This is a genomic window from Collinsella sp. AM42-18AC, from assembly GCF_003467965.1.
Classification (GTDB): Bacteria; Actinomycetota; Coriobacteriia; order Coriobacteriales; family Coriobacteriaceae; genus Collinsella.
The window spans coordinates 114,020-171,690 of sequence record NZ_QSFY01000002.1 but is presented as its reverse complement, the minus strand read 5'-3'; the positions used below and the strand labels follow the sequence as shown (position 1 = coordinate 171,690).

Annotated in this window: 46 protein-coding genes and 2 tRNA genes (2 of these 48 running past the window's edge); 14 read left to right on the top strand and 34 right to left on the bottom strand. The window is 61.2% G+C overall.

The genetic code is table 11. The features are described from left to right. Nucleotides 1-244, bottom strand: the 5' portion of a protein-coding gene (locus tag DW913_RS02430; protein WP_117797460.1) for a DEAD/DEAH box helicase. Its footprint begins 2,015 nt before the window's first position; 244 of the gene's 2,259 nt are visible here — the first part of the coding sequence; its start codon is at nucleotides 242-244; its stop codon lies off the left edge, out of view. A 560-nt stretch (nucleotides 245-804) separates the two neighbouring features. Here DW913_RS02430 and DW913_RS02425 point away from each other — a divergent pair. From DW913_RS02425 to DW913_RS02410, 4 genes are all read left to right on the top strand, one after another. Next, nucleotides 805-3,144: a cation-translocating P-type ATPase gene (locus DW913_RS02425; protein ID WP_117797459.1), complete on the top strand. Its 2,340-nt coding sequence runs from the start codon at nucleotides 805-807 to the stop codon at nucleotides 3,142-3,144. Between the two features lie 147 nt (nucleotides 3,145-3,291). After that, a complete protein-coding gene (locus DW913_RS02420; RefSeq protein ID WP_055251893.1) occupies nucleotides 3,292-3,513 on the top strand; it encodes a heavy-metal-associated domain-containing protein in 222 nt (73 codons plus the stop codon). Nucleotides 3,514-3,551: 38 nt separating this feature from the next. Beyond that, nucleotides 3,552-3,824: a metal-sensing transcriptional repressor gene (locus tag DW913_RS02415; protein ID WP_006235337.1), complete on the top strand. Its 273-nt coding sequence runs from the start codon at nucleotides 3,552-3,554 to the stop codon at nucleotides 3,822-3,824. A 146-nt stretch (nucleotides 3,825-3,970) separates the two neighbouring features. Further along, on the top strand, nucleotides 3,971-4,444 hold the full coding sequence (locus DW913_RS02410) for a hypothetical protein (protein ID WP_117716904.1): 474 nt from the start codon (nucleotides 3,971-3,973) through the stop codon (nucleotides 4,442-4,444). A gap of 133 nt (nucleotides 4,445-4,577) precedes the next feature. On the opposite strand, the gene DW913_RS02405 is transcribed toward DW913_RS02410, so the two are convergent. The 4 genes from DW913_RS02405 to gltB form a co-directional block, all read right to left on the bottom strand. After that, the gene (locus DW913_RS02405; RefSeq protein WP_233541971.1) at nucleotides 4,578-5,948 is read right to left on the bottom strand and encodes an amidohydrolase family protein; all 1,371 of its coding nucleotides are present in this window, start codon (nucleotides 5,946-5,948) and stop codon (nucleotides 4,578-4,580) included. 249 nt (nucleotides 5,949-6,197) lie between these two features. Further along, nucleotides 6,198-6,905 (bottom strand): hypothetical protein, encoded by a 708-nt coding sequence (locus DW913_RS02400; protein WP_117797457.1) that lies wholly within the window; start codon nucleotides 6,903-6,905, stop codon nucleotides 6,198-6,200. A gap of 424 nt (nucleotides 6,906-7,329) precedes the next feature. Next, complete coding sequence (locus tag DW913_RS02395) at nucleotides 7,330-8,811, bottom strand: glutamate synthase subunit beta (protein WP_117797456.1); 1,482 nt, start codon at nucleotides 8,809-8,811, stop codon at nucleotides 7,330-7,332. Nucleotides 8,812-8,816: 5 nt separating this feature from the next. After that, complete coding sequence (gltB, locus tag DW913_RS02390; protein ID WP_117797455.1) at nucleotides 8,817-13,526, bottom strand: glutamate synthase large subunit; 4,710 nt, start codon at nucleotides 13,524-13,526, stop codon at nucleotides 8,817-8,819. 652 nt (nucleotides 13,527-14,178) lie between these two features. Here gltB and gpmA point away from each other — a divergent pair. Both gpmA and DW913_RS02380 read left to right on the top strand, forming a co-directional pair. Next, nucleotides 14,179-14,925 (top strand): 2,3-diphosphoglycerate-dependent phosphoglycerate mutase, encoded by a 747-nt coding sequence (gene gpmA, locus DW913_RS02385; protein WP_187364961.1) that lies wholly within the window; start codon nucleotides 14,179-14,181, stop codon nucleotides 14,923-14,925. A gap of 75 nt (nucleotides 14,926-15,000) precedes the next feature. Then, complete coding sequence (locus tag DW913_RS02380) at nucleotides 15,001-16,257, top strand: Nramp family divalent metal transporter (RefSeq protein WP_117764961.1); 1,257 nt, start codon at nucleotides 15,001-15,003, stop codon at nucleotides 16,255-16,257. Between the two features lie 308 nt (nucleotides 16,258-16,565). On the opposite strand, the gene DW913_RS02375 is transcribed toward DW913_RS02380, so the two are convergent. The 6 genes from DW913_RS02375 to DW913_RS02350 all read right to left on the bottom strand — a co-directional run bounded on the left by DW913_RS02375 (nucleotide 16,566) and on the right by DW913_RS02350 (nucleotide 19,150). After that, complete coding sequence (locus DW913_RS02375; RefSeq protein WP_055251878.1) at nucleotides 16,566-16,709, bottom strand: rubredoxin-like domain-containing protein; 144 nt, start codon at nucleotides 16,707-16,709, stop codon at nucleotides 16,566-16,568. A gap of 89 nt (nucleotides 16,710-16,798) precedes the next feature. Further along, nucleotides 16,799-17,302 carry a flavin reductase family protein gene (locus DW913_RS02370; RefSeq protein ID WP_055251877.1) on the bottom strand — a complete coding sequence of 168 codons (504 nt, stop codon included), beginning with the start codon at nucleotides 17,300-17,302 and terminating at the stop codon, nucleotides 16,799-16,801. A 205-nt stretch (nucleotides 17,303-17,507) separates the two neighbouring features. Beyond that, entirely contained in the window at nucleotides 17,508-17,978 is a 471-nt protein-coding gene (smpB, locus tag DW913_RS02365) for an SsrA-binding protein SmpB (protein WP_006235325.1), read from the bottom strand. Then, on the bottom strand, nucleotides 17,968-18,885 hold the full coding sequence (locus DW913_RS02360) for a hypothetical protein (RefSeq protein ID WP_117564212.1): 918 nt from the start codon (nucleotides 18,883-18,885) through the stop codon (nucleotides 17,968-17,970). The genes smpB and DW913_RS02360 overlap by 11 nt, the downstream gene beginning before the upstream one ends. Before the next feature lie 97 nt (nucleotides 18,886-18,982). Next, nucleotides 18,983-19,059 (bottom strand) — tRNA-Glu (locus DW913_RS02355). Between the two features lie 17 nt (nucleotides 19,060-19,076). Further along, nucleotides 19,077-19,150: transfer RNA gene (locus DW913_RS02350), tRNA-Gln, on the bottom strand. Nucleotides 19,151-19,415: 265 nt separating this feature from the next. Between DW913_RS02350 and DW913_RS02345 the strand changes: the two genes are divergently transcribed. Next, entirely contained in the window at nucleotides 19,416-19,826 is a 411-nt protein-coding gene (locus DW913_RS02345) for a hypothetical protein (protein WP_117763185.1), read from the top strand. 134 nt (nucleotides 19,827-19,960) lie between these two features. On the opposite strand, the gene DW913_RS02340 is transcribed toward DW913_RS02345, so the two are convergent. From DW913_RS02340 to DW913_RS02255, 18 genes are all read right to left on the bottom strand, one after another. Beyond that, entirely contained in the window at nucleotides 19,961-20,320 is a 360-nt protein-coding gene (locus DW913_RS02340) for an arsenate reductase family protein (RefSeq protein WP_117564210.1), read from the bottom strand. 92 nt (nucleotides 20,321-20,412) lie between these two features. Then, nucleotides 20,413-21,465: a MupG family TIM beta-alpha barrel fold protein gene (locus DW913_RS02335; protein ID WP_117797454.1), complete on the bottom strand. Its 1,053-nt coding sequence runs from the start codon at nucleotides 21,463-21,465 to the stop codon at nucleotides 20,413-20,415. A 117-nt stretch (nucleotides 21,466-21,582) separates the two neighbouring features. Further along, complete coding sequence (locus tag DW913_RS02330; protein ID WP_117634809.1) at nucleotides 21,583-23,013, bottom strand: PTS transporter subunit EIIC; 1,431 nt, start codon at nucleotides 23,011-23,013, stop codon at nucleotides 21,583-21,585. Between the two features lie 57 nt (nucleotides 23,014-23,070). Continuing rightward, nucleotides 23,071-23,994: an N-acetylmuramic acid 6-phosphate etherase gene (gene murQ, locus DW913_RS02325; protein ID WP_117635081.1), complete on the bottom strand. Its 924-nt coding sequence runs from the start codon at nucleotides 23,992-23,994 to the stop codon at nucleotides 23,071-23,073. Between the two features lie 10 nt (nucleotides 23,995-24,004). Beyond that, entirely contained in the window at nucleotides 24,005-24,856 is an 852-nt protein-coding gene (locus tag DW913_RS02320; protein WP_117797453.1) for a MurR/RpiR family transcriptional regulator, read from the bottom strand. 245 nt (nucleotides 24,857-25,101) lie between these two features. Next, nucleotides 25,102-25,707 (bottom strand): recombinase family protein, encoded by a 606-nt coding sequence (locus tag DW913_RS02315; protein ID WP_117638065.1) that lies wholly within the window; start codon nucleotides 25,705-25,707, stop codon nucleotides 25,102-25,104. 177 nt (nucleotides 25,708-25,884) lie between these two features. Continuing rightward, on the bottom strand, nucleotides 25,885-28,020 hold the full coding sequence (locus DW913_RS02310; RefSeq protein WP_117797452.1) for a ribonuclease R family protein: 2,136 nt from the start codon (nucleotides 28,018-28,020) through the stop codon (nucleotides 25,885-25,887). A 135-nt stretch (nucleotides 28,021-28,155) separates the two neighbouring features. Continuing rightward, nucleotides 28,156-29,076: a permease-like cell division protein FtsX gene (gene ftsX / locus DW913_RS02305; RefSeq protein ID WP_089572231.1), complete on the bottom strand. Its 921-nt coding sequence runs from the start codon at nucleotides 29,074-29,076 to the stop codon at nucleotides 28,156-28,158. After that, the gene (ftsE, locus tag DW913_RS02300) at nucleotides 29,063-30,283 is read right to left on the bottom strand and encodes a cell division ATP-binding protein FtsE (protein WP_117797451.1); all 1,221 of its coding nucleotides are present in this window, start codon (nucleotides 30,281-30,283) and stop codon (nucleotides 29,063-29,065) included. The genes ftsX and ftsE overlap by 14 nt, the downstream gene beginning before the upstream one ends. A 448-nt stretch (nucleotides 30,284-30,731) precedes the next feature. Further along, nucleotides 30,732-31,673, bottom strand: coding sequence for a transketolase family protein (locus DW913_RS02295; protein ID WP_117797450.1), 942 nt, complete (start codon nucleotides 31,671-31,673; stop codon nucleotides 30,732-30,734). A 1-nt stretch (nucleotide 31,674) separates the two neighbouring features. Then, nucleotides 31,675-32,505, bottom strand: coding sequence for a transketolase (locus DW913_RS02290; RefSeq protein WP_099432020.1), 831 nt, complete (start codon nucleotides 32,503-32,505; stop codon nucleotides 31,675-31,677). A 208-nt stretch (nucleotides 32,506-32,713) separates the two neighbouring features. Continuing rightward, nucleotides 32,714-33,604 (bottom strand): YitT family protein, encoded by an 891-nt coding sequence (locus DW913_RS02285; protein ID WP_117583025.1) that lies wholly within the window; start codon nucleotides 33,602-33,604, stop codon nucleotides 32,714-32,716. Nucleotides 33,605-33,734: 130 nt separating this feature from the next. Continuing rightward, entirely contained in the window at nucleotides 33,735-34,883 is a 1,149-nt protein-coding gene (prfB, locus tag DW913_RS02280) for a peptide chain release factor 2 (protein WP_117583026.1), read from the bottom strand. Then, a complete protein-coding gene (gene secA / locus DW913_RS02275; RefSeq protein ID WP_117797449.1) occupies nucleotides 34,883-37,690 on the bottom strand; it encodes a preprotein translocase subunit SecA in 2,808 nt (935 codons plus the stop codon). Before secA ends, prfB begins: the two co-directional genes overlap by 1 nt. 307 nt (nucleotides 37,691-37,997) lie before the next feature. Further along, complete coding sequence (rpmE, locus tag DW913_RS02270; protein ID WP_006235303.1) at nucleotides 37,998-38,423, bottom strand: 50S ribosomal protein L31; 426 nt, start codon at nucleotides 38,421-38,423, stop codon at nucleotides 37,998-38,000. 186 nt (nucleotides 38,424-38,609) lie between these two features. Next, nucleotides 38,610-40,418, bottom strand: coding sequence for an ABC transporter ATP-binding protein (locus tag DW913_RS02265; protein ID WP_117797448.1), 1,809 nt, complete (start codon nucleotides 40,416-40,418; stop codon nucleotides 38,610-38,612). A 153-nt stretch (nucleotides 40,419-40,571) separates the two neighbouring features. Next, the gene (locus tag DW913_RS02260; RefSeq protein ID WP_117769450.1) at nucleotides 40,572-41,312 is read right to left on the bottom strand and encodes an ATP-binding cassette domain-containing protein; all 741 of its coding nucleotides are present in this window, start codon (nucleotides 41,310-41,312) and stop codon (nucleotides 40,572-40,574) included. A 5-nt stretch (nucleotides 41,313-41,317) separates the two neighbouring features. Further along, on the bottom strand, nucleotides 41,318-43,540 hold the full coding sequence (locus DW913_RS02255; RefSeq protein ID WP_117734371.1) for a hypothetical protein: 2,223 nt from the start codon (nucleotides 43,538-43,540) through the stop codon (nucleotides 41,318-41,320). Nucleotides 43,541-43,675: 135 nt separating this feature from the next. On the opposite strand from DW913_RS02255, the gene DW913_RS02250 reads away from it, so the two are divergent. The 6 genes from DW913_RS02250 to DW913_RS02225 all read left to right on the top strand — a co-directional run bounded on the left by DW913_RS02250 (nucleotide 43,676) and on the right by DW913_RS02225 (nucleotide 48,285). Then, nucleotides 43,676-44,188, top strand: coding sequence for a DUF2975 domain-containing protein (locus DW913_RS02250; protein ID WP_006235293.1), 513 nt, complete (start codon nucleotides 43,676-43,678; stop codon nucleotides 44,186-44,188). Between the two features lie 9 nt (nucleotides 44,189-44,197). After that, complete coding sequence (locus tag DW913_RS02245) at nucleotides 44,198-44,449, top strand: helix-turn-helix transcriptional regulator (protein WP_006235292.1); 252 nt, start codon at nucleotides 44,198-44,200, stop codon at nucleotides 44,447-44,449. An 18-nt stretch (nucleotides 44,450-44,467) separates the two neighbouring features. Beyond that, the gene (locus DW913_RS02240) at nucleotides 44,468-45,175 is read left to right on the top strand and encodes a site-specific integrase (protein WP_255415046.1); all 708 of its coding nucleotides are present in this window, start codon (nucleotides 44,468-44,470) and stop codon (nucleotides 45,173-45,175) included. A gap of 396 nt (nucleotides 45,176-45,571) precedes the next feature. Beyond that, nucleotides 45,572-45,859, top strand: a complete 288-nt coding sequence (locus DW913_RS02235; RefSeq protein WP_006235289.1) for an ACT domain-containing protein — start codon at nucleotides 45,572-45,574, stop codon at nucleotides 45,857-45,859. Between the two features lie 77 nt (nucleotides 45,860-45,936). Then, nucleotides 45,937-47,355: a citrate synthase gene (locus tag DW913_RS02230; RefSeq protein WP_117797446.1), complete on the top strand. Its 1,419-nt coding sequence runs from the start codon at nucleotides 45,937-45,939 to the stop codon at nucleotides 47,353-47,355. A gap of 87 nt (nucleotides 47,356-47,442) precedes the next feature. Further along, nucleotides 47,443-48,285: a Cof-type HAD-IIB family hydrolase gene (locus tag DW913_RS02225; protein ID WP_117735990.1), complete on the top strand. Its 843-nt coding sequence runs from the start codon at nucleotides 47,443-47,445 to the stop codon at nucleotides 48,283-48,285. 42 nt (nucleotides 48,286-48,327) lie between these two features. Here DW913_RS02225 and DW913_RS02220 read toward each other — a convergent pair whose 3' ends face one another. From DW913_RS02220 to DW913_RS02205, 4 genes are all read right to left on the bottom strand, one after another. Then, nucleotides 48,328-49,122 (bottom strand): Cof-type HAD-IIB family hydrolase, encoded by a 795-nt coding sequence (locus DW913_RS02220; RefSeq protein WP_117717067.1) that lies wholly within the window; start codon nucleotides 49,120-49,122, stop codon nucleotides 48,328-48,330. A gap of 198 nt (nucleotides 49,123-49,320) precedes the next feature. Then, nucleotides 49,321-51,141: an adenine deaminase gene (locus tag DW913_RS02215; protein WP_117797445.1), complete on the bottom strand. Its 1,821-nt coding sequence runs from the start codon at nucleotides 51,139-51,141 to the stop codon at nucleotides 49,321-49,323. Nucleotides 51,142-51,416: 275 nt separating this feature from the next. Next, on the bottom strand, nucleotides 51,417-52,628 hold the full coding sequence (gene tyrS, locus DW913_RS02210) for a tyrosine--tRNA ligase (RefSeq protein ID WP_117743540.1): 1,212 nt from the start codon (nucleotides 52,626-52,628) through the stop codon (nucleotides 51,417-51,419). 96 nt (nucleotides 52,629-52,724) lie between these two features. Next, nucleotides 52,725-54,701 (bottom strand): U32 family peptidase, encoded by a 1,977-nt coding sequence (locus tag DW913_RS02205; protein ID WP_158566173.1) that lies wholly within the window; start codon nucleotides 54,699-54,701, stop codon nucleotides 52,725-52,727. Nucleotides 54,702-54,863: 162 nt separating this feature from the next. Here DW913_RS02205 and DW913_RS02200 point away from each other — a divergent pair, with 162 nt between their 5' ends. Beyond that, the gene (locus DW913_RS02200; protein ID WP_117629204.1) at nucleotides 54,864-57,080 is read left to right on the top strand and encodes a transglycosylase domain-containing protein; all 2,217 of its coding nucleotides are present in this window, start codon (nucleotides 54,864-54,866) and stop codon (nucleotides 57,078-57,080) included. 184 nt (nucleotides 57,081-57,264) lie between these two features. Here DW913_RS02200 and DW913_RS02195 read toward each other — a convergent pair whose 3' ends face one another. Then, nucleotides 57,265-57,671, bottom strand: the 3' portion of a protein-coding gene (locus DW913_RS02195; protein WP_006235280.1) for an arginine repressor. Its footprint extends 31 nt past the window's final position; 407 of the gene's 438 nt are visible here — the last part of the coding sequence; its start codon lies off the right edge, out of view; the stop codon is at nucleotides 57,265-57,267.

Here is a 57,671-nt window from a genome sequence, read left to right as displayed (position 1 = left end):
CGAGCACCACGGGGATTGAGCCGGCCTGCACGGGCGTCGGCGCCGTGTAGCCCAGGTTCTCGATGGCACGAAGCATCTCGTCGGAAAGGCCCAGCTCGTCAAAGGCGGGCAGGCTCTCGGTAGCGGACTCGACGGCCTGGGCAGCATTGGCCTCATCGGCGGCATCGAAGGCAGCCTGGGTCATGGCCTCGCGGGTCTCGTCCAGGATCTCGGCGTCGGTGACGTCGGATACAGAATTACGCATATGTTGTTGTTCCTTATCTGCACGCGCAATGGGCACGGCATGCGGCCGCGCGGGCGTGCTTGGTAGTGCGCTAATACATACAAAAACGGGTGCGCACAGAGAGGACGTTGCTCAGCACGCTGGCGATCGCTTTGGCAGCCCTATCACGCGCCGTCCAGACGCAGCGGCCCTAAGCGATGGAGCAGATTCGCCGCGGGTTAGTATACCCGTGCTTCGCATGCCCCCACGTAAACCACAGATGACGGAGCGGACGAGGCGGGCCTGGGCCGATTGTCTCGATCTGTAACATCTAGAACCCAAAAACCGGTCTAACTGTTACAGATTGAGACAAACTCAAACCTCGCAAAACAAAATCTCAATCTGTAACAGTTAGAGGTCATTTTCCCCGCTAGATGTTACAGATCGAGATGTTTGACATGAGCTGCCAACGATTGAGCAGCCACCCGCATCTGTAGCGAAATGTCATACATTTTCATCCCCACTGGACACCCCCAGGGGGTATGGGTGTATAGTATCGGCAGGTTAACAATTCCAATACCGAGCCACAGAAAGGAGAAGCCATGGCTCAAGATAAATTCGATGTGGGTGGTATGACATGCGCCGCCTGTCAGGCGCACGTGGACCGCGCCGTAAGCAAACTCGACGGCGTCGAGAGCGTCGCGGTCAATCTGCTCGCCGGCTCCATGCTGGTGGACTATGACCCCGCGCAGGTCACCCCCGACGACATCTGCACCGCTGTCGATCGCGCTGGCTACTCGGCCTCGCCCGTCAGCACGGGCACCGACGCCGGCCCAAGCGGCAGCGCACAAGCCAGGACCGGCGCCGCCCATATGGAGTCGCCCTCCAAAAAGTTGGAGGCCGCCGCTTCCGCCATGCGCACACGACTCATCGTCTCAATCGTCTTTCTTGTCCCGTTGTTCTATATAGGCATGGGGCACATGCTCGGCTGGCCGCTGCCTGGCGTCTTCACCGATCATACCCACAGCATGACGCTCGCCCTCACCGAGCTCGTCCTGCTCATCCCTATCGTCTACGTCAACGACGCGTACTTTATCAACGGGTTTAAATCGCTCGCACACGGCGCGCCCACCATGGACGCCCTTATCGCCGTTGGCGCCACCGCATCCATCGCCTGGTCGCTCTACGCCATGTTTATCATGGCCGACCAACTAGCCGCAGGACAGGTCCGCGAGGCCATGATGACGGGCATGGACAACCTGTATTTTGAGAGTGCGGGCACGATCCTGTCGCTCGTCACCGTGGGCAAATACCTCGAGACACGCAGCAAATCCAAAACCGGCGGCGCCATCGAGGCGCTCATTGACCTGGCGCCCAAGACCGCGATCGTCGTGGCCGAGGACGGTACCGAGGCCACCGTCGACGTCGATGCCATTCTGCCCGGCCAGGTGCTGCGTGTGCGCCCCGGCGAGTCCATCCCCGTCGACGGCGTGGTGCTCGAGGGCAGCTCGGCCGTGGACGAGAGCGCGCTCACCGGCGAGTCCATCCCCGTGGAGAAGACCGCCGGCGACACTGTCAACGCGGCCACGGTCAACCGCACGGGCTCGTTTACCTTCCGCGCCACGCGTGTGGGCGCCGACACGTCGCTCGCCAAAATCATCAAGCTCGTCGAGGACGCCAACGCCACCAAGGCGCCCATCGCCCGCATGGCCGATAAGGTCGCTGGCGTATTTGTGCCCGTGGTGTTTGTGATCTCGGCCGTGACCTTTGCGGTGTGGATGGCACTGACTGGCAGCGTGAACGAAGCGCTCACCTCCGCCGTGGCCGTGCTGGTGATCAGCTGTCCGTGTGCACTGGGCCTGGCCACGCCCGTCGCCATTATGGTGGGCACCGGCAAGGGCGCCGAAATGGGCATTCTGTTCAAGAGCGCCGAGGCGCTGGAGAACCTGCGCAGCGTGGGCACCGTGGTGCTCGATAAGACGGGCACGGTCACCCGCGGCAAGCCTGCCGTGACCGATATCGTGGTAGCCACGCGCGCTGACGGCTCGTCCGCCATGAGCGAAAAGGCGCTGCTCAAGCTGGCCGCCGCGCTGGAGCGCTCAAGCGAGCACCCGCTGGCCGAGGCGATTATGGCCGAGTGCGAGACACGCGGAATCGTCGCGCGCATGGTCGAGGACTTTGCTGCCGTGCCCGGTCGTGGCGTTACGGCGCGCGAAGGGCAAAACGCCATTGCCGCTGGTAACGTGCGCCTGATGAACGAGTTGGGCGTTACCGTGCCCGCGGGTCTTGCCGAGCAATTTGCCGCCGAAGGCAAGACGCCGCTGTTCTTTGCCAAGAACGGCGAGCTTGTCGGCACCATTGCCGTGGCCGACGAGGTCAAGGAGACGAGCGCCGCAGCCATTTCCGCGCTGCGCTCACTCGGCGTCGACGTGCGCATGCTCACCGGCGACAACCGCGTGACGGCCGAGGCCATCGCCCGCCGCGTGGGACTCACCAGCGAACAGGTTATCGCCGACGTCCTCCCCGCCGACAAGGAGCGCCACGTGCGCGAACTGCAGGATGCGGGCGGCAAGGTCGCCATGGTGGGCGACGGCATCAACGACTCCCCCGCCCTAGCGCGCGCCGACGTGGGCCTTGCGATCGGAGCCGGCGCCGACATCGCCAAGGAGGGGGCAGATGTGGTGCTCATGCGCAGCGACCTCATGGACGTCGCCCGCGCCATCGAGCTTTCGCGCGCCACGATTCGCAACATCAAGCAGGACCTGTTCTGGGCACTGTTCTACAACGGCATCGGCATTCCGCTGGCGGCGGGCGTGTTCTTCCCGCTCACCGGATGGCAGCTCTCGCCGATGTTTGGCGCCGCGGCCATGAGCCTGTCGAGCGTGTGCGTCGTAAGCAATGCCCTGCGCCTGCGAACTTTTAGATCCAAAGTGGCAAAATAGGCTCACCATTAAGTCCATTTAGAACGGGTTTTCCAGGTGCCCGAGATTGACCTGAAAGAGGAGCGACGCGTACTTTGGTACGCGAGCGACGGTTTGAAGGTCAAGGTCGGGTGCCTAGGAAAGCCGACACAACAGAGAGGAATATCCATGCGTTTCACAATTAAGACTTCCGGCCTTATGTGCGGCCACTGCGACGCCACCGTCGAGACGGCGTTGCTCAACGTGGCCGGCGTGACCGACGCCGACGCCGATCACGAAACCCAGACCGTCCAGGTGGAGTGCGCCGACACCGTGACCGCCGAGCAGCTCGCCGCCGCCGTCGAGGGCGCCGGCGAGAAGTTCCACGCCCTGTCCGTAACCGCCGCGTAACGACCCACGCGCACCCCGACCAGAAACGAGGACCCGCCATGATGGCAGACCATAAATCGGTGACCCGCATGCTCAAGACGGCACGCGGTCAGATCGACGGCATCCTGCGGATGGTCGAGGAGGACCGCTACTGCGTCGATATTTCCACGCAGCTCATGGCAACGCAGGCGCTCATTGCGCGCATCAACGCCGACGTGCTCAAGGCGCATATCGAGGGTTGCGTGACCTCGGCAATCGAATCGGGCGACGAAGACCTCAAGGCCGCCAAGCTCGCCGAGATCGAACGCGTCGTCGACAAGCTCTCCAAGTGATTGGGGCATTGGGGACGGACTGCTTTGCACCATCTTGGTGTATCGGGGACAGGCACGTTTACACCACATTGGTGCAGAATAACCTGTCCCCCTTGCTCTAAATCGGGTATAAAGGCGTGCGGCATATCGAATGAAAGGCAATTTGCATGAATGACTTTATGAAGGGCCGCAATGGCGCCGATGAGCTCACCATCGTTATGGGCTTTGTCGGCATCGTCATCGCGATGATCGGATCGATAGCCCATATCCAGTGGCTCAGCTGGATTGCCATCGCCGTAATCGTGATTGGCGTGCTGCGCGGCCTGTCCAAAAACATCGACGCACGTCGCAAGGAAAACGCGGCCTTTGTCGCCGCGACCGCTAACGTCCCCGGCCTGGGCAAGTTCGTCGCGAGCTTGGGTAGCGGCGCCGCGGCTGCCAACGCCTCGCGCACGGCCGGTACCAGCAAGGAAGACTTTGAGCGTGCCAAGCGCACGGCCAAGAAGATGTGGAAGGGTCGCAAGACCACAGCATACCTCAAGTGCCCCAACTGCGGCCAGATGCTCTCCGTCCCCAAGGGCAAAGGCAAGATCCGCGTCACCTGCCCCAAGTGCCACGCCAAGATGGAAACCCGCTCCTAACGCCCGCACGCGGGACAAATTAATCAGGTTTGTTTGTCCCAAATCTTAAGTATTTGTTCGATAAAAAAGCCGAGGCCTCGTGTTGAGACCTCAGCTTTTTGCATGCGGCAACGGAGCTGCCCCTTTGTCACATCTACGCCACACCGTCGCGGGCCAGCTCCTCAGCCAGCGCTTCGGCAGGCATGGCCATAATCGCGTCGAGCTCGGCGTCCACCTCGGGAATACGCTTCACCTTGAGCTTGCGTACCAAATCACCGCGACACATCACATGCGTCGGCTCACGCAGAGCGCACAGGTCATCGAGCGGATTCTTGCGCGTCACCAGGATATCGGCGGCCTTGCCGCACTCGATCGTACCGGTCTCGCCGCCCAGCCCCAGCAGCTCGGCGTTGACTTGCGTAGCCGTATGCAGCGCGAAGGCGTTGCTCACACCGACATACTTGGCAAAATAGGCCGCCTCACGCCACATGTCGTACTGCGTCACGAACGGGCAGCTTGAGTCCGTGCCCAGGCCCACCTTAATGCCAGCTTCCAGCGCGGCACGGGCGCTCTCGATGATGCCCGAGCACACGATGTCGCCGTTCTTCTTTTGTGTATCGGTCGAATGGGTCTTTTCCGGGTCGAGCAATACAAACGGCAGCGCCGGGCTGATCGTGCAGGTCACGCTCGGCGCGCGTCCCTCGAGCTGTGTGCCCGCGGCGCCGCGATACAGCTCCAGGATCTCGGGCGTCATCGGGGCACCGTGCTCGATCGTGTCGACCCCGGCCTCAAGCGCGGCCTTCACGCCCTCGGTGCTCTCGACATGAGCCATAACCGGCAGGCCCACCTCGTGCGCCGCCTTGCACGCCGCCGCGGCAACATCGATCGGCATGCGCAGCACGCCCGGCTCGCCAACTTCGGTCGCGTCGAACACGCCACCCGTCACGAACAACTTGATGACGTCGGCACCACGAGCGTACAAGTCGCGCACCTGTTCGGCCGCCTCGTCGGGCGTATTGGCGACCTGGGCGAACAAGCCCGCACCATGGCCGCCCGGCACCGTGACGCCCGTTCCCGGCGCTACCAGACGCGGACCCTGATACTTACCGGCGTCGATAGCGTCGCGCACGGCAATGTCGGCAAACAGCGGGTCGCCCGCGCCGCGCACCGTGGTCACGCCGCTTGCCAGCTGCTGCTGGGCACTGCCCTTGAGGATGCGGCGGACGATGGCACGCCCCACGGGATTATCGAGCTTCTTCATCAGCGCTCCCGCATCGCCGGCCGAGACAGGCTTGCCCGAGCCGCACAGGTGCGCGTGCATATTGATGAGACCGGGCATGAGATACGCACCGCCCAGGTCGATAACCTCGGCACCCGCGGGCGCCTGCGCCACAGCACTCGGCCCCATCCAGGTGATGACGCCGCGCTCAACAGTCACGGCCATATCGGGTTGCGGCTCCATATGCTCCGAACCATCCAGAATGGTCGCATTGATAAACAACGTGGAACGATCGGCAGTCGCCATATCGAGCTCCTCCCTCACGATTAACTTGAACATTTGTCCATTATCACCCAATGCAGCGACCTAAAGTCGAGCATATCGGTTAACGGAGGGACGAGAGAGATGTGAGGGCAAACGGAGACAGCGTGGCGATACTTCGGCCGTGCTGACGAAACATCTCAATCTGTAACAGTTAGGCCGCCCCCAGGCCGTTAAACGTTACACATCGAGACAAAAGGGCAGAAGGCAAGGCAGGCGACAACCGCCCATCCTCTACCCCCACTCCTGCTCGTAGATGTTGAGCGACTTTACGTACCGCCCCTGGGCGCCCATGATGTCGCGGACCAGACGCAAGAAGAAGCTGATGCACGAGGTGTCAAAGCCGTCCTGCAGGTCCTCCGGATGCACCGCACCCGGCCCATCGACCGCCGTATCGCTCAGCCGCGCGATGTCATACAGGTAGAGCTGTCCCGCCGTAAGCCAGACATCGTCGACGCAGGCGAGGCGCACCGCAATCGCGCCGTCACTCCAGTGCTCCTTCTGCACGATATGCGGATCGTAGACATCAAAGCGATGATCGGTGCGCGTGTCCTTCAGCACGACCATGCCGGACGCAGGATTCTTGTCCAAAATGCCAAAGCGCGAGAAATACTGCGTGTCGCGTACCTGCTCGAGCCGCTTGAGCGAGGCAGGCGAAAGCGATGCCGGCGGCTCGTCAACATACAGCTCGAGCAGCGTTTTGCCATGGCGATAGGGGCGCTCAAACAGCAGCCAATCGGTAAACGCCATGTTGTAGGCCATGATTTCGTTTTGCGAAGGCTCAGTGCAATAGCTGAGCCACGGGTCGACAATGATCTCGAACTGTTCGCGCGCCGGCTCCAGGAATTGAAACTTCCGCAGCATCCAAAAGTGAGCCATGTCGGCAATATCGTTGCCGACGGCTTCGGCTAGCTCTGCTCGGTCAAAAGCGTGGTCAGTCATGGCATCCTCCTCAAACTGATGGACCTCAATTTGAGCTTACGAGGAAGGTGGGCAGCCACGACCAGCGCGGGCAAAATAGGCCTCCGACTGCAAACCAGATACTGACCAAACACTTGACGAAAAGCTTGATCGAAAATGCGCACCGCAATAAAACCGCAGGTAGACATAGACGGCCAACCCGCCCTTTTGAGCCAGATGCCCGCAGCCACCACAGAAACAACAGGTGACCACAGCCCGAGAAGTCGACAAATGAACATCCGTACGTCGACAAACGAGCAAACTGCTCGCAAATCCGCAAGGAGTGTCCCCGAGTGCCGACAGAAAAGGAACGTCCCTAACTGCCGGCACTTAGGGACGTTCCTTTTGTGCCGGCAGTTAGGGACAGCCCTTTCCGATTCGATTGTTGAGTATCTCCGTGACTACTTTACAGTTCCAGCGCGTCGGCGACTTCGGCTGCGCAGGCCAGGGCATCGGCCATGGCGTTCACCACGAGCGAGCTGCCGTTGCGGGCATCACCCGCCACATACACCGGCACGGCATCCGCAGCAACACCATCCACGCGGGCCGCAAGGTGCGAGCCCTCGGAAGCCATCACGGGCAGCGGGCGGCCCGCCGTGGCAACGGGCACGCCGACAGCTTCGAACACGCTGTGTTCCGGACCCGTAAAGCCACAGGCGATGAGCACCAGCTGCGCCGGCACCTCGTGCTCGGAGCCCGCAATGCGTTCGGGCTTGCCGGCCGACCAATCCAGATCGACCACGCGCAGACCCGCAGCCGCGCCCTTCTTGTCCAGCAGCACCTCGAGCGTGTCCACGCCCCAAGCGCGCATCTCGCCGCCCATGGCAGCGATAGCCTCCTGCTGGCCGTAGTCGGTCTTCTTCACGTTGGGCCACTGCGGCCAGGGGTTGCCTGCCGCGCGCTTATCGGGCGCAGCCGGCAAGAACTCAAACTGGCGCACGCTGCGCGCGCCCTGACGCACCGCGGTACCCACGCAGTCGTTGCCGGTATCGCCACCGCCAATGACCACGACGTCCAGGCCGCGTGCGTCAATAGCAGGCTCACCGCCATCGAGCACCGAGACGGTCGAAGCCGTCAGGTAGTCCACGGCATACACCACGCCCGGGGCATCAATGTTCGCAGCCGAAAGTCCACGCGGAGCACGGGCGCCGGCAGCCACCACGGCGGCGTCAAAGTCGTCGAGCCTGGCGGTAACCTTGGGATCGCTCACGTCGGCGCCCAGCTCGAACACAATACCCAGCTCGCGCATGAGCGCCACGCGACGCTCGACCACAGACTTCTCGAGCTTCATGTTGGGAATGCCGTACATGAGTAGGCCGCCGGGGCGGTCGTCGCGCTCAAACACCGTCACGCGAGCACCGCGACGCGCAAGCTCCCATGCTGCCACCAGGCCAGCCGGGCCGGAACCAACCACGGCGACCGAGGGCGCGTCCTCCCCTGCCGGCTCAAAGCGACGTGGGCCGCCGTTTCCCCACTCATGGTCGCTGATCGCACGCTCGTTATCGTGAATCGTCGTGGGTTGGCCGTCGACCGAGCCCAGGTTGCACGCGGCCTCGCACAGTGCCGGGCACACGCGGCTCGTGAACTCAGGCATGGGCGAGGTGAGCGACAGGCGCTCGGCAGCCTCATCCCAGCGGCCGCGGTACACCAGCTCGTTCCACTCGGGAATCAAGTTGTGCAGCGGGCAGCCGCTCGGACGTGCCTTGCCAAAGCTCGCGCCCATCTGGCAAAACGCCACGCCGCACATCATGCAGCGGCTCGCCTGGGCGCGACGTGCGTCGTCATCGAGCTCCACATACAGGGGATCAAAATCATGACTGCGCTCCTCCACGGGACGCAGCTCGTGGGTCACGCGATCGATATCAAGAAAAGCACCGGGCTTACCCATGGCACTTACGCCTCCTTCTTGGTCGAAGCAACAGGGCTGGCAGCCACGGACGCAGCGCCCGCAGCACCGCCCGCAGCACCGCCCGCAGTATCGAAGCGAGCGACATCCGCAGCGCTCGCGCGACCGGTCACGATGTCAAACGCCAGCTCCTCTGCCTGCGCATACGTCTTGCCGACGGCCTCGGCGGCGGCGACAATCGCCAGCACACGCTCGTACTCGGTCGGAATGACCTTCACGAAGTGCTTGCTCATCGTCTCAAAGCTGTAGAGCAGCTTGATGCCGCGCGGGCTCTGCGTCGCGTCCACGTGCTCTTGGATGAGCTCGCGAATCTGTGCCAGCTCGCCGGCCGTCGAGGCCTTAAGCTCAACGCTCTCGTGGTTCACGCGGGCATCGAGCGTGCCGTACTGGTCAAAGACATAGGCCACGCCGCCCGTCATACCGGCGGCGAAGTTCTGCCCGACCTCACCCAGGATAAGCGCCAGACCGCCCGTCATGTACTCGCAGCCATGGTTGCCGCAGCCCTCGACCACCACGGTGGCACCGGAGTTGCGTACGCCAAAGCGCTGGCCGGCCAGGCCGTTGATGAAGCCACGGCCGCTCGTGGCGCCAAAGAACGCAACGTTGCCCACGATGATGTTTTCGTCGAACTTATAGGTCGCATGCGGGTTGGGGCGCACCGACACCTCGCCGCCCGAAAGGCCTTTGCCAAAGTAGTCGTTGGCGTCGCCGCACACGTTGAGCGTAATGCCGCGCGGCAGGAAGGCGCCAAAGCTCTGACCGGCCGATCCATCGCAATCGATGGTGATGGAGCCGGCGGGCAGGCCCTCGGGATGTGCCTTGGTCACCGCGTTACCCAGGATGGTGCCCACGCAACGGTTGACGTTGGCGATATCGGCGCGGAAGCGAATCGGGCGCAAGTGGGCACGGGCATCGGCCGTATAGGGCACGAACAGCGTGGAGTCGAGCGTCTTGTCGAGCTCGCTGTCCGCGGCCATCTGCGGCAGGAAGTGACGACCGTCGGCACCCGGGATATGGGCACCGAACTCGCAGGTCGCGCTCGCCAGCACGGGCGACAGATCGAGCAGGTTGGCCTTACGGTTGCCCGGGACCTCAATCTGGCGCAAGCACTCGGGATGGCCGACCATCTCGTCGACGGTGCGGAAGCCCAGGCTCGCCATGACCTCGCGCAGTTGCCCGGCAACAAAGAGCATAAAGTGCTCGACGTGCTCGGGCTTGCCGCGGAAGCCGCGACGCAGGCGGCAGTTTTGCGTGGCGATGCCGGCGGGGCAGGTATCCTGCTGGCAGTCGCGCTGCATGAGGCAGCCCATCGAGATGAGCGGCATGGTCGCAAAGCCAAACTCCTCGGCGCCCAGCAGGCAGGCGACGGCAACATCGGTGCCGTCCATGAGCTTGCCGTCGGCCTCGAGCACCACGCGCGAGCGCAGGCCGTTTTGCAGCAGCGTCTGCTGGGCCTCGGCAAGGCCAAGCTCCAGCGGCAGACCGGCGTGCCAGATCGAATCGCGAGCAGCGGCACCCGAGCCGCCATTGTGGCCGCTGATCAAGATCTTGTCGGCAGCGCCCTTGGCCACACCGGTGGCGATGGTGCCGACGCCGGCCTCGCTGACCAGCTTGACCGACACGCGTGCGCCAGGGTTGGCGTTCTTAAGGTCAAAGATGAGCTCGGCCAGGTCTTCGATGGAGTAGATGTCGTGATGCGGCGGAGGCGAGATCAGGCCGATGCCGGGCGTGGACTGACGGACCTCGGCAATCCAGGGGTAGACCTTCTTGCCGGGCAGGTGGCCACCCTCGCCGGGCTTGGCGCCCTGGGCCATCTTGATCTGAATCTCGAAGGCGCTGCACAGGTAGCGGCTCGTCACGCCAAAGCGCGCACTTGCCACCTGCTTGATCGCGGAGTTCTTGGAATCACCGTTAGCCAGCGGGGTCTCGCGACGCGGATCCTCACCGCCCTCGCCGGAGTTGGAACGGCCGTGCAGGCGGTTCATGGCGATGGCCATGCACTCGTGTGCTTCCTTGCTGATAGAGCCGTACGACATGGCGCCGGTGTTAAAGCGGCGGACGATGTTGAGCGCGGGCTCGACCTCGTCGAGCGAAACCGGCGTGCGGCCGCTGGCATCAAAGTCGAGCAAGTCGCGCAGGCGCACGGCACGGCCGGTACGGTGCAGACGGGCGCTGTACTCCTTAAAGGTGTCGAAGCTGTCCTCACGGCAGGCGGTCTGCAGCAAGTAGACAGTCTGAGGGTCGATCAGGTGATCCTCGCCGCCGATCGGGCGCCACTTGGTCAGGCCCAGCGTGGGCAGCTGATCGGGAGCCGGGCTCTTAAGGATGGCGAGCGCGGCGTCGTAGCGCTCGTTTTGCTCGCGCTCAACGTCCTCGACACCCATACCGCCCACACGGCTCACCGTGCCGGCAAAGTACGCGTTGACGAACTCCGGCGTAAAGCCCACGGCTTCGAAGATCTGCGCCGAATGGTAGCTCTGCACCGTGGAGATGCCCATCTTGGACATGATGGAGACGATGCCCGCCGTCGCGGCCTTGTTGTAGTTGGCGATGCCCTGCTCGGCCGTCACGTCCAGGTCGCCGTGTGCCGCCAGATCGCGGATGCACGCATGTGCGTTGTACGGATAGATGCCGCTCGCGGAGTAGCCCACCAGTGCCGCAAAGTCGTGCGGAGACACGGCGTCGCCGCTCTCCACCACGATGTCGGCAAAGGTACGCACGCCGGCGCGGATCAGGTGGTTATGCACGCAGCCCACAGCGAGCAGCGACGGCACGGGCACCTCGCCCGCAGCGGCACGATCGCTCAACACCACGATGTTCACGCCATCGCGGACCGCAGCCTCAACGTCCTCTGCAAGCTGCTTGAGCGCAGCCTGCAGCGCGCCCTCGCCGGCATCGCGGCGGTACACGGCACGGAAGCGGCGGGTCTTAAAGCCCACGCGGTCGATGGCGCAAATGCGGTCGAACTCCTCCTCGTTGAGCAGCGGACGCTCCAGGCGCACCAGCTGGCAGGCCGTACGGGAGTCCTCGAGCAGGTTGCCGTGGTTGCCCAGGTAGAGCGTGGTCGAAGTGACCATATGCTCGCGAAGGGCGTCGATGGGCGGGTTCGTGACCTGAGCGAACAGCTGATAGAAGTAGTCAAAGAACGAACGCGTCTTCTTGGACAGGCAGGCCAGCGGTGCGTCGATGCCCATCGAGGCGAGCGGGGCCTTGCCCTGCTGGGCCATGGGACGCACGACCTCGTCGACGTCATCCCAGTGGTAGCCGAGCTTGGCCATACGCACGGCGGCGGGCACCTCGGCGTCCTCGGCGGACGCGGGCGCGGCGGGCTCATCGAGCGCGTCGACGGTCAGCGTCTCCTCGGCAATCCAATCACGGTAGGGCTTTTCCTTGGCGTAACGGGCGCGCAGCTCGTCATTGTAGATGACGCGCCCGCGGGCAAAGTCGACCTCGAGCATCTGGCCCGGCCCCAGACAGCCGCTCGTCAGGATGTTCTCGGGGCTCACCTCGATGGTGCCCACCTCGCTTGCCAGCATAAAGCGACCGTCGCGCGTCACGTAGTAACGAGCGGGGCGCAGGCCGTTGCGATCGAGGGCGGCGCCCAGCGTGCGACCGTCGGTAAAGGCGATGGCCGCCGGGCCGTCCCACGGCTCCATGAGCATGGACTGGTAGGCGTCGTAGGCGCGGCGCTCCTCACTCAGGCTGTCGTTGTGGTCCCACGGCTCGGGCAGCAACATGGACGCGGCACGCGTGAGCGGGCGACCGTTCATGACCAAAAACTCAAGCACGTTGTCCAAAATCGCCGAGTCGGAACCCTCGCGGTTGATGATGGGCATCACGCGCTCAAGATCGTGCTGTAACACGGGGCTGTACAGGTTGGGTTCGCGGGCGCGAATCCAGTTGACGTTGCCCTTAAGGGTGTTGATCTCGCCGTTGTGGATGATAAAGCGGTTGGGATGCGCGCGCTCCCAGCTGGGCGTGGTGTTGGTGGAGTAGCGCGAGTGGACGAGCGCCACCGCCGTCTTGACGGCGGCGTCGTTGAGGTCGATGAAGAAGCGGCGCATCTGTGTGGCGACCAGCATGCCCTTGTACACGATGGTGCGCGAGCTCATGGAGCACACATAGAAGATCTTGTCGCGCAGGGCAAACTCGGCGTCGGCCTTCTTTTCGATGGTGCGGCGGCACACGTACAGGCGACGCTCGAAGGCATCGCCGGCGGGCGTGTCGTCGGGGCGGCCCAGGAAGGCCTGCAGGATGGTGGGCATGCAGGCACGCGCCGTCTCGCCCAAGTCGTGCGGGTCAACCGGCACCTCGCGCCAAAAGAGCAGCGGCACGCCGGCCTCGGCGCAGCCCTCCTCAAACACGCGGCGGGCATCCTCTACGCCTTTGTCGTCCTGCGGGAAGAACAGCATGGCCACGCCATAGTCGCCCTCTGCCGGCAGAATCTGGCCGCACTTTTGAGCCTCTTTACGGAAAAAGTGATGCGGAACCTGGAACAGGATGCCGGCGCCGTCGCCGGTGTTCTTTTCGAGTCCCGTGCCGCCGCGGTGCTCCAAGTTGACCAGAATGGACAGTGCGTCGTCCAGAATCTGGTGATGGCGCTCACCGTTGATATCGGCAAGCGCGCCGATGCCACATGCATCATGGTCGAATTCGGGGCGATAAAGGCCCTGCTGCTGAGCGGAATCTGCCTGCATCGCGATCCTCCCCTAGATATTTAGACAGTCAGTTGACTAGGCATACTAGGAGCATCGCCGGCCCGCTGTGTTTCCCGCCCGTTTCGAAACAATCGCGTAACGCACACCGACCATCAACGTCTTGCTATCAAACATGTACGTCAGCCCCCAAACATGTCGAAATTTGACATCTTTGGAGGCTGACGTACACGTTTTAGTGCAGGGACAGCCGGCACATATGCATCTGGCCCCTTTGAATCATTCTGGAAACAAGGGCCATGCGGACTTTTGCATGATGGGGCTCGACACAGCAGGCCTCAAGGGCGGCAACAAGACGCCCAAGTTCGGCCTGTAAGCTCACCGCTTCAAACATCTCAATCTGTAACAGGAAGAGCGGATTTTGGCGCCTAGATGTTACAGATTGAGATTTTCTGCGGAGCGGTTTTGGTTTGTCTCGATCTGTAACACGAAGGGCCGGTTTTGGCGGCCAGCTGTTACAGATCGAGACATTTCGGCAGCCCCCCTTCACCATCCCATTCAAATAGAACAATTTTGTTAGGCTTGGTTAACTTTTAAGCTTAAAACGGGTATCCTTTGCGGCGTCAAGCAAACGGCACGCACACCGTGCCAGATCAAGGAGGCCCCTATGGCGCACCGAGCAGACCGACAGACAATGCAACTTGTCCTTATCCGTCACGGAGAATCCGAGTGGAACAAACTCAACCTGTTCACCGGCTGGACCGATGTCGAGCTCACCGACACGGGCCGCGAAGAAGCCGCAGCAGGCGGTCGCGCCCTCAAAGAAGCCGGTTTCGACTTTGACGTCTGCTACACCTCGCGTCTCAAGCGCGCAATTCACACCCTCGATATCGTGCTCGGCCAAATGGATCGCGAGTGGCTGCCCGTCATCAAATCCTGGAAGCTCAACGAGCGCCACTACGGTGCGTTGCAGGGTCTCAACAAGGCCGATGCCGCCGCGGAGCACGGCGACGAACAGGTGCTCATCTGGCGCCGCTCCTTCGATATCTGCCCGCCGGCACTCGAGCCGGACGACGCGCGCGACCCCCACACCCAGGAGCAATACCGCGACATCGCGCCCGATCAGCTACCCTATACCGAGTGCCTCAAGGACACGATCGCCCGCGCCTGGCCCTATTTCGAAGACGAGATTCGCCCCCAGATGCTCGCCGGCAAGCGCGTACTCATCGCCGCGCACGGCAACTCCCTGCGCTCACTCGTCATGAAGCTCGAGCACCTCATGCCCGAGGAGATCCTCAAGGTCAACATCCCCACCGGCGTGCCGCTCGTCTACACCTTCGACACCGATTTCAACGTCCTCGACAAGCGCTACATCGGCGACCCGGCGACCATCGCCGCCAAGATCGACGCCGTGGCCAATCAGGGCAAAGCACACAAGTAGCCCCAACCCAAAACCGACGCGTGGCGCCGCACGGCCCAGATGCGACGTCACGCCGCCCATACACAGGAGCGCACCATGCTCAACCATCTCAAACAACACTTTGGTTCCCGGCGCACCGGCGGTCACGGAGGCCTAGACATTGCGCGGCATATCGGCCCCGGGCTGCTCGTGACCGTCGGCTTTATCGACCCGGGCAACTGGGCCTCCAATATGGCCGCGGGCTCGCAGTTTGGCTACGCGCTGCTGTGGATCGTCACGCTGTCCACGATTATGCTCATTGTGCTGCAGCACAACGCGGCGCACCTGGGTATCGCCACGGGCGCCTGCCTTGCCGAGGCCACGACACGTTACCTCCCCCGCTTCGTTGGACGCACGGTACTCGCCAGTGCCTATCTCGCGACCGTCGTCACCGCCATGGCCGAAGTCCTGGGTGGCGCGATTGCCCTTCAAATGCTCTTTGGGCTGCCCGTGCGCGCGGGCTGCGTCATCGTGGCGGCAGTATCGATGGCGATGCTCATGACGAGCTCCTACAAGCGCGCCGAACGCTGGATCATCGCCTTCGTGGGTGTGGTGGGACTCTCGTTTTTAGCAGAGCTCGCGCTGGTCAAAGTCGACTGGCCGCAAGCAACCGCAAGCTGGATCACGCCTAGTATGCCCACTGGCTCTGCCGCGATTATCGTGAGTGTCCTGGGTGCGGTCGTTATGCCACACAACCTTTTTCTGCACTCCGAGGTCATCCAATCCATGCACTTCGAAGGCCAAGGCGAGCAAGTTATCGAAGAACGTCTGCACTACGAGCTCTTCGACACGCTCTTTTCGATGGGCGTGGGCTGGGCAATCAACTCGGCCATGGTCATCCTGGCCGCAACGACCTTCTTTGCGCACGGCATGGTCGTAGACGACCTCGCCGTCGCAGCGGCCACGCTCTCCCCCATCTTGGGCCCGGCGAGCTCGACCATCTTTGCCGTGGCGCTGCTGTTCGCGGGACTATCGAGCAGCGTGACAGCGGGCATGGCGGCGGGGACCATCACTGCGGGCATGTTCGACGAGGAATACGATATCCACGACCGACATTCCTCGATCGGGGTGGCGGCCTGTTTCGTCGGCGCAGTGACGGCGTGCCTGGTCGTCCCAAATCCTTTTGAAGGTCTCATCTGGAGTCAGGCACTGCTGTCGCTTCAGCTACCGATTACGGTCTTTGTGCTCATACGGCTCACCAGTTCACCCCGCGTCATGGGCAAATACGCCAATTCGCGTCCACTCAACGCGCTGCTCGTAGGGATCGGTGCCATCGTGACGATTCTCGATGTCGTGTTGTTGACAGGGATGTAATGGGGCGGGGCACCTACTCAGGCAAACGTCTCGATCTGTAACATCTAGACCCGCTTTCGATGTCTAGATGTTACAGATTGAGATCTTCTGCCGGACGGTTTTGGTTTGTCTCGATATGTAACAAGTGGGCCCAATTTCCACCGTTAGACGTTACAGATTAAGACAAAAGGTCGGCCGGACTCACAACAGACAGGATCGGCCAACAGCAACCGTGATCCCTTAGGGGCGGAGGAAAAGGGCCCCGGCCGAGAATTCGACCGGGGCCCTTGGACAGAGCTATGTGTTGCCGTGAGCCGCGTGCCGACGAGCTACTCCTCGACGAGCTCAAACTGATCGGGACCGACGCCGCACACCGGGCACACATAATCCTCGGGCAGCTCGGGCGTATCGACCTCAACCTCGTAACCGCAAACGACGCACACGAACTTATACGTCTTCTTCTCCTCAGCCATGATGTTCTCCTCTCAAACGCGACTGGTGATGTACTTCATTTATCAGTATAGATTCTCAATAATATAATGCAAGTATTTTTAAAACATTTCTAGCCTTGATACGAGGACGCCTTCGGAGGCGTCTTGCCCTTCAGGACCTTATGGTAGTAATCGTAGGTGAGCGGCGTCTCGTCACTCAAGCGCTCGGCATCCTCGACCTCGCCGATAAACAGTAGATGCGTGCCAACATCCACAGTGTCGATCAAATGGCAGCTAAACAGGGCCGCCGCGTGCTCGGGCACATAGGGCATGCCCAGAGCCGTCTCGCGGGTCTCGTATTTGGCAAACTTGTCATAATCGCTGCTGGTGCGGAACCCAAAGTTACCGATGTAGAGCATATCGGCGGTCTGATCGATCACGGTCAGCGCGAACGCTTTGGCCGAAGCGATGACGCCCGAGGTGACGTTGTCCTTGTTCACGGCAACCGAAATGCGCGGCGGCATGGACGTCACCTGCACCGCAGTGTTGATGACGCAGCCGGCGCGCAGCCCGTCTGCCGCGGCGCTCACCACGTACAGACCGCTCGGCATGGTAAAGAACGCTGTTTTGTCCATAACGATCACTCCCCTAACCCGGGTTGGAACCTCATGGATGTATGTACCCACAAAAAGGCGGCACCCATAACGGACGCCGCCTTTGAAACATATGTGTCAGAACAGTAAGAAAGATGAGACACCCGCAGCTGCGGTGAAATAGGGACTGAATAGCCCCTCAAACAGGCAAACCAGTCCGTATTCCACCGCAACTTATGAAGGACGGTCAGCGGTTGCGTTCCTTGAGGGCGCGGTCGATCTCGCGTTGGACATCACGCTTGGCCATGTCCTCGCGCTTGTCGTAGAGCTTCTTGCCGCGACCCAGGCCCAGCAGCAGTTTTACGCGACCGTCGGTATTAAAGTAGAGCTCCAACGGAACCAGCGCATAACCACGGTTGCGAAGTTTGCCGTCAAGAAAGTCGATCTCCTTGCGATGCAGCAGCAGACGGCGCCGACGGTCGGGATCGCGATTCCACACGCCACCATGGCTATAAGGGTGGATATGCAGGCCGACGAGCCAGCACTCCCCGCCACGAATCAGTGCAAAGGTATCGGTAATCTGGCAGGCGCGCTCGCGAATCGACTTGACCTCGGTACCGCTCAGCTCAATACCGCACTCAAACGTCTCATCGATAAAGTACTCGTGATGTGCCGAGCGATTCTTGGAAATGAGCTTGCGCTCGCGCTTACTGGGCATCGCCGGCCTCCTTGGCGCCATCGGCGTTTGAGCCCGCAGCCTCGCGCTTTGCCCTGCGCTCGGCGTTAAGCTCGGCATCGCTCTCGCGCACCAGTTTGATAATCGCCGCGCAGGCCTCCTCGCCCACCAAATCGCGAGCACGCACCGTCAGGCGCGTAGCCTCCTGCTTGTCGCCGTCGCTTGCAGCATCGGTCGCACACATGATCAGGCAGATGGCAATCTCGGCCGAAGGCGAGGTCGGCACGCCCTGCAGGGCGAGCTCACCCATCACATGGTCGTCACTCTCGTCCGCGGCATCCGGATAGGTGGTATGGATCTTGTTGAGCAGGCGCGTCGTATGCGCATCATTGGGCGCCAGGCGCAGCGCCAGACGCGCGCAGCCCACGGCAGCCGAAATGTTCTCGGTCTCGGGCTCCAAGAAGTACTGACCCAAATTGGTGTAGGCGCGTGCGGCGCACTTACCGTCGCTCGCGCGCTCCAGCACCGAGAACGAGAGCGATGCCCACTCCTGCTTGTCCTCGAGCGCGCGGAACAGCTCGGCCAAGTCCAAGCGATAGTTGCAGTTCATGGGATCCCAACGCACGGCCTGCATCAGGGCATTCCGAGCACTCACATAATCCTGCTGGCGAATGTAGGCAAACGCCATGTCGGAGTACAGGCGGTCAAAGGGAACCTCGACCTGCACCAGCTCGCGCGGATCCTTCTCCACGCGGCGATAGGCCAGGCGCTCAAACTTGCTGTCGAAGCTAAAGTACTGGCGCTTCTCCTCCGTCTTGCACTCAGCGTCGATATACTCCTCGGCGAGCTCCACCAGACGCTCAAGCAGCGGCGTCGCCGTAGCCAGGTCGCCCTGCGCCAGATAGTTCTCGGCATACGTGATGTCTTCCAAGCTGATAGGCAGGTCCATGACAACTCCTCGGTCCGGGCGGCAGACTCAACGCGCGCCTTAAATATCGGTCAATACACAAAACCCGGGTCTCTTACGAGGCCCGGGCGTTCAATTTTGGTAGCCCGTACCAGATTCGAACTGGTGATCTCCGCCTTGAGAGGGCGGCGTCCTAAACCGCTAGACGAACGGGCCATATGTAGCAAATGCAATGGCTGGGATGGAGGGAGTCGAACCCCCATTGACGGAACCAGAATCCGCTGTCCTGCCATTAGACGACATCCCAATGACTGCATCGCTGCGCTCGGCTGTGCCTTTGCGCAAGAAAGAAATATACGGGAAGTCCCGCCGTGACGCAAGCCCTAATTTTGACTTTTTTGAAATTCAGTCAAATACGGCCGACACGTGAAGGACCTGTGAAGCACCAGCGACACGTACGGCGCCAAAGCCCGTAAAACATCCCACATCTACCGCTGGTAGATTACAACAATGCAGCACTCACGGCTGATGGCACAATCAAACCGTCATCATTACACGGATATCGAGGCGCCATGGACGAAGAGCTTGATTACCTATGGGAGACCCTGGGCCTCGAGATCACTGCTGACCTTTGGCCCGAACGGGACAAAATCCATCCCACTCTGCGCCCCGCCATCACGGTGATGCAGGCAAACTACCGCCGTGCATCCTTTTTGATCATGCGGATGTCATGGCACGCGGGACTCCCCGACCTTAAGCGAATCCAGGCAAGCCTCGTCGAGCTGTCCGGTATGCCGACTGTCATATCCGAGGCGCACCTGGAGCAGCGACAGCGCGAGCGACTGCAACAGCAGCGGATTCCCTTTATCTGCCCCGGCGTTCAGGCATATCTGCCCTTTATGGACGAGGAGTACTGGAGCGGCAAGCCCAACAAGCACGTAAAGGTCTACGATCCGCACGAATGGGCACAGCTGGAGGACTGACTGGGGCAAGCCTGCCGGCGGAAAGTGCGTCCCAGATTTCAAGCTCAAACTGGTCCCCACTTTCCCATCGAGCCCTCAACCGGAAACCGTATCCCGTAATCGAAGCTCAAAACGGGTCGCGCTTTCCGCAGCCGCTACAGCAACGCCTCGACCCAAGCCGATTCCCTAAAGCCGGGAATCGCAAAGTCGTCGCCCACCAACAGCGGACGCTTGACCAGCATGCCGTCGGTCGCCAGCAGCTCGTAGCACTCCCGATCCGTCATGCCCGCATCTAGACGCGCCTTCAGGCCCAGCTCTCGATATTTCATGCCCGACGAATTAAAGAAGCGCCGCACCGGCAGCCCCGAACGAGCAATCCAGGTCGCAAGCTCATCAGCCGTGGGATTGTCCAAAACGATATCGCGGTCGATATACTCTACCCCGTGTTCGTCCAGCCATGCCTTGGCCTTCTTGCAGGTCGAGCACTTGGGATATTCAACAAACAGTACGGTCATGGGAATCCTCCGAATATAGATCGGCCAACGCAGGCACACGCCACACGAGGCGCCTTCGTATGATGGGCCAATTGTAGCCCACGGGTCACACGCTAAACGAACCGTACCCCGAATCCGCGTTTGATGAACGGCAGCAGCTCCATTGCCTCGGGCGTGACATGGCCCGCAACGTTCATGCGCTCGTCACCGGGAAGATCGACCCGTGCAATCTCAAGCTCGCCTTCGTAGCGCCCATAGCCGCTATTACTCACAGCGATCGACCCCGCCTTTCGCGGCAGGCCGGCTCCGGCATCCGTCGGCACGGAATCCGGCTTAAGCGTCGTGCGCGACTCCTGAGACCTAAAGATGAGGACGCTCGAATCGGGCCGGTCGTGATGAATCTGCCCACGTACATAGGCATAACCGGACTCAAGCTCGCATTGCAGGTCCACGTATCCGGCGGAAACTTGAGCAAACTGCGCCCAGCCCGCATCGGAAAGATCGGGGTCGCCGACCAACACAATGTCGCAATCGGCGCCATGTGCGAGCTCAAGCATGTTGAGGGCAACCTTTGACGCGCGACCGCGATGTGCCTCGACCGTCGGAAGTCCCTCGAATACCGGCCCGCGAACGTTGGCATCACCCGGCACAAAAGCCATGATTTCGAATCCAAGCGCCGCAAGACGAAGATTCGTCCGAGCAATGTCCTCCAGAGCTAAACCGGTATAAGGCTTAGGGTAAAAATTGTGGCAGGCGGCAAAACGAGTCACATCGGCACCGGCCTCACGCCACGATGCGATTTCATCAGAACTCACCGTCGATGCATTGACCACAATGCGAAATACACCGGACAGTTCCGCAACCCGCTGGGCGCTAAAGCCATAGTCCAAACGAAGGTATTCCAGCCCCAGGTCACGCAGATCCTCGATGCGCTCAAGCCCGAGCAAATCGCATGTGCGCGGCCCCACGTCGGCAATGAGCGCAATGCCGCGGGCGGAAAGCAGCGACAGCACCTGGCGGACCTTATCGGCATACGCCGCTCCCCCGTCCTCGGGAATATGCAGTGAGGTAAACGCATAGCGCGCACCCGCCGCGGCACCACGCTCAATCGTCCGCTCAATATCCTGCAGAGGGCTGGAAAGATAAATCGAAATACCCGTTTTCACGCTTCAACGCTCCTTTAAAAAAGGCCGGCGGAGCAGTTAGCCCCGCCGGCACAACCATAGCATCAAGAAATCTGCCGCGCGCCGCGAGCCCTGAGCAACACGGCTCGCGATATCAAACTATTCGCCAAAGAACTCGTTGATCTTCTGCTCGTCGACGCCAAAGAACCACGTCAGGACAAAGCCAGCGGCATAGGCAAGCAGCATAGCGGCAACGTAGCCGAGCTGCTGACCAGGAACGACGATCAGCAGGCCAAACAGACCGGAAACGCCCTGAGAAACCGTGCCGATGTGAAGCAGCGCCGCGAGCGCGCCGCCAAATCCGGCACCCAGGCAGGCCGTCACAAACGGACGAACGAGCGGCAGCGTAACGGCATACATCAGAGGCTCGCCCACACCCAGGATTCCAACGGGAATGGACTCTGCAACGTACTTCTTGAGCTTGGCGTTCTTGGTCTTAAAGTACAGCGCCAAACCGGCACCGACCTGGCCGCCGCCAGCCATCATAAGGATGGGAAGCAGGTAATTGATACCCTTGGTAGCGCCGTCGGGATCGTTGAGCATAGCGTGGATCGGCGTGAGCGCCTGATGCAGGCCGACGGAAACCAGCGGCAAGAAGCCTGCCGACAGGATATAGCCGCCCAGGACGCCCAGCTTCTCGAAAATAAAGGTCAAAACGCTAAAGATGGCAGTCGTCAGCCATGCGCCAACCGGCTGGATGACGAGCATCAGAGCAAAGGCACCGATGATGAGCACCAGCAGCGGGGACAAAAACGTGTCGAGTGCGTTGGGCATAACCTTGCGAATCTGACGCTCCATCCAGGCAAAAAATGCGCCAGCGATAAGAGCCGCGATCATGCCGCCCGCTGCGGGGTTGTACTGCGCATTGGTGAGCGGCAGCAGAATGGCAGTGGCAGGATCAGCCGCGCCAGGCGCAAGCAGGGGCATGGCACTGTTGGCGATACACATCATGCCGGCGATGCCGCCCAGCGCAGCGGAGCCGCCAAACTCACGTGCCGCGTTATAGCCCACCAAGATGGGCAGATAGGCAAACAGGGCCCAGCCCATGGAACGAATGCCCTGGTACCACCACTCGCCTGCAAGCGCGCCTGCCGTCGAGACGTTAATGACGTTGCAGATACCGTTGATGAGGCCAGCCGCAATGATGCCGGGAAGCAGGGCGACGAAGACATTGGAAATCTTCTTGAGGAAGGCCTGAACCGGCTTGGACTCGTACTTTGCCTTCTGCGCGGCCTTGTTTGTGGCCGCAGCGTCAACCACGCTCTCGTCGGCAACGCCTTTCGCAAGGCCAGTGAGCTTGGAGAACTCCTCGAGCACCTTATTCACCTTGCCCGGCCCCAGCACGATCTGCATCGTGTCGTCCTCGACCAAGCCCATCACGCCGTCGAGTGCCTTAATACCCTCCGTGTCGACGCTGCCCGTGTCTTTGACGGTCACGCGCAGGCGCGTCATGCACGCCGCGTTTGCGAGCACGTTGTCTTTACCGCCCAAAAGGTCCAGCAGCTTTTGAGCCAGCTCTTTGTTCGTCATAACTCCTCCTTGTATTGGGTATCTCGTTTGGATGTCATATCAGCTCACGCCGCGCACCTATTGGGCATCGGCATTGCTCTTCTCATGGCCACTCACCGCAGCACGGACATGGCCTCGCGCTCGCTCAAGAGCTACCGCAGCCTGCTCGACATCGCAGTCCAGCAGTACCGAGACAATAGCGGTTTTTACGTGGCCGCCGGCATCTGCAAGCGCCTGAATAGCGCGCTCGCGCGTGCAGCCGGTCGCCTCCATCACGATGTTCTGGCCGCGCACCACCAACTTCTCGTTCGTCTGCTGCACATCGACCATCAGGTTTTGGTATACCTTGCCGATCTTGACCATGGCACCGGTCGAAATCATGTTGAGAATGAGCTTTTGAACCGTTCCCGCCTTGAGCCTCGTTGAGCCGGTCAGCACCTCGGGACCGGGCACGGGTTCAATGGCAAGATCTGCGCTCTCCCCGATCTTCGACCCTTGGTTGCAGGCAATTGCAATGGTCTTGCACCCAGTTGCCCTGGCGTTCACAAGGCCGCCCACCACATAGGGAGTACGGCCGCTTGCCGCCAGGCCAACGACAAGATCCTTGTCCGAGAGTCCACGCTCCCGCAGGTCGCTCGCGCCAAGCTCCTCGCTGTCTTCGGCACCTTCGACAGCCTTGATAAACGCCGTCTCGCCTCCGGCAATGAGCCCGACAATCAGATCGGGTGACACGCCAAACGTGGGCGGACACTCCGAAGCGTCGAGTACGCCCAGACGACCGCTGGTGCCTGCGCCCATGTAAAAGACGCGTCCGCCGCGCTCGAGTGCCTCAGCAGCCCAGTCGATTGCTGTGGCAACCTGGGGCAACACCTTCGTGACCGACTGGACGGCACGAAGATCCTCATCATTCATCGTCGTGACGATTTGCAGCGATGTCATCGTATCGAGGTCCATTGAACTTTGATTACGCTGTTCGGTCGTGAATTTTGTTAAATCGAGCATTTCATTCACCTCATCTTTCCTGTTTCTCGATGTAGTTTTGCTTAATGACATGCGTCGCCCGTTCGTAGTCGCTGGCAACGTAAGCAGCGTACAGGGCATCGACAACCATAAGCTGGGCCATACGCGAAGCCATGGCACCGCTGCGGACCAAGGGTTCACTCGCGGCGACGCCGAGCACGGCATCGGCCACGGTGGCAAGCTTGGATGATCCACCTACTTTGGTAACGGCCACAACGGGACAGTTGTGACGTTGAGCCTCGGCGGTGCAGTCCAGCACCTCTTGCGTCAAGCCCGAGTAGCTAAAGGCGATTGCCATATCGCCCTCATGCATGTTCTTGGCACACAAGAGCTGATCATGCCAGTCGTCGTACAGATGGCACTCCTTGTCGACACGCATGAGCTTTTGCGCCAGATCGTGCGCGACCAAACGAGAGGCACCGATACCGAACAGATTGACCGCACGTGCCCGCTTAAGATAGGCCGCACATCGCTCCAAGACGGTGTAATCGAGCGTTCGCGCCGTCGCTTCGATCGTGCGCACGTTGCTTTTCATCACCTTCCCCACGATACGTTCGACGCTGTCATCCATGGAGATGTCCTCGAGGGCAACGTCTTTCTTGTCACCCAAGAGCGCCAGCTCGGCAATCAGTTCGCGCTGGAACTCCTTGTAGCCCGCAAAACCCAAGCGCTTGCAAAAGCGCAAAATGCTCGAGGGCGAGGAGAACGTGGCATCGGCAAGACCGCGGACGGACAGCCCGACCACCTCGTGCGGATGAGCGCTTACATATGCGATGACATTGCGTTCCGCCGGGCTCGCGCTGAGCTCACGCTCGCGAAGCCGCAAAAGCAATCCGTTTGCCATCTCAAACACCTCCGTTGAGAAGAATTAAAGACCAACGAATGATTCGTACCGGATACAAACAGCTTTTACGGTACATTGTGCCGCATCGTGGCGCACAAAGGGCGAGCGTTCTACCGCTCGCCCCTCAAATCCGACCGCTCGGAAATACGCGCGACACAAAATAATTCAACAAGGTCGCATTATCGGTAACAGGGCTGTTACCGATACCGCCTCGCGTGGGCGCCAATCGGACGTGCCGCAAACCCCTACCCCGCCTCGCGCATCCAGCGATCGAACGTCCCCACGCACACGCCCAGGCACTTTGCTGCCTGGCTGCGGGTAATATCGCCCGCCTCATAGCTATCCCGTACCAGATCAAACTGAGGAGGGCACGGCTTGCGAGGTCGACCGAAACGGACCCCTCGCGCCCGCGCCGCTGCAATTCCCTCCGCTTGGCGCCGATGGATATTCTCGCGCTCCACCTGCGCCACGTAGCTCAGCAGTTGCAGCACAATATCGGCAATCAGGGCATTAGTCACATCCGGCGTGCCGCTTGCCCTGGCGCGCGTGTCAAGCAATGGCATGTCCAACACCACAATGGCAACCCCGAGCTCCTTGGTAATGCGACGCCATTCCTCAAGAATCTCGGAGTAATTACGACCAAGTCGGTCGATAGAAAGCACCACCAGCACGTCCCCGTCTCCCAGGACGTGCAGCAGCTCGCGATAGCGCGGTCGATCGAAGTCCTTGCCGCTCGCATGGTCGGCATAAATATTCGCCGAGCCCACGCCATAGGCGCCCAGCGCATCCAGCTGCCGATTAAGATTCTGATCGCGCGAACTCACCCGCGCATAACCATACACCGTCGCCATCTCATCCCCGCTTTCTTGTAAACCTGCCAAAAAGGGACAGGTTTATTTTGGTAGGTTTTACCTCTCAAATAGCAGGTAAGCGGGCGGCCGAGCAGACGGCAAGGTAGCCATGATCCAAATGCGGAGGGCGGCCCCGAAAGACCGCCCTCCGCTCTCCCGCCATGAGTCGAGATTTGGCTAATGGATAAGCTTAAAGTCCAAGTGCCCACGCGTGGTATTGACGCGCGAGACCTCGATAATCACGCGCTGGCCCAGTTCATAGCGAGTCCCCGTGTCGGCGCCCGTCAGCGTAAGCGCATCCTCGTCGAACTCGAACCACTCGTTGCCCAGGCTCTTGATCGAAACCAAGCCTTCGACCTGCGTCAGGTCCAAGCGCACAAAGAGGCCCATGCTGCTAACCCACGAGACGGTTCCGGCATAGCGCTCGCCCAGACGGTCCTCATAGTACTGGGCAATCTTGATCTTTTGCGTCGCATGGCTAGCGGCATCTGCCGCGCGCTCGGCATCGCTGCATGCGCGGCAGATCTGCGGCAGAATGCGCGGCAGCGACTCGCGCCCCTTGCCGATCAGCCGCGGCGTACGGACCAGGGCGTCCTTGCCGCCGAGCTGCTCATAGGCCAACTGCAGTTTGAGCACGCGGTGCACCACCAGATCGGGGTAGCGACGGATGGGACTCGTAAAGTGACAGTAGCACGGCGCGGCGAGCGCAAAGTGGCCCTCGTTGCGCGGCTTGTACAGTGCGCGCTGCATGCTGCGCAGAAGCAGCGTGTTGACGAGCGGTGCGTTGGCCGTACCGGCGGCAGCATCAACTGCAGCCTGTAGCTCATCGGGACTCCCCAGGGCGATACCGGCAGCACGGCGATCGTCGATGATGCCTAGCTGCGCCAGCGCAACGGCGGCACCGTGCAGGCTATCGGGGCTCGGATCCTCATGCACGCGATAGCAGGCCTCGATATCACGGTCTGCCAGCCACTCTGCAACGCACTCGTTGGCGAGTAGCATGGCTTCCTCGATAAGCGACGTGGCACACGAACGCTCGCGCGCCACAATCTGCACGGGCACTCCGTCCTCATCCAATAGAGCGCGAATCTCGGCCGTGTCAAAATCGACTGAGCCGCGGGCACGACGAATACGACGGCGAAGTTCGGCGAGTTCGTTGGCGGCGACAAGGAAATCGCCGAGGTCGACGTTATAGCCGCGAGCAGTTTCCTCGCACGCAAGACCGCGCTCAAGCGCCTCCTCGCGCGAGGCCTCAGCAGCCGCAACATCCTCAGCGGCGCCTTCCAGCACCGAATACTCAACAGCGTCGGCACGCACCAGCAGCGCCTCGGCGCCGTCATAGTCCATACGCACACGCGAGCGAATCACGCTGGGGTACGGATCGTAATGCCGCACGCGACCCTGCGCATCGAGCTCAATGTCAACGGTAAACGCAAGACGGTCCTCGTCAGGGCGAAGCGAGCATAGGTCACAGGACAGGCGTTCGGGCAGCATGGGAAGCACGCGATCGGCCAGATACACCGATGTCGTACGATGGCGAGCCTCAAGATCGATATGCCCGCCCCAAGCCACATAGTGAGAAACGTCAGCGATATGCACACCCAGCTTATAGCCACCCTCGGGCGTGCGCTCAAGCGAAATGGCATCGTCAAAGTCGCGCGCGTCGACCGGGTCGATCGTGATGACAAAGCGGTCGCGCAGATCGCGGCGGAGCGGGTCCTTAAGCGCCGCGGACACATCGAGCGAAAGCCCCTCGGCCTCGTCCAGCGCGGCCTCGGGATAGCTATCGGTATAGCCGTAACGCGCCATCACGTATTGAACGCCCAAATCGGGCGCGTCATCTCCGCCAATGCGGCGTTCGATCGTCACGGTGCCCGATTCCAGGCGCGTCGGGTAGGTCAAAATGCGCGCGACAACGGCATCACCCGGGTGGACGCTCAGACGATCCGCCGAGGTATCCTCGGGCAGAATGAAGAAGTCGGCCTTCAGGCGCGAATCGAGCGGCTCGATCACACCGAGCGGACCAGCGGTCTGGTACGTACCCACCACGCTTATGGCTGCGCGCTCAACCACGCCTTCGATCACGGCGCGCCGCTCACCGTGCGGGCTATTCTTAATGCTCACGGCAACGGTATCGCCATCCATGATCTCGCGCTTACCGCGGCCCATAACCTTGTAGTCGCCGCTCTCGGTTATGACATAGGCGCCATGCTCATGGAGCTGCACGCGCCCGGTCAGGCTCGGACGGCGTTCGCTGCGCACCGGCCCACGCTTATTGCGAGCACCGCGCTTATGCTTGTTATTGCGCCCCATGGCGCCTCCTTGCTATCGATGACGAACTCCAAAGAGTCTACCCAAATGATTCGCTTTCCTGCCGTCCCCTAGAGATCAAAAAACGGGCCGCCCCATAAGAGACGACCCGTTGGAAGGGATGAATTCCAGGCATGCCTACACGCGCAGGTAGCGGCGCATGGCTATGGCAGAACCAAAGAGACCGATAATCACACCGACCAGAATCAGCGCAGCATAGGTCACCAGGTAGTACTGCATCGGCAGGGCAAACGACATCCAGCCGATGCTCTCCTGCAAACGCGGAATCATCAGATTGCGCAGCAGCTCCAGAACGCCGATGGAAAGCAGCGAGCCCAAAATGGCCTGCAGTACTCCCTCGGTGATAAACGGGCCGCGAATGAAGCCGTTGCTGGCGCCGACCAGACGCATAATCGCAATCTCACGACGACGCGCCGTGATGGACAGGCGAATCGTATTGTTGATGAAGATGAATGCGATAAAGGTCAAAAGGCCAACGAGCACCACGGCGGCGATGCGGATGTAGTTGGTCACCTGGAACAGGCGGCTCACTTCCTCTTGGCCGTACAGCACGCTCGCGTTGACGTCGCCGTCATCCGCGATCTTCTGGAAGTCGGCGTTCTTCTTGAGCTTCTGGGCCGTGCTCTCGACCTTGGACGGATCGTCCATCTCAATTGCAAACGAAGCCGGCAGCGGGTTCTGGCCATCGAGCGCGCTCATGGTGGCGTCGGCGTTGCCCGACATCTTGCTCGTATACTCGGCCAGCGCGTCGTCCTTGTCCTTATAGGTCACGGACTTGACGTTATTCCACGTCTTAAGCTCGGCCTCAAAAGCCTGAACATCGGCCTGATCGGCGTCATCGCTAATGAACGCGTTGATGACAACCTGATCCTCGACGGTGCCGATCACGGAGTTCAGCATCGCGGAGCCCATGATGAACAGGCCGATGATAAACAGCGAAAGGAAGATCGTGATGACGGCGCCGAGCGAGGTAGTCCAGTTACGGAAGAAGTGACTGATTGCCTCTTTGAAGGAGTAGCCCACGTTAGTTGGTGCCATAGTTGCCGTAACCTCCCCTCTCCTGGTCGCGGATAACGTGGCCGCCCTCGAGGGCGATCACGCGACGGTGCATGCTATCGACCATCTCGCGGTCGTGCGTGGCGACGATCACGGTGGTGCCGGTGCGGTTAATACGCTCGAGCAGCTTCATGATGCCCAGCGAGATCGCCGGGTCGAGGTTGCCCGTGGGCTCGTCGCAGATCAGCAGCGGCGGACGGTTGACCATAGCGCGGGCGACGGCGACGCGCTGCTGCTCGCCACCGGAAAGCTGGTCGGGCAGCGAATCCATCTGATCGGCCAGACCGACCAGACGCAGCACCTCCGGCACCTGGCTGCGAATGACGCCCTTGGGCTTGCCGATGCACTGCAGGGCAAACGCCACGTTTTCGTAGGCGGTCTTTTGCGGCAGAAGCTTAAAGTCCTGGAACACGGCACCAATCTGACGACGCAGGAATGGGACCTTGCGGTTCTTGATCTTCATGAGGTCCTGGCCGGCGACCAAAATACGACCGCTTGTGGGCTTGACGTCGCGGTTGAGCGTCGACAGCAGCGTGGTCTTGCCCGAGCCGGAGTGACCGACCAAAAAGACGAACTCGCCCGGATAGATCTCGATGTTAATGTCGTCGAGTGCAGGCTTGTTGGGCTGTGCCGGATAGATCTTGGTGACATGCTCCATAAGGATGACGGGCTCGACACCGGCCTGCTTGGCCATCTTCTTGCGGCTGGCCTGCGGATCGATGGGCGCAAACACCGACGTAAAATCGGGGTTGTTGAGCGCGTTATCGAGGCTTGCGACCTCGGCTGCCTGATCGCTCTCGACCACCGGGGCAGCAGGCTGCGTGGGATCGGGAATAGCGGCAAAGAGGCCGGACTGCGCAGGCTGAGGAGCCGGTGTCGCAGGAGCCATGGGGTCGGGAATGCCGGCCATGCTAGGCTGCGGCGCGGCGGCGCCAGCCTGAGGCTGCTCCACGCGAGCGGTCACAGCCTGAACGGGCTCAAAACCCGCCGTGCCGGAAAGCGCGACATCGCTGGTGGGATTGTAGGCAAAGGGATCGGATGCCGGCTGTGCCTGATCTGCCGGCTGAGCGGGAGCCTGAGCAACAGGCTGGCCCTCTGAATCCGGAGTGGCGAAACGACTGCCCTGGACGCCTGTCTGCGTCTTGGGGGCATCATCGCCCGCACCGGAGGTACGGAAGTGGTTACCCACTGGTGCTCCTTATCGTCGTGCGTTTAAACTACATGAGCGCTTTATATTTTAGCAGCATTAGCTTTGCTGCACATAAGAAGCATGGCGGGGTTTGGTCCCACCGGCCGCGCACAGGGTTACCTCCCAAATCGTCCTCGGACATGTCGGCGCCCCCGCTGCGCGCTTCGCGCTGCGGGGGCGCCTCCGTCCTGCGGAAAGATTTGGGAGGTAACCCTGTGCGCGGCCTGCGGCTACTATGGGGTCGCCGCGTGATCTTGGGGTGCTGCACATACATAGTTGGGAGGGCTGAATTGCACGTTGCCGTACTGGGCCCTTTTCCCGAAGAAGGCCTTGCTTGATGCGGCACTGATTTTGCTGAAATATAAAAACAGGGGCGTCCTCTTTTTGAGGGCGTCCCTGTCTACGTCTATTTGCTATTGGCTTGTGGCCGATTTGAGCGGTGGTTGCTCTATGCCAAGAACTCCTTGGTGGTCGCCACGATGTTGGCGGCGTCCAGGCCGTACTTGTGCAGGAGCTCGGCACCCGGGCCGGACTCGCCGAAGGTGTCGTTGACGCCAATCTTCTTGAGCGGCGTCGGGCACTGCTCGCACAGAACATCGGCAACGGCGCTGCCCAGGCCACCGATCACGGAGTGCTCCTCGACGGTCACGACGTGGCCGGTCTTGGTGGCGCTCTTGACGATCAGGTCGGCATCGATGGGCTTGATGGTGTGCATGTTGATGACCTCGGCATCGATGCCCTCGGCAGCAAGCTGCTCAGCGGCCTCGAGAGCCTCGCCGACCATCAGACCGCAAGCGATGATGGTGACGTCGGCGCCCTCGCGCATGACGATGCCCTTGCCCACCTCGAACTTGTAGGTCTCGGGGTCGTTGATGACCGGCGAGGCCAGACGGGCAAAGCGCATGTACACGGGGCCATCGCACTCGTAGGCGGCGCGCGTCACGGCGCGGGCCTCCACGTCGTCGGCGGGAACAATCACGGTCATGCCGGGGATAACGCGCATGAGGGCGATATCCTCGCAGCACTGGTGCGTGGCGCCATCCTCGCCCACCGAGATACCGGCGTGCGTGGCACCAATCTTAACGTTAAGGTGCGGGTAGCCGATGGAATTGCGGACCTGCTCAAAGGCGCGGCCAGCGGCAAACATGGCAAAGCTGCTCGCGAAGGCAACGCGGCCGGTGGTCGCGATACCAGCGGCAACACCCATCAGGTTGCTCTCGGCGATGCCCACATCGAAGAAGCGGTCGGGGCAGGCTGCCTTGAACTTGCCGGTCTGCGTGGCGGCGGCCAGGTCGGCGTCGAGGACCACAAAGTCATCGTGCTCGTTGGCGAGCTCGACGAGGGCCTCGCCGTAGCTTACGCGCGTGGCGATTTTCTTGACGTCTGCCATCCTAGAGCTCCTCTCCGGCGGCCGTGAGCTCTGCCATGGCCTGCTCAAACTGTTCATCGTTGGGGGCCTTGCCGTGCCAACCCACCTGGTTCTCCATAAAGGAAACGCCCTTGCCCTTGGTGGTCTCGGCGATGATGGCGGTCGGCTGACCCTTGGTGGCGCGGGCCTCGGCAAAGGCGGCGCGGATCTGATCGAAATCGTTGCCGTCGGCGAGCTCCACCACGTGGAACTTGAAGGCGCGGAACTTGTCGGCGAGCGGCATGGGGTCGTTGACCTCCTCGACGGGGCCGTCGATCTGCAGGCCGTTGTGGTCGACGATCACGCAGAGGTTGTCAAGCTGCTGGTTGCCGGCAAACATGGCGGCCTCCCAAACCTGGCCCTCCTCGCTCTCGCCGTCGCCCAGCAGGGCGTAGGTGCGATAGTCGTCGCCCCAGTGCTTGGCGGCAACGGCCATGCCCACGGCGGCGGAGATGCCCTGGCCGAGCGAACCGGTGGACATATCGACGCCCGGGGTGTCGTTCATGTTGGGGTGACCCTGCAGGTGGCTGCCGATGTGGCGCAGCGTCTCGAGATCCTCCTTGGGGAAGAATCCGCGCTCGGCGAGCACAGCGTACAGACCAGGCGCGCAATGACCCTTGGAAAGCACGAAGCGATCGCGGTCGGCCTTGCGGGGGTCGGCCGGGTCGACGTTCATTTCCTCAAAGTACAGATAGGTCATGATGTCGGCAGCGCCGAGCGAACCGCCCGGATGGCCGGACTTGGCAGCGTGCACGCCGGTGACGATGCCCTTCCTTACCTCGTTGGCAACCTTTTTGAGCTCTTCGTCGCTCATTGTGCCTTCCTTTCATCCTCTTAAGACAAGATGCGCACGGCACGGAAAGGTAGTCCCAACACAGCCGCGATGCACGTACGTCATTCATTATGCTGGAAACTGGAAGCTTTACCAGAGTATTTATCATTATTTGAACAATTGAGCAGGCAGAACCGCTGATGAAACGGTTTATCAATGTGAACGTCTTTTGGATGGAACGCAGTCGGCCCTACGCGTTAATGTCCTTGAATCCCTCACCGAAGGTTTCCGTAACGTCGGCGACCGTCACAATGGCGTGAGGATCGCGCTCGCGCACGATCGTTTTGAGGGTGTTGAGCTCGCGGCGGCTCACAATGACCATGATCACCGGCTTCTCGGCACCCGAGTACATGCCGGTCGCCCTAAACTTGGTGCAGCCGCGGCCCAGGCCATACATGATGTCGGCCGCGATATCGGGAAACTTGTCCGAGATGATGAGCACCATACGGCGCCTGTTGCCACCGTCGACCACGGCATCGATCACGTAGCCGCTAATGACCATCGAAAGGCCCGCATACAGCGCGTTTTCGACCGAAAAGACCGGGGCCGACAGCGCGCACACGGCAACATCGATCGCCATGACGGTCGAGCCAACCGGCAGCGATGTGTTGCGCGAGATGATCTGGCCGATCGTGTCAGAGCCGCCAGTGTTGGCACCGGCGCGCAACACCATGCCATACCCGATGCCCGTGATAATGCCGCCCCACATAGCGGGCAGCATCAGGTCGGCATGTGCCAGCGGCGCCACAAACGGAGCGAACAGGTCGGTGAAAAAACCCAGCAGCACAAAACCGGTCGCCGTCTGCACCACGTAGAACATGCCACCCTCGCGCATAACAACCAGCAGCAGCAAGGCATTCATCACGATGGTCTGGATACCGACGGGAAGCGATATGCCATGCGAGGCGCCGACCGCCTGAATAATGGTGGCAAGGCCTGTGACGCCGCCGGCGGCAAGGCCGTTGGGGATCAAAAACAAGTCTGTCGCGATAGCTGCCAGGGCGCAGCCAAACATAATCTTGGGCAAGTCATGAAAGAAGTTCATCGAAAGAATGCGCTTGATGTCCAGACGATATGCCATGCTGCCTCCCTCAAAAAAGCGCACCCAAACGAGTGCGCTTTGAACTTCTTGCTGTATTCGATTCTACCGATTCACCGGGCAAATACCACCCCTGCGAAGTGTTTGCATCGACCCGGAGCCAATCATGTGCCTAGGCAGACGATGCTTCCGCATCGGCGTTGCCGGTTGCCCAACGATGGTAGCCGATCACAAACGGATCCAGATCGCCATCGTCGAGAACGGCCTCGACGTTGCTGGTCTCCACGCCCGTGCGCAGGTCCTTGACCATCTGATACGGGTAGAGCACGTAGCTGCGAATCTGGTTGCCAAAACCGATCGTGGTCTTGGGCCCGCGAATCTCATCCAGGGCCTCGGCGCGCTTCTCGAGCTCGATCTCGTACAGACGGGCCTTGAGAATCTGCATGCACGCGGCCTTGTTTTGAATCTGGCTGCGCTCGTTTTGGCAAGTGACAACGATGCCGCTGGGAAAATGCGTCACGCGTACGGCAGAGTCGGTGGTGTTGACGCCCTGGCCGCCCGGACCGCTCGCGTGGTACACGTCGACGCGGATATCGTCGGGACTGATCTCGATGTCGATATCGTCAGGCAACACGGGAATGACCTCGACGCCGGCAAACGTGGTCTGGCGGCGCTTCTTATCATCGGTGGGGCTGATGCGTACCAGGCGGTGAACGCCGGCCTCGGCGCGCAGCATGCCAAACGCGTCCTTGCCCTCGACGGTAAAGGTCGCACGGTCGATGCCGATGACCTCAGCCGCGGGGCAGTCGTTAATGGTGACCTTCCAGCCGCGACGCTGGCAGTACTTCATGTACATCTTAAAGAGCATGAAGGTCCAGTCCTGTGCCTCCAGGCCACCCTGTCCGGGCTTGATGGTCACAATCGCGTCGCCGTGATCGAACTCACCGGTAAACCAGCTCGAAAGCTCGAGCTCGTCGATAGCGCGGGCCAGGCGTTCTGCCGTAGCGGCAGCCTCCTCGCGCAATGCGGCGGCATCGGGGTCGTCGCCCATCTCCTCGGCAAGCTCCAGCGCCGCGCGGGCGTCAGATAGCTCGCCGCGCGCGGTATCCACGGCAGCGATATCTTCCTTGGCGCGAGCGATCTCCTCCATGGTGGCGCGAGCGGCGTCGGCGTCATCCCAAAAGCCGGGGGCCACGCTTTTTGCCTCGAGCTCGGTCACGCGCGTGCGCTTCTCGTCCAAATGAAGATACGACTCGACCTCGCCGAGCCGGTCCGCAAACGCGTCCAGCTCGGCGGGCGTTACCTCTAAAGCCTCGGCCATTAACGATTCCTGCCGTGGCAGTACTTGAACTTCTTGCCGCTGCCGCAGGGGCAAAGGTCGTTGCGGCCCACGTTGACATAAGGGTCATCGCTCTCGGACTTGCGGTAGGTGGTCACCTTGCCGCCGTTGTTGACAGCAGCCGGGCCTCCCTGGACGGCCGTACGAGCCTGAACCTGTGCCTGCTTGCGCAGCACCGAGCTGCCGTTGTCGCCATCGACGTCGGCGGGGCCGGAGAAGCGCGCACCCTCGAGCGCGGGGTCCTCCTTGTGCTCCACGGCCTGCGGGGCGGCCTTGATCTCGATGCGCAGAACGGTGCGCAGGTAATCCTCGTACATGGTGTCAACGAGCATCTGGAAGGCACCATAAGCCTCAGTCTTGTACTCGACCAGCGGGTCGCGCTGGCCAAAGCCGCGCAGTCCGATACCGGTCTTGAGGTAGTCCATCTCCTGCAGGTAGTTCATCCAGCGGGTATCGATGACGCGCAGCATGACCTGGGTGTTGAGCTCGCGCATGAGGTCCTCACCCAGGCGCTCGGCCTTCATGTTGTAGCACTTCTCAACGTAGGCCAGGACATCGGCAGCCAGGGCCTCGAAGTCCTCGTCGGGGAACTTGGGCGTGTCGATATGCCCGGTGAGCTCCACGACCCACTTGCGCAGGCCCTCGAGATCGCGCTCGCCATCGTGGCTGTCCTTGGTGCAGAACTCCTGAACACAGCGGTACACGGTATCGTGCATGACCTCGGTGATGTGATCGGTCAGGTCCTTGCCGTCCAGAATCTTGTTGCGCTCGGCGTAGATGACCTGGCGCTGCTTGTTCATGACGTCGTCGTACTCAAGAACGCTCTTGCGCATGGAGAAGTTGATGCTCTCGACCTTGTGCTGGGCGTTCTCGACGGCCTTGGAGATGATCTTGTGCTGGATGGGCATGTCGTCGCCCATGTCGGCGGTAACCATCATCTTGGAAACGCGGTCCATCTTGTCGCCGCCGAACAGGCGCATGAGGTCGTCCTCGAGCGACAGGTAGAACTGAGTCTCGCCCGGATCGCCCTGACGACCGGAGCGGCCACGCAGCTGGTTGTCGATACGACGGGACTCATGGCGCTCGGTGCCGATGACGGTCAGGCCGCCGGCGGCAAGCACGCGCTCGCGTTCGGCCTTGCAGGTCTCCTTGGCCTCAGCGTTAAACTGCTCGAGCTGCTCGGGCGTCACGTCCTCCATGGTCAGGCCCTCGTACTCAAGGCGCTCGCGCACCAGCTCGTCGGGATTGCCACCAAGCAGGATGTCGGTACCACGACCGGCCATGTTAGTAGCGATGGTCACGGCGCCGTAGCGTCCGGCCTGGGCAACGATATGAGCCTCGCGCTCGTGATGCTTAGCGTTGAGGACCTCGTGCGCGATACCGCGCTTGGTAAGGGCGGCCGACAGCTTCTCGGAGCTTTCGATGGAGACGGTGCCCACCAGGACCGGCTGGCCCTTGGCGTGACGTCGCTCGACGTCGTCGGCAACGGCGTTGTACTTGGCCTGGATGGTGCGGTACACCAGGTCCTCGTGGTCGACACGCTGAACGGGCTTGTTGGAGGGGATGACCTCGACGGGCAGCTTGTAGATCTCGCGGAACTCGGCGTCCTCGGTGAGTGCCGTACCGGTCATGCCGGAGAGCTTGTCATACAGACGGAAGTAGTTCTGCAGGGTGATGGTAGCCAGCGTCTGGTTCTCCTCGCGCACGAGCACGCCCTCTTTGGCCTCGATGGCCTGATGCAGGCCCTCGGAGTAGCGGCGGCCTTCCATGATGCGGCCGGTGAACTCGTCGACGATTTTGACCTCGCCGTTGGTGACCACGTATTGCTTGTCGCGGTGGAACATGTACTGGGCCTTCAGCGCCTGCTGCAGGTGGTTGACCAGCTGGCCCGAGAGGTCGGCATAGATGTCATCGATGCCCAGGCGGCGCTCGATCTTCTTAAGGCCGCGCTCGGTGGCGGCGATGGTGTGCTTGGCCTCGTCCATGACGTAGTCGCCCGTGGGCTCGACGTCCTCGGTGGCGGTGAGCATGTCGTGCGACACGTCCTCACCGCGCTCCAGGCCGCGCACGGCGCGCGCGAAGTCCTTATAGGTGCTGGCGGACTTGGTGCCGGCGCCCGAGATAATCAGCGGGGTGCGAGCCTCATCGATCAGGATGGAGTCGACCTCGTCGACGATGGCGTAGTTGTGGCCGCGCTGTACGCGCTGCTCGGGCCGGGTGACCATGTTGTCGCGCAGGTAGTCGAAACCGAACTCGGAGTTGGTGCCGTAGGTGACGTCTGCCTGGTAGGCCGGACGCTTGAGCTCGAGCGGCATGTTGTTCTGGAGCAGACCGACGGTCATTCCCAGGTACTTGTAGATGCGGCCCATCCACTCGGAGTCGCGCTTGGCCAGGTAATCGTTGACGGTAACGACATGCACGCCCTTGCCAGCGATAGCGTTGAGGTAGCCGGCCAAGGTGGAGACCAGGGTCTTGCCTTCGCCGGTCTTCATCTCGGCAATATGACCCTCATGAAGCGCCATGGCGCCGATGAGCTGTACGTCAAAGTGACGCATGCCCGTGATGCGCTTGGAAGCCTCGCGCACGGTGGCAAAAGCCTCGGGAAGCATGTCGTCAAGCGACTCGCCGTTGGCGTAACGCTCGCGGAACTTATCGGTCTGGGCGCGGAGTTCCTCCTCGGTCATCTTCTCAAACTGGGGCTCAAGACCGTTGATTTGGTCGACGATCTTGTAGTAGCGCTTAAGGTCCTTATCGGATCCAAAGGACAGCAGCTTTGACATGAATCCCATGTGGTTTTCCTTTTTGGCCATCGCCCACGCCGTGCAGCTGCGGGCGAGTTAAACACAGATGATTGTACTTTAGCCAAACAAGGCGCGGCCTATACGGTCGACCTCGACCGCCACGTAATAACTATGACCAACCTGCCACAATGGGACAGGTTTATTTTGGCAAGTTTTATCTGAGCAAACGCCGTCTCTCTGCCATTTGGTGCCACGGGGACAGGTTAGCTTGCACCAATAAAAAGAAAAGGGCCGCGCACCCAAATGGATGCACGGCCCTCATGCCATGAATGCGAGCGATTCCGCGGCGAGCTATTTACTCAGCAGCCTCGGTGGTCTCGGCCTCGGCAGCGGCCTCCTCGACGGGAGCCTCTGCAGGAGCCTCGGCGGCCTGCTTGGCAGCCTCCTCGGCGAACTTAGCGGCACGCTTAGCCTTCTCGGCAGCCTTAGCCTCAGCGGCGGCCTTGCGAGCGGCCTCGGCCTCAGCAGCCTTGGCGGCCTTGGCAGCCTTGGCCTCCTCGGCCTTCTTGAGCTGGGCGGCAGCGGCGCCACCGAACTTGTCGGCGAAGCGCTGGACGCGTCCACCGGTGTCGACGAACTTCTGCTGGCCGGTGTAGAACGGGTGGCACTCGTTGCAAAGCTCGACCTTCATCTCGGACACGGTAGCGTGCGTCTTGAAGGTGTTGCCGCAGGAGCACGTCACCGTGCACTCGACATACTGGGGATGGATACCCTGCTTCATGGTAGGACTCCTTATTAGTCAGGCGCTGGTTACCGATCAGCGCATAAGGCGTCTTGGTTTCCGACCAAGACAACAAACTCGGCTATGGTACCACGGCGCCGCGTGTCCCACAAAAGGTTCACGGTCTTTTCGGCACAACACGAGCTGGACCTTAAATATCAACTTCATCCGAACACTCCCCCACATTCATCTCTCGTATGTATCGAGGTATTCCTGCTTGAGCGTCTGCGAGGACGACTTGATCTTTTCCACGAGCGTGCCGGCTTCGATGAAGTAGAACGAGTTGGTGAGGTCTGCCAGGTCGTCGAGCAGATGGCTTGAAATGAGCACGCTTCGTCCCCGCGCCACCTCGCTGCGCATCGCGTCGCAAGAGGTTTTCCGCTTTCCCGGATCGAGGCCGTTCAGCGGTTCATCGAGGATAAGGTACGGGCAATCGGTCGATATCGCCATGGCAAGCTTTACCTGCTGCTTCATTCCTGTCGAGAGTTTACGGGTCGGCTTGTCGAGATATGAGGAGATTCCGAGGGAGCTGCAGAGCGAGTCGATGTCGGTGGCCGATTTCCACGCCTCCCTAACGAAAGCAAGGTGCTCGATGGCCGATAGCGTGGGGTAAAGATCCGTGCCGCCTGAAGAGCTCAGGTAGACGAGTTCTGCAAATTCGGCTGATCGACGTTGGCAGATTCCGTCTGCCACCAGGCTTCCCGAGCGGATGCGGGTGGGAAATTGGCCCGACAGCGCTTCAAGAAGGGTGGTTTTCCCCGAGCCGTTGGGAGCAACGAGGCCCGCCGCCGTTCCCGGGCTCAGGAAAAGCGATCCGATTGAAAGTATCGTCGTGCTCCCGTATCCCACGCTCGCGTCTAGAAGCTCGAGCCCATGGTGCTTTTTAGCGGGTCCAGCCTGTTTGGGCGAACGTGCCGCAACGGCGCCGACCGCAAAAAGGACCGCGACGTATATCAGGGCCACGGCAAGCATCGATGCGCTGCCTGAACCGGAGCCAATGAATTCTGTCGGGAAGCATCCTACGTAGCCCGTGGCCTCGATAGGCGAGAACACGGCCAGCGGCAGGAGCCCGAGCACGGCATTATGCTCCAGCGCCGAATCGGACAGCAACGGGAATGCCGGGGCCGCGACAAGCAGCGCTGAGGTAAGGGGGCCCGCGAAGACGCGCCTCGTTGCGGTCGATAGGACGGCGGAGCAAACGGATATCAAGGTTCCGCCCGCAAGCAGCGCGAGAAGCAGGGTCGTGAAGACGTTTCCCGCGGTCGTGGTGGCAAGCGCGCCGTCATGGAAGAAGGCGATCGGGTACCCAATTTGCCCGAAGCCGTTTAGGACCAAGGCGTAAATGCCCCCGGGTGCGAGGCCGGCGAGGAGCATCGCGGTCCCCGCGACGATTATCGAAAACACGATCTGGATAAGGCGCCGGAATTTGGGCGCGGGCGCCTTTGCCGCCAGGGTCCCGGGCCTTGTGGCGCCGAGCACGAGTATCGACGAGAGAAGGAAGGGGATGAAGGGAAGGAAAGACGGCGCCGTGGCAATGGCGTAAGGCAGGAAGGAAAGGAATGGCAGGTCGTTTGCGGAGGCCGGGATATCCGTGATGCCGGAGCTGCTCAGGGCACGGCAATACGCGAGCTCCGCGTCATTGGTCTCTCGGTCTCCCACGATGGACCCGGATTGGAAGCCTTCGTCCATGAGCGCGTAGTAGCTCTCGGCAGAATCGAGAAAGGCGGCGTCGGTTTGAGCGGCAAGGGCGGCGTTCGCGTATCTTGCAAGCTCCGCGTCAGCTTGCTGCTCTGGCGATAGGTCTGTGCCGCTGGCCTGGGGCGCGCGCGTATTGAATGCGTCGACAAAGCTCTGCATGCCCTGCTTCATAAAGAAGGGCCCGTAGATGGGTGAATTGAACGCAATGGGGACGGAGAAGGCCGCGGCAAGAACGAGCGTAGAGATCCATGCGGCCTTGTCTCTTAGGATCAGTTTGAGAAGAAGTCGACAGTACATTTGGAAGCACCTACGTTCCTCAAAGAATCGTTAGATTAAAAGTAACAGACCGGATGAAGATACGTGCGACGGGGGCGAGGCGAATGGCTGAGCGGTATCGATACGCTGGTTCAACGGTATTATATTGACCACATAGATTTTTAACTTGCATTTCTACCCGCCCTTTTCGTAGAGTCGCCGATACGTGCTTAGCGCACCCTCGGCGCGTCCGGCAGGCTTTGCGAAATGGGATCCAGGAGACTTCGGCGCAGCATCATCTTGCGGAATGCTTCTAATGAGCCTCCCATCCTTCAAAAACAGAATCTCATCGCACAGCCTATCGACCGAATCCAAGATGTGGGATGACATGATGATGCACGTACCAGAATCGGCCAGCTTCCTGAGAATCTCGGAATGCAAGTCCACCCTGCTGGGGTCGAGCGCGTTCATGGGCTCATCTAATAGAAGGTACCGCGCGCCCGTCGCATACGCAATCGCCAGGGTAAGCTGCTGCTTCATGCCCTGGCTCAGAGTGCGGATCCTCATCTTCGCGAACTCGCCTATCTGCGTTTGTTCCACTATCTCTTCGATATCGCGAGCATGCGGCCACATATCGCAAACCATCTTGAGGTGATCTTCCGCACGCAATCCGGGATACAGCAGCGTCCCCTCACCAGGTGCATAGAAGATCATAGAACGGACCTCTCTCGCACCCGTACCCTGCACCTCATCCAGAACGATGCTCCCGTCCACGCGAGGACCCGGCAAACCTGCCATCGCACGCAGCAACGTCGTCTTTCCATGCCCGTTCGGAGCGACGAGACCGTAGACCGTACCCGGGGCAAACTCAGCGTTCACCGAATCTACGAGCACCTTCTTTCCATAAGAGATCGTCAGCGTTTGAAGGTCAATCATCGAGATCATCCCCTTTCGATCTTTGGAACACTCAGGCGCACCATCAACGGAGATACGGCGCCCAAGACCACCAGCAGAGCGCCCGATGCGCCGACGACCTCTCCAAAAGGCATCGCGTTCGTCCCTCGCCCAAGGAACCCAATCGTCCCCACCTGGGAAGCGGGATCAAACGAGGCGAATGGAGCCAGCAGCGCGACGCCCATGCCCACGCTTTCAACATGAGCGCTCAACGAACCCAACACCAAGAGAACCGCGCAAACCATTCCGGTGACAACGGGGTTGCGGCTAATCGCTGCTGTCAACGCAGCGACGACGGAAATCACGCCGTATGCCATGACCAGCAACGGAATACTGCACAACACCGCCTCCCCCACCATGGACGTTGTCGAAGCTCCCGCCCGAATGAGAGCGACGGGATACTCCGATCCACCCGCACCGTTCTTAATCACGGACACAACGACAGCGGGAACCATCGACACCAAAAGCAGCACCAAGCCAAGCAGGAGAGCCAGCGCAACAGCCGTCAGAAAACGCACATGCGCTGTTGCGGGGATCTGGAGAACCAGAAGGGAACGACACTGCAGGTGGGTGCACGCGAGCGATGTGACAACCACGGGCAACAGCAAAAATAAGGAGGGAAGCGCTGCCTGGAGATACGAAAGGAGGATTAATGGGGGCATCTTCGTACTTAACTCGTAAACCTTGGGGTCCGGCAAGCTCGCGATCGACTCAAGCAGAAGGGCGCGCGCCTCCGCACGAGAAGGAGTCTCCGGCTCGATTCCGATCGATTGCAGGAGAGTCGCATCTGCCGCGCCCAGCTCACCTCGAGCGCGCTCGTACGTCGCAAGGCTTCGAAACCCCTCCGCAGGCATAGGCGCGTACACGAAACCCGAAAGAGCATCCCGCATGTCTTCCAGGGCCGCTTTGCCCTCGACGTCCATATTCGCAGCGTTCTGCTCTAGATACCGATCTATTGAACGGAGCTCCCCATCCCTATACCGAACAGCGGAAACGTTATCAGCGTCAGGAAACATCTCGACCAGAGCCGGGGCCAGCATCGTCGTCGACATTGCAATCGCGCATACGGCGAGGGTAGGAGAACGCAGGAGCAGTTTCCCCATCGTTCTTACGTATGCAACGGCTGAGGCACAAGCGCTCGAACGAGTTGCCGTTCTCGATGCAGTGAAGGAACCTCTCTCAAGACAAATCGGGGATATCGGGCACGCGCAGCCGCTCTTTCCAGCAACGCAAAGCAGGCTAATTGCCAGCACCTCGATCCCGATTGCGCATACGAGGGCAATCGCGCCACGCTCGAAGCAAAGTCCAGGCAGATTCACTATCTGCGTTGTCGGGTACGGGCTATAGGCGCCGACGGTCAACTCAGTGTTCGCATACGTAAGGGGATTCAACAGGGCGAACTCACGTAAAGCGATGGATCTTCCGTAATACCCGGGAACCATCGTCACCCCCATCAGGGCACATACGAACACGATTCCAAGCGTAGGGTTATTGGCAATCTTCACGGCAAGGTGAACGACAAGCGAGATGAACGCTGCCACCAAGAATTGCAAGATGGCCGTCTGCGCGAACACCAGCCAAGCCGGTTTGATAACCGGAGTCGCATATTGAATGTAGCCTATCGGATAGAACGGCGAGCCCGGGCCATTCTTCACAAGCGCGGCGATTATCCCTGGAAGATTGATGGCGAGGACGGCAAGCATTGCAAAAACACTCGCCCATACGCTCGATGCAACAAGTCTACCCAGCTCGCCCATCGGTGCCTGGATGATGAGCTTTTCACGTTTGTTAAGACGCGCGGCAAGGAACGAGACGGCAACGGCCGTTGCGACCCATAGCAAGTACTCCTTCGATCCGTCATAATAGGTGTACTCTCCATCCGATATCTGCAGAAACGGAAGTAGGGGAGAGAGCGGTGCCAAGATAAGACGTCCCGCGGCAAGAGGGTACAGAAGCGCGGGCATGCTTGATGAAGAGGTATAGACACCGTCCTCCCCCGCATTCACAAGCGCATCCGCATAGGATGCTGACAATTCCTGCTCAACACGGGTTATTCCCGACTCGAGGTATTCGACCCGTCCGTCGATGCCAGCCGCGCTCCTGAAGACGGGCAGAGCACAAAGAACCATCAACGCAACAACGACAACACAGAGCGACCTGGAGGAGAGAAGCGACCTAAAGATCGCCTTCGAGATTTTGAGCATATTCATCGCCAACCTTAACCTCATCCAGTCGGAACAGAGGGGCCGAACAAAATGCTCGGCCCTTATTACTTGCCGGCAAAGTCAATTTAACATAAACTGTTAAAAAGTAACCTGAGTTTTTTAAATTCTTCGGAGGTTATTATGAGTTCCGACAATCGCACTCCCCGGCTTCATTCCTTCCGCATCGCATGTGCGATAGCCTCTGCGACCCTTTGCGCCACCGCCATCGCACAAGTGGCGTTCTCCTTAAAGCCAGCAATCGAAGTGCTCGACAACCCTGTAATTGCAGACTCCCCCGCGTATCCAGCCCTTGCGATCTCGACATTGGTCCCTGCCGTCATCGGTATCGCTACGACCATCCTCAGCGCCGTTCTCGTGTGGACGATCAAGAGCGGAGACCCCTTCAAGAAAGGGTCTGCGACATGCTTGAAGGTGCTCGGCATTCTCTTCGTTGTTCAAGCTGCCACCAGCCTCTACGCCGGCTCACTCAAAACCTCCGTTTCGATGTTTGGCGGCGAGGGGGCCGTCGGCGCCCAAGAGATCGCTTCATCATTCGATTGGACCTCTCTGGTTCTCGGCATCGTCCTGTTCATGCTTTCCCAGCTCTTCTTGTACGCCCGAGAGCTGTACCTCGACTCCGACGAGATTGCGTAAGGAAACGCCATGCCCGTAATTGTTCGCCTCGACAAGATCATGGCCGAGCGAAAGATTTCCTCGAACGAACTTGCCGAAAGGATTGGAACCACGCCCGTGAACCTGTCCCGTATTAAAAAAGGGCATATTCGCGGCATTCGCTTCAACACACTCGAGCAGCTATGCCTCGCCCTTCGTTGCCAACCCGGAGACCTTCTCGAAGTCATGAGCGAAGAGGATGCCCGAAAGGAGTTCGGACTCGATTGGTCCGCCGAGGATTAGAGGGCGGTCGTACTCGCCCTGCACACGGGGATGCGAATCGGCGAGGTCTGCGGCCTTCGGTGGTGCGATGTGGATTTCGAGACGGGCCTGATCTCGATCAGACACTCGGTGACGTACGCGAAGGGAATGGGTTCGTTCATCAAGGACACCAAGACCCGTGACGCCAGGGGTATCCCCATCGACCCGGTCGGCCTACTCCCCTTCCTGAAGGAGACCCACGAGATCGACTGCGGAAAGCTGCGCTTGCGCGGCCTTACCGGGGCGGTCGAGATCAGGGACTGCTACATCCTGTCGGAGCCGGGCGCGACCTTCGCGACGACAAGCTATATCCGCAGGGCGTTCAAGACGTTCTCGGAGACCAACGGCCTCATGGGCACCAACGACGAGCTGATCACGTTCCACGGCCTTCGCCACACGTTCGCAACGCAGTGGATCCGCCAAGGCGGCGATATCAAGGCGCTCCAATCGATCCTCGGCCACAAGGACGCCATGGCGACGCTCAACGTCTACGCCGACATCGAGCCCATCTCCAAAATCCATAACATGCTGCGCGCCACGCCGTGCCTTTGGCGCGGGCACCTCGGGCCGAGGGTCGATCCGGGTCCCATGTTCCAACAGAGGATCCAGGAGTCCATCGAGACGCTCCAGGCGTTCGGCTACGGCATCACCGAGCCGGACGACCGAAATATCGCCATACGCGACGTGAAGACGAACAGTTGGCTCTAGCTCACCGAGTACGCGGCAGTGCTGGGCCCATCCCAACTGAGGTCACGGTGGTCCGATAGGGGCGCCGCCCGCGGCATGCGCCGCGGAGCGGTATCCCCTACCGAAGGGCGGGGATGCCCTCCGCTTCCAGTTCGGAATCAGCCTTCGGAGGCGTTCGGCTGACTGCGGGAACGGCCTGTCCGCTCAATGTGTTCGGCTGAGATCGGAAATCAACCCAACACGAGCCGGACACGCGCCAGACGGCTCTTCCCCGTGCGGCCTTCCCCCTTACGCTCATGTTGCAGGCATGTAACGCCGCAGCGAGCGCGCCTTTTTTGCGCCAGACAGGTACAATGATGAACACTGTACCGTAGCGGAGCGCCCCGCGCGCGCCGCAATCACGCGAAAGGGTTTCCCATGGCCGAGATCTCGTCCTCCCGTATCGTCATCACCGTCCTTGGCAAGAACCGCCCCGGCATCGTCGCCGGCGTCACCCGTGTCCTAGGCGAGGCCAACGTCGACATCCGCGACATCACGCAGTCCATTATCGAGGACATCTTCACCATGACCATGCTGGCCGATACCGCCGAGTCCAAGCTCGACTTCGCCGAGCTGCAGAAGGCGCTGGCCGAGGCCGGCGAGCTTTCGGGCGTCAACGTGTCCATCCAGCGCGAGGACGTCTTTAACTTTATGTACCGCCTGTAGCGAGCAAGCCGCTGGGGATAGCCTGACGCGCGCATGCCCATGCAAGTCACCCCGATGCGGCCCGGAGAGGAGCGCGCATGGCCTACGACGCCAAGAAAATCTATTACCGCTTCGATGACCACTTGAGCCGCCTGGTTCTGGATTACGAAGCAAGCCGCCAGATTTCGCCTGAGAGCGAAAACCTCTACCACGGCCTGCCGACCGACCCTTATGACGAGGGCCTGTTTGTCGAGCACAATGTCAAGCGCGGCCTGCGCAATGCCGACGGCTCGGGCGTGGTCGCGGGCCTCACTCGTATCTCGGATGTGCACGGCTACAACAAGGTCGACGGAAAGGTCGTGCCCGATCAGGGCAAGCTCACGCTTCGCGGCTACAGCATCGAGGATCTGGTCAACAATGCCCAGGCCGAGAATCGCTACGGCTACGAAGAAGTCGCCTATCTGCTTATCACGGGTTCGCTACCCAACAAGGAAGAGCTCGACGGCTTCTGCGAGCGCCTAGGTGCCTTTAGACATCTGAGCGACGAGTACGTCAAAGAGTTCCCTATGACCACGGTGTCGTCGAGCATCATGAATGTGCTTCAGCGCGCCGTACTGCTGCTCTACGCCTTCGACGCCGAGCCCGACGCCATTACACCCGAGCACGAAATCGACGTGGCCATCTCCATGCTCGCCCGTCTCCCCCGCATCGCCGCCTTCGCGCATATGGCCTCGGTCGCCAAGCGCCGCGGCTCCGAGGTTCATGTACCGCACCCCACACCCGGCCTCTCCACCGCCGAGACCATCCTGCAGGTGTTGCGCGGCGGCATGGAATTCACCCGCGACGAAGCCATGCTGCTCGACGTGATGCTCATGCTGCATGCCGAACACGGCGGCGGCAACAACTCCACGTTTGCCTGCCGCGTGCTGTCCTCCTCGGCCACCGACCCGTATTCCGCCTATGCCGCGGCCATCGGCTCGCTCAAGGGTCCGCGCCACGGCGGCGCCAACGCCAAGGTCGTGTCCATGCACGAGGACATCCGTGCGCACGTCTCCAATTGGGAGAACGAGGACGAGGTCGCAGCCTACCTGGGCAAGATCCTCGACAAGCAGGCCTTCGACGGCACGGGTCTCATCTACGGTATGGGCCACGCCGTCTACACGCTGAGCGACCCGCGTGCCGAGGTGTGCCGCCGTTACGCACGCACGCTTGCCGCCAAGAAGGACCTGGGCGATGAGTTCGCGCTCATCGAGCGCATCGAGCGCCTGGCACCGCAGGTGATGCGCGAGCACGGCATGACCAAGCCCATCTGCGCCAACATCGACCTGTACACGGGCTTTATCTACAAGATGCTCGGCGTGCCCGAGACGCTCTTTACACCGCTGTTCGCCGTCGCCCGCATGGCCGGCTGGTCGGCGCACCGCATGGAAGAGCTCTTCTGCGCGCACCGCATCATCCGCCCGGCATACCGTCCGGTGATCGAGCCGCTGGAGTACAAGCCGCTCGCCGACCGCTAGGACGCGGACCGTTATAGAACCCGAGCGTGGCCAGGGCATCACCGCCCTCGGCCACGCTTTTTATGCCAGTAGAAAGGGCTGCATCGAATGATTGTGTTTTCCGATATGGATGGAACGCTGCTGACGAGCGATAAGCAGATGAGCGACGCCACCTGGACGATGCTCGACGAGCTTGCGCGCCGCGGTGTTGAGTTTGTGCCCTGCACGGGGCGCCCGCTGTCGGGCATCTTTGAGCCCATCCTCGCCCACCCCGCCGTACACTACGCGGTCTGCGCCAACGGTGCCAGCGTCTGGCAGCTCGACGACGGTACGCCCACCGATGCCTCACGTGCTACGCGCATTTTGAGCCGACCGCTCGACCGCGCCATCGCCCACCGCGTCCATAGCATTGCCGCCGGCCACGATGTGACCTTCGATATCTTCGCGGACGGGCAGTGCTTCCTCCCCCGCTCGCTCTACGAGCGCCTGGACGAATTCTGCGGCGGCGACCCCCACATCGCAGCTTCGCTCAAGCGCACGCGAACGCCGATCGACATGGATATCGACAGCAAGATCGACGGAGTCGAGACACTCGAACGCATCGCCATGTACTGGCACGACCCAGCCGATCGCGACGCCATCGCGGCAGCGCTCGACACGCTCGAAGGCATCGAGGTCACGCGTTCGTACGCCATGAATATCGAGGTCATGGGCGAGGGAGCCACCAAGGGAACGGCCCTCACGTGGCTATGTGAGCACCTGGGCGAGCGTCTCGCCGACGCCTGGTCGTTCGGCGACAACATCAACGACATCCCCATGCTGCAGGCAGCGGGCCACGGCATGGCCATGATCAACGCCGAGCCCGAGGACCGCGAGGCCGCCGACGCCATCACCGAATACGACAACGACCACGACGGCGTCGCCCGCACCATCATGGCCGCCCTCGCCTAGCAGCAGCAACCCGGCAGAAAAGGAACGTCCCCAGCTGTCGGATTAAGCGAGGCCCTCTAGCACGTGACGAAGCTCCTGTTGAACAGCGTGGTCGCGGTTGCAGCCTACGACGCGATCGGCAACCGCTTTGAGCGCGGGGCGCGCGTTTTCCATCGCGCAGCCCGTGCCGACAAAGCGAATAATCTCGTAGTCGTTCATCGAGTCGCCAAACGCCATGATCTCGTCGCGTCCAATGCCGTAATGCTCCGCAAGCTGTGCGATGCCCGAGGCCTTCGACACACCGGGCTGCATGGCATCGATCCACGCGTTGCCCGAAGGCGCGAAAGAGAACAGGTCGCCCAGCTCGCGCTGCAACACGTAGGCGTTGTCCATCACGTTGCCGTCATCGCAGATAATCGATGCCTTGATGATATTCACATGCGGATCGGGCAGTCCCCAAATGCGTTCGGCGTTGGGCAGATCTTTGTCGATCTCGCGGACAAATTTGTCCTCGTCGTCGAGCAAAAAGGACTTGGTGCGATCAAAGAGCGCCAGATGCATGTTAGGAAACATCTTGACCGTGCGCGCGAGCTTGCGGACGGCGAGATGAGAATATACCTCGCGATCGACCTCAACCCCTTCTGCATAGACCTGCGCACCATTCGCCGCGACAAAGTCCATCTTGTCGCGAACGGGCGCAAAGAACTCGCATAGGCGGTCGTAACGGCGGCCCGAGGACGCAGCAAAGTGCACGCCATGCTCGCGCAGGGCCTCAATCAGCTCATATGTCTCGGGCGGTACCTGGCTATTCTCATCAAGCAACGTGCCGTCCATATCGGATGCAATCAGTTTAAACATAGAAAAGCTCCCTTCGGGCTTGATGGAATCGGACGTATATCCAAAATCACCGTACCCAAAAGGAGCTCAGATAAGACTCTGCGGGCGTAAACGTTACAAGGACCTAGCAAATAGCTCACGCGCGCCGGATGTCCCACGGCCGCAGCGTCAGGCGACACGCCACCCCGACGGCTAGTCGTTTAAGAACGTCCCCGATGACTAGTCGGCGTAGGTGAAGGTCGTGACGTCGAACATGCCCTCGGGACGGATGCGAAGCGTCGGGATGACCGGCAGGGGCAGGAAGATGATGCCCATGATGGGGTCGAGCGGCGGCTCAATACCCATGGCGCGCGCCTTGACCATAAAGTCGTCGTGCTGCGCCGCCACGTCCTCGGCCGCGCCCTCGCTCATCAGGCCACCGAGCGCCAGCGGGATGCGCGCTACGACCTCGCCATCGCGTACCAGCACGTGACCGCCCTGGCCAACAGCCTCGACGGCAGCCATCATATCGGCCGCGTTGTCGCCCACCACGCACACGTTGTGCGAATCGTGGCCGATCGTCGAGGCGATGGCACCGCCCGTGATGGTAAAGCCGCGCACCCAGCCGCGACCGATGTGCTTGCCAACAAGACCCAGGCCCGCAGGGCCATCACCGTCGGCACCCTCGGCCTGCAGTGACACGCCGCGGCCGTGGCGCTCGATCAGCATAATGCGGCGCAGGCCCTCGACACTCTCGGGGCGAGCCATACCCGTGATGGCCTTACCCGGCACCACGTCAATCACGGCCTCGCCCGGCTTAAAGGCATAGTCGAATACGTCGAGCGAAAGCTTCGGCAGCTTAACAGAGGCGCGCAGCTCATCGGCAAGGGCCGCAACCTCGGCCATCTCGGGTGCGATCTCGCCCACAAAGGTGCCGTCCTGCGCCACCAGAGCACCGGCGGCATATACGCGATGCGGAGCCGTGGCAAACGTCAGGTCATTGAGCACCAGCAGGTCGGCACGCTTACCCGGGGCAATCGCACCACGTAGCTCATGCGGGTCGCGGCAGCCGTGATCCAGGCCAAACGCCTCGGCCGTGGAGAGGGACGCCATAGAGATAGCGACCACGGGGTCGATACCGGCCTCAATCGCCACGCGGCAGGCATTGTCGATCATGCCGGTCGCAAGCGCATCGGAAGGGGCGCGGTCGTCAGTCGCAAAGCAACAGCGGCGGGCGCGCGCGGGATTCTCCAGCAGCATCGGCGACAGGTTGGCCAGGTCATGGCTGCACGTACCCTCGCGCAGCATCACGTACATGCCACGAGACAGCTTGTCGAGCGCCTCCTCGGGAATCGTCGACTCGTGGTCGGCGATAATACCCGCTGCAGCATAGGCGTTGAGATCCTTGCCGGCAACGAGCGGAGCATGGCCATCGACCTGCTTTGACGGCGTCTGGTTGGCAGCATCGATGCGAGCGCAGGTCTCGGGATCGGCCATAAAGACGCCCGGCAGGTTCATCATCTCGCCCAGACCAAAGACATCGCCCGGATGCTCGCCAAAAAACGCCTGCATATCGGCGGCGGTGATGACGGCACCGGCCTGCTCATCGGGCAGTGCGGGCACGCACGAGGGCATCATGTACTTGATGGAAATGGGCGCGCGACGACCGTCCTCGATCATAAAGCGTAGGCCGTCGAGGCCCGCCACGTTGGCAATCTCGTGGCTGTCGGCAATGGCGGTGGTGGTACCGCGCGTCGCCGCCATGCGCGCATACTCGGCGGGGCGGATGTTCGAGGACTCAATGTGCAGATGTCCGTCGATAAAACCGGGGGCGAGATAGCGACCCTGGCAGTCGATAACCTCGGCAGCCTCATAGGTACCGGCGGCATCGTCGCGACCGTTGTAGAGCACGCCGACGATTACGCCGTCCTTGACGGCAACGCTGCCACGCGCCACGCGCTGACCGTACACGTCGACAATCTGCGCATTGGTAAACAGCGTGTCGACGGGCACGCGACCCTCGGCGGCCTCGATCACAGACCTCATGACCTCAACGGACATACATACTCCTTTAACCGTAGAAAACAGCTGCGGAGCGGACGAGCCTTCACCGCAGCAAGCCAATAGCCATTGTATGCCCAAACGATGGGCCAACAATACGCCCCTCCGCTTAACGGCACACGCCGCTTGGCGCGATGGGGACAGGTTGCTTTGCACCAATGACAAGGAGTGTCCCAAAGTGCCGGCACAAAAGGAACGTCCCCAAGTGCCAAAAAGGCCGCAGTCGGAATCGTTCCGGCTGCGGCCTTGTTGCACTTGTGAGGTCAACTTGCTCGTTAGACCAACTTGAAGCCCTTGCGCTTGCCTACGGAGAGGGTGTCGCCCAGCTTGAGCGCGCTGGGGTCGATGTTGTAGCTCTTGGGAGCCACGGCCTCGCCATTAATCTTGACGCCGCCGCCGTCGATATCGCGACGGGCCTGGCCGGCGCTCGCCGAAAGGCCCAGGTCCTTAAGCAGGCCTGCGAGGTAGATCTGGCCCTCGTCGTTGACGGTCAGCTCGACATGCTTCTCGGGGAAGTCGGCGAGCTGGCCTTCCTTGAACACGCGGTCGAACTCGGCCTGAGCCTCGTCGCCGGCACCGGCGCCGTGGTAGGTGTCGCACAGGTCGCGGCCCAGGGCACGCTTGAGCTCATAGGGGTCGGCAGAGCCATCGGCCAAAGCGGCGTCGATCTTGTCGACCTCGGCCGGGGTGAGCGAGCTGGCCAGACGATAGTACTTGCCGATCATCTCGTCGGGGATGGACATGGTCTTGCCGAACATATCCTTGGGGGCGTCGGTCAGGCCGATGTAGTTGCCATAGGACTTGGACATCTTACGAACGCCATCGGTGCCCTCGAGCAGCGGCATGGTGAGCGCGATCTGGGGCTCCATGCCCATCTTCTCCATGAGCTCGCGGCCGGCGAGCAGGTTGAAGAGCTGATCGGTGCCACCCATCTCCACGTCGGCCTTGATCTGCACAGAGTCGAAGGCCTGCATCACGGGATACAGGAACTCATGCAGGGCGATCGGCGTCTGAGACTGGTAGCGCTTGGTAAAGTCGTCGCGCTCAAGGATGCGGGCAACGGTGAACTTGGAGCACACCTGCAGCAGACCGGCCAGATCCATCGACAGAATCCAGTCACCGTTGTGCACGATGGTGGTCTTCTCGGGGTCCAGGATCTTCATGGCCTGGCTCACGTAGGTCTCGGCATTGGCCTCGATCTGCTCCTGCGAAAGCTGCGGGCGGGTGGAGTTCTTGCCCGAGGGGTCGCCGATCAGCGCGGTGCCGTTGCCGATGATAAGGGTGACGTTGTGGCCCAGGTCCTGGAACTGGCGCATCTTGCGCAGCGGCACGGCATGGCCCAGGTGCAGGTCGGGGCTGGTGGGGTCGACGCCGAGCTTGATGTTGAGGGGCTCGCCCTTCTCAAGCTTCTTACGAAGGTCGGCCTCGGGGACGATCTTCGCAGCGCCCGAGGTGATGATACGCATTTGCTCGTCAACAGACAGCATTGGGTATCCTCCTTTTGCTATAGCACCCTCACCGGATACGGCGGTGCTGGAAGTCCATAAACTCTCATATGATAACAAACTGACGCGACGCGGCACCTACGACAGGAAAATCCTCGTCCTGCCGCACGCGTCAACGGCGACCGGCAGACGTGTACCGTCACGCTCGACCAGATAGCGTACCCGCCGACGACGCAAGCAGTCGCGGCAACGGACCTGTCCCGTCGCATCGGTAGCGCAGACGCCCTCGGCGGTCAGCAGGCAGTGCTCGCACACCATAAGCTCGGGACGATCGGCGTCGACCGGACCCCAGACGCCGGGTTCAGCAGCCAGTTCGGCAATACGCTCCGCATCATTGCCGAGCAACTCGGCCGGCAAGTACACCCGCCCCGCACCGAGTTCGCGCAGCCAGGCAAGCGTGGCCCGATTCGCGCAGAACACCGGCGCCGCCACGTCAAACGTCACGCCCAGCTCGCGAGCGATCACCACCTGTCCTAGGTTGCGGCAGACGACGCGCCCGGCACGCTGTGTCAGTGAGCGGGTCCGGTCAGCGTCACCCGTGCGGCACACCTCGTCAAGCACCACCGTTGCATCGGACAGATCCCGCTCATCACGCGGATCCACATCCATCAGCTCCCAAGCAAAGACCATACGGGCAAAAGCCTCATGCTTTGCCGGCTCCGCCGGCCCCGCCAACTCCGTCGGCACATCGACATCTGCCAGAACGCCCTCAAACGGCAGCACCTCAACGGACCGCTCAACAGGCGCGACCGCATCTGCCTCGGCCCGCATGCGCTCCAACACCGTTGCCGTTTGCCCCAGCACGCCGGCACTGCGAATCAGGTACACCTCGCAGCCCGCGTCCACCTTACGCTTGCAATGCACGACGACGCGCTTCCCCGCTGCGGCATCCACCGGGCAGGGCACCTGCGGCCAGCGCTTGGGCACATCGGGACGCGCGTCGGCACCCGGATAGAACCGAATCTCGAGCGTGTCACCCGCCGCCACGGCGGCATCGAGCTCGACGGTCACTTCCTCGTGGCCAACGGCCACCAGGCGTCCCACGCGCACACCTTGGTTGATCGCACGCTCAAAGCTCATAAGCTCGGCGCCCGAACGCCCCCGCAGATACGCGTCGGTAAACCCGCGGTTGAACGACCGGCCCAGCTCGCGTTCAAGCTCTTCCACGGCACCGGGGTCCCACGCGCCGTCGCACAGCATATCGAGCGCCCGGCGCCACACCCGCACCACGTTAAAGACGTAGTCGGGATTCTTCATGCGCCCCTCGATCTTGAGCGACGCCACGCCGGCATCTACAAGCTCGGGCAGATGCGCAATACCCAGATAGTCGCGCGGGCACAGCAGGCGATCTCCCTCGACGGCGACAACGCTCTGTCCCGCCTCGTCCACCAGGTCGTACGCCAGACGGCACGGCTGTGTGCATTCCCCGCGCATCGCCGAGCGCCCGCGTCTCAGGGCTGAGAACTCACAAGCACCCGAGTAGCCAATGCAGATGGCCCCGTGGCAGAACACCTCGATAGGCACGCCCGTACCGCACAAGGAGGCAATCTCGTCGACCGTCAGCTCGCGTGCCGTCGTCACGCGTTCGACCCCCAGCTCATCGGCGGCAAGCCGCACGGCGCCTTCGCTATGAGCGCCCGCCTGCGTGGACAGGTGAATCTCGACCCCGGGAATCGCCGCGCGCAGCGCGCAGGCCAACCCGGCATCGGCGACAATCAGAGCATCGGCGCCCAGCTCTAGTGCATGAGCTCCCAACGCCACCGCGTCGGACAACTCGTCGTCAAATACGAACACGTTGAGCGTTACGTACACACGCACGCCATGGGCATGCGCCACGGCGCAGCCGCGTGCAAACTCGTCGTCGGTAAAACCGTGCGCACTCACACGGGCGTTAAAGCCGCCCAACCCCGCATAGATGGCATCGGCACCCGCGGCGATGGCCGCAAGCATCTGGTCGAGTCCGCCCGCCGGCGCCAGCAGCTCGGGCAGCGCCGCACCGGCAGCATCCAATCCAGTCTCGTATTGTCCGCTCGGCCCCATCGTCCGAATCGCCATCGACAAACTCCTTACCAAGGTATGCATTCACTCTGAAAAATGCCGTCTTCCAGCATACACGAGGCCTCGCGCGCCCCGTTTGGTTTATCGTGTAATAACTTATGTCCATCCTGCCCCGACGGCACATCCACCGTCTGGCACGACATACCTGGAGGTCAATATATGGGTCCTCGCCAACGACAGGGACACAGCCGTTCAAAGACGCACGCCCTGCCCATAATCCTGCTCTCGTTTTTGGGCTTTCTGCTGATTGCGGGCGTGGCGTTTGGCATCGGCATGGTCGGTAACGTCAACCGCTGGCTGTCCGATCTGCCCGACTACACCGACGCCAACGCGTATCTGGTGAGCGAGCCCACCGAGATCGTCGACTGTAACGGCAACAAGATCGCGAGCTTCTACACGCAAAACCGCAAATCCATCACCAAGGACGAGGTCTCCCCCTACGTGCTGCAGGGCACCGTTGACGTCGAGGACGAGCGCTTCTACGAGCACGGCGGTATCGACCTGTGGGGTATCGCGCGTGCTGCGGTGGCAACCCTCGGCGGCGGGCACGAAGGCGCCTCGACGATCACCCAGCAGCTTGTGCGCAACACCATCCTGCAGGAGGAGCAATTCGACTCGACCATTGAGCGTAAGGTGCGCGAGGCCTACATCGCCATCAAGATGGAGGACATGTACTCCAAAGACGAGATCCTCATGATGTACCTCAACACCATCTATTACGGCCACGGCGCCTACGGCATCGAGGCCGCAGCCGAGACCTATCTGTCCAAGAGCGCCGCCGACCTCACCCTGAGCGAGGCCGCGCTACTCATCGGCCTTCCCAACTCGCCTTCGCAGTACGACCCCACGGTCAATCCCGATCTGGCACTGTCTCGCCGCAACAAGGTTCTCGACAACATGCTGCGCCTGGGCCACATCACCCAGGAGGAGCACGATGCCGCACAGGCCGAGCCCATCACCCTCAATGTGACCGAAATCTCGGGCAGCGGCGTCGACGTATACTCGCAGCCCTACTTTGTCTCCTACGTCAAGCAGCTGCTGGAGCAGGAGTTCTCGACCGACGTGCTCTTTAAGGGCGGCCTGACCGTCAAGACCACCATCGACCCCACGATGCAGCAGGTGGCAGAGAATGCCGTCCGCGAGCAGCTCGACACGCTCTCGCTTGACGGCCTGGACATGGGCATGGTCGTCGTCGACCCCAAGACCGGCTACATCAAGTGCATGGTGGGCGGCTACGACTACAACGCCGACGAGAACCACGTAAACCATGCCACGGCCAAGCGTCCCGTCGGCTCCACCTTTAAGGCCTTTACGCTGGCAACTGCCATCCAAAACGGCATGAACCCCAACGTCACCCTCAACTGCAACTCGCCGCTCAAGGCCAAGGGCACCACGACCGAGGTCCAAAATTACGCCAACCAGAGCTACGGCAACATCACGCTTAAGCAGGCGACGGCATACTCCTCCAACACCGGCTACATCCAGGTGGCGGAAGCCGTCGGCAACAGCAAGATCATCTCGCTCGTCAAAAAGCTCGGCATCGACCCCGCCAAGGACAACATCGAGGACGTTCCCGTCATGACGCTCGGCACCGGCTCGATCTCGCCACTCGAGATGGCCGCCGCCTACGCGACGTTTGCCAACGGCGGCTACTATCGCCAGCCGATCGCCATCACCGAGATTGATTCTCGTACCGGTTCGGTGCTGTACCAGCACACCGACAATCCCTCACAGGTGCTTACCGAGGGCGAGGCCGCCGCGGTCACCGATGTTCTGTCCGGCGTCATGAAGGGCAGCGGTACGGGTGCTGCCGGCGCCCTGAGTGTCAACCAGCCCTATGCCGGCAAGACGGGCACCACCGACAACACCACCAACCTTTGGTTCTGCGGCTATACCCCGCAGCTGGCGTGCGCCCTGTGGACCGGCTATTCCGCGGGCGAGATCCCCATCCAAAAGTACGGCACGGACCTGCTGGGCGACAGCACCAACCTGCCTGTCTTTAAGCGGTTTATGAACACCGTTCTGACCGGTACCGAGCGCGAGGAGTTTGCGACCGGAACGGCGCCCACCTACAAGAACAACAGCGTCTGGAAGTTCTACGGCACCAACAACACCAAGAAGTCGGAGAACGACGACAAGGACGAGGACGAAGAGGAAGAGGAAACCACCACAACAACTACCACGACGACCACGACCACCGAGACCACGGGCGGCGACACCACCGGCGGCACCGGTACGACCGGTGGCTCGACGGGCGGCTCCACTGGTGGCTCGACGGGCGGCTCCACTGGTGGCTCGACCGGCGGCGATGGCGGCACGCCTACGCCTACGCCCACTCCCGACCCCTCGCCCACGCCTGACGATACGGTCGGCTAAGAAGTACGCGACTAAAGCCAACAAGGCCCCGAGCAGCTTATTGAACTGCTCGGGGCCTTTTAGTTTGAAGCGACCTGGTGGGCGGTCTTTATACCGGCAAACAAAAAGGGGTACCGACCAACGTCGATGCCCCTTACAAGCCACTATGTCAGCGCACGCAATGCCGAGCGCACGGCCCGCACACCTACTTGCGAGAATTGCTCAGCTTATTGATCAGCGCCTCGAGGCGCTCGCCGTCCTCGGCCGTCTGGGCAATAACCAAAATCGTATCGTTGCCGGCAAGCGAGCCAAGCACATCGGGCAACTCTGCCGCATCAACGGCGGCGGCGATGCCGGAAGCCGTGCCAGGCTGAGCCTTGATCATAACCAGATTATCGGTACGCAGAACGCCCGTTACGAGCTCGGAAACCATACGCTGCAGGTGCAGGTCCTCTGCCAGAACATAGATGCCCTCAGGGAGCTTACGCAGCCCCATATCGGCAATATCGCGAGAGACAGTCGCCTGCGTGCAATCAAAGCCCATAGCACGGAGCTCATCGACCAGCACGCGCTGCGTGCGGACATCCTTATTGCGCACAATATCTCTAATGG

What these genes read in the sequence shown, in the direction of transcription:
- prfB (WP_117583026.1), bottom strand. Translation starts at nt 34,883, where the DNA reads ATGGCCGAGGCTTTAGAGGTAACGCCCGCCGAGCTGGACGCGTTTGCG.
- DW913_RS02235 (WP_006235289.1), top strand. Translation starts at nt 45,572, where the DNA reads ATGGCCGAGATCTCGTCCTCCCGTATCGTCATCACCGTCCTTGGCAAG.
- DW913_RS02420 (WP_055251893.1), top strand. Translation starts at nt 3,292, where the DNA reads ATGCGTTTCACAATTAAGACTTCCGGCCTTATGTGCGGCCACTGCGAC.
- rpmE (WP_006235303.1), bottom strand. Translation starts at nt 38,423, where the DNA reads ATGAAGCAGGGTATCCATCCCCAGTATGTCGAGTGCACGGTGACGTGC.
- DW913_RS02375 (WP_055251878.1), bottom strand. Translation starts at nt 16,709, where the DNA reads ATGGCTGAGGAGAAGAAGACGTATAAGTTCGTGTGCGTCGTTTGCGGT.
- gpmA (WP_187364961.1), top strand. Translation starts at nt 14,179, where the DNA reads ATGCAACTTGTCCTTATCCGTCACGGAGAATCCGAGTGGAACAAACTC.
- DW913_RS02345 (WP_117763185.1), top strand. Translation starts at nt 19,416, where the DNA reads ATGGACGAAGAGCTTGATTACCTATGGGAGACCCTGGGCCTCGAGATC.
- DW913_RS02395 (WP_117797456.1), bottom strand. Translation starts at nt 8,811, where the DNA reads ATGGGTAAGCCCGGTGCTTTTCTTGATATCGATCGCGTGACCCACGAG.
- DW913_RS02340 (WP_117564210.1), bottom strand. Translation starts at nt 20,320, where the DNA reads ATGACCGTACTGTTTGTTGAATATCCCAAGTGCTCGACCTGCAAGAAG.
- DW913_RS02230 (WP_117797446.1), top strand. Translation starts at nt 45,937, where the DNA reads ATGGCCTACGACGCCAAGAAAATCTATTACCGCTTCGATGACCACTTG.
- DW913_RS02200 (WP_117629204.1), top strand. Translation starts at nt 54,864, where the DNA reads ATGGGTCCTCGCCAACGACAGGGACACAGCCGTTCAAAGACGCACGCC.
- DW913_RS02400 (WP_117797457.1), bottom strand. Translation starts at nt 6,905, where the DNA reads ATGACTGACCACGCTTTTGACCGAGCAGAGCTAGCCGAAGCCGTCGGC.
- DW913_RS02405 (WP_233541971.1), bottom strand. Translation starts at nt 5,948, where the DNA reads ATGGCGACTGCCGATCGTTCCACGTTGTTTATCAATGCGACCATTCTG.
- ftsX (WP_089572231.1), bottom strand. Translation starts at nt 29,076, where the DNA reads ATGGCACCAACTAACGTGGGCTACTCCTTCAAAGAGGCAATCAGTCAC.
- DW913_RS02225 (WP_117735990.1), top strand. Translation starts at nt 47,443, where the DNA reads ATGATTGTGTTTTCCGATATGGATGGAACGCTGCTGACGAGCGATAAG.
- DW913_RS02360 (WP_117564212.1), bottom strand. Translation starts at nt 18,885, where the DNA reads ATGGACCTGCCTATCAGCTTGGAAGACATCACGTATGCCGAGAACTAT.
- DW913_RS02205 (WP_158566173.1), bottom strand. Translation starts at nt 54,701, where the DNA reads ATGGCGATTCGGACGATGGGGCCGAGCGGACAATACGAGACTGGATTG.
- gltB (WP_117797455.1), bottom strand. Translation starts at nt 13,526, where the DNA reads ATGCAGGCAGATTCCGCTCAGCAGCAGGGCCTTTATCGCCCCGAATTC.
- DW913_RS02250 (WP_006235293.1), top strand. Translation starts at nt 43,676, where the DNA reads ATGAGTTCCGACAATCGCACTCCCCGGCTTCATTCCTTCCGCATCGCA.
- DW913_RS02410 (WP_117716904.1), top strand. Translation starts at nt 3,971, where the DNA reads ATGAATGACTTTATGAAGGGCCGCAATGGCGCCGATGAGCTCACCATC.
- DW913_RS02370 (WP_055251877.1), bottom strand. Translation starts at nt 17,302, where the DNA reads ATGGACAAAACAGCGTTCTTTACCATGCCGAGCGGTCTGTACGTGGTG.
- murQ (WP_117635081.1), bottom strand. Translation starts at nt 23,994, where the DNA reads ATGCTCGATTTAACAAAATTCACGACCGAACAGCGTAATCAAAGTTCA.
- DW913_RS02255 (WP_117734371.1), bottom strand. Translation starts at nt 43,540, where the DNA reads ATGAATATGCTCAAAATCTCGAAGGCGATCTTTAGGTCGCTTCTCTCC.
- DW913_RS02320 (WP_117797453.1), bottom strand. Translation starts at nt 24,856, where the DNA reads ATGGCAAACGGATTGCTTTTGCGGCTTCGCGAGCGTGAGCTCAGCGCG.
- DW913_RS02415 (WP_006235337.1), top strand. Translation starts at nt 3,552, where the DNA reads ATGATGGCAGACCATAAATCGGTGACCCGCATGCTCAAGACGGCACGC.
- DW913_RS02380 (WP_117764961.1), top strand. Translation starts at nt 15,001, where the DNA reads ATGCTCAACCATCTCAAACAACACTTTGGTTCCCGGCGCACCGGCGGT.
- secA (WP_117797449.1), bottom strand. Translation starts at nt 37,690, where the DNA reads ATGGGATTCATGTCAAAGCTGCTGTCCTTTGGATCCGATAAGGACCTT.
- DW913_RS02290 (WP_099432020.1), bottom strand. Translation starts at nt 32,505, where the DNA reads ATGAGCGACGAAGAGCTCAAAAAGGTTGCCAACGAGGTAAGGAAGGGC.
- DW913_RS02245 (WP_006235292.1), top strand. Translation starts at nt 44,198, where the DNA reads ATGCCCGTAATTGTTCGCCTCGACAAGATCATGGCCGAGCGAAAGATT.
- smpB (WP_006235325.1), bottom strand. Translation starts at nt 17,978, where the DNA reads ATGCCCAGTAAGCGCGAGCGCAAGCTCATTTCCAAGAATCGCTCGGCA.
- DW913_RS02265 (WP_117797448.1), bottom strand. Translation starts at nt 40,418, where the DNA reads ATGTACTGTCGACTTCTTCTCAAACTGATCCTAAGAGACAAGGCCGCA.
- DW913_RS02315 (WP_117638065.1), bottom strand. Translation starts at nt 25,707, where the DNA reads ATGGCGACGGTGTATGGTTATGCGCGGGTGAGTTCGCGCGATCAGAAT.
- DW913_RS02425 (WP_117797459.1), top strand. Translation starts at nt 805, where the DNA reads ATGGCTCAAGATAAATTCGATGTGGGTGGTATGACATGCGCCGCCTGT.
- DW913_RS02310 (WP_117797452.1), bottom strand. Translation starts at nt 28,020, where the DNA reads ATGGGGCGCAATAACAAGCATAAGCGCGGTGCTCGCAATAAGCGTGGG.
- DW913_RS02220 (WP_117717067.1), bottom strand. Translation starts at nt 49,122, where the DNA reads ATGTTTAAACTGATTGCATCCGATATGGACGGCACGTTGCTTGATGAG.
- tyrS (WP_117743540.1), bottom strand. Translation starts at nt 52,628, where the DNA reads ATGCTGTCTGTTGACGAGCAAATGCGTATCATCACCTCGGGCGCTGCG.
- DW913_RS02285 (WP_117583025.1), bottom strand. Translation starts at nt 33,604, where the DNA reads ATGGCATATCGTCTGGACATCAAGCGCATTCTTTCGATGAACTTCTTT.
- DW913_RS02295 (WP_117797450.1), bottom strand. Translation starts at nt 31,673, where the DNA reads ATGGCAGACGTCAAGAAAATCGCCACGCGCGTAAGCTACGGCGAGGCC.
- DW913_RS02215 (WP_117797445.1), bottom strand. Translation starts at nt 51,141, where the DNA reads ATGTCCGTTGAGGTCATGAGGTCTGTGATCGAGGCCGCCGAGGGTCGC.
- DW913_RS02330 (WP_117634809.1), bottom strand. Translation starts at nt 23,013, where the DNA reads ATGACGAACAAAGAGCTGGCTCAAAAGCTGCTGGACCTTTTGGGCGGT.
- DW913_RS02260 (WP_117769450.1), bottom strand. Translation starts at nt 41,312, where the DNA reads ATGATTGACCTTCAAACGCTGACGATCTCTTATGGAAAGAAGGTGCTC.